This is a genomic window from Escherichia sp. E4702 (assembly GCF_963883545.1).
Classification (GTDB): Bacteria; Pseudomonadota; Gammaproteobacteria; order Enterobacterales; family Enterobacteriaceae; genus Escherichia.
In genome coordinates, this window is the sequence record NZ_CAWORF010000021.1 from 169,660 (window position 1) to 227,330 (window position 57,671).

Annotated in this window: 57 protein-coding genes and 2 pseudogenes (2 of these 59 only partly in view); 38 read left to right on the forward strand and 21 right to left on the reverse strand. The window is 51.8% G+C overall.

The window, feature by feature from the left end; translation table 11 throughout:
• The 14 genes from leuS to lipA form a co-directional block, all read left to right on the forward strand.
• Positions 1-49: the 3' end of a leucine--tRNA ligase gene (gene leuS, locus AACU94_RS14250; protein WP_135489701.1), read on the forward strand. 2,534 nt of this gene lie to the left of the window's left edge; 49 of the gene's 2,583 nt are visible here — the last part of the coding sequence; the start codon falls outside the window, past its left edge; its stop codon occupies positions 47-49.
• 14 nt (positions 50-63) lie between these two features.
• Positions 64-642 (forward strand): LPS assembly lipoprotein LptE, encoded by a 579-nt coding sequence (gene lptE / locus AACU94_RS14255; RefSeq protein ID WP_135489638.1) that lies wholly within the window; start codon positions 64-66, stop codon positions 640-642.
• Positions 642-1,673, forward strand: a complete 1,032-nt coding sequence (gene holA / locus AACU94_RS14260; protein WP_130222596.1) for a DNA polymerase III subunit delta — start codon at positions 642-644, stop codon at positions 1,671-1,673. The genes lptE and holA overlap by 1 nt, the downstream gene beginning before the upstream one ends.
• Before the next feature lies 1 nt (position 1,674).
• Entirely contained in the window at positions 1,675-2,316 is a 642-nt protein-coding gene (gene nadD, locus AACU94_RS14265) for a nicotinate-nucleotide adenylyltransferase (protein ID WP_064528967.1), read from the forward strand.
• A 23-nt stretch (positions 2,317-2,339) separates the two neighbouring features.
• Positions 2,340-2,951: an adenosylcobalamin/alpha-ribazole phosphatase gene (locus AACU94_RS14270; RefSeq protein WP_135404663.1), complete on the forward strand. Its 612-nt coding sequence runs from the start codon at positions 2,340-2,342 to the stop codon at positions 2,949-2,951.
• A gap of 259 nt (positions 2,952-3,210) precedes the next feature.
• Positions 3,211-3,528 carry a ribosome silencing factor gene (gene rsfS / locus AACU94_RS14275; protein WP_001161662.1) on the forward strand — a complete coding sequence of 106 codons (318 nt, stop codon included), beginning with the start codon at positions 3,211-3,213 and terminating at the stop codon, positions 3,526-3,528.
• A 3-nt stretch (positions 3,529-3,531) separates the two neighbouring features.
• Positions 3,532-3,999 carry a 23S rRNA (pseudouridine(1915)-N(3))-methyltransferase RlmH gene (gene rlmH / locus AACU94_RS14280; protein ID WP_000776104.1) on the forward strand — a complete coding sequence of 156 codons (468 nt, stop codon included), beginning with the start codon at positions 3,532-3,534 and terminating at the stop codon, positions 3,997-3,999.
• A 30-nt stretch (positions 4,000-4,029) separates the two neighbouring features.
• On the forward strand, positions 4,030-5,931 hold the full coding sequence (gene mrdA / locus AACU94_RS14285; protein WP_130219433.1) for a peptidoglycan DD-transpeptidase MrdA: 1,902 nt from the start codon (positions 4,030-4,032) through the stop codon (positions 5,929-5,931).
• 2 nt (positions 5,932-5,933) lie between these two features.
• Positions 5,934-7,046 (forward strand): peptidoglycan glycosyltransferase MrdB, encoded by a 1,113-nt coding sequence (gene mrdB / locus AACU94_RS14290; protein ID WP_000131717.1) that lies wholly within the window; start codon positions 5,934-5,936, stop codon positions 7,044-7,046.
• 9 nt (positions 7,047-7,055) lie between these two features.
• Entirely contained in the window at positions 7,056-8,132 is a 1,077-nt protein-coding gene (gene rlpA / locus AACU94_RS14295; RefSeq protein ID WP_130222594.1) for an endolytic peptidoglycan transglycosylase RlpA, read from the forward strand.
• A 140-nt stretch (positions 8,133-8,272) separates the two neighbouring features.
• Positions 8,273-9,484 carry a D-alanyl-D-alanine carboxypeptidase DacA gene (gene dacA, locus AACU94_RS14300; protein WP_064528971.1) on the forward strand — a complete coding sequence of 404 codons (1,212 nt, stop codon included), beginning with the start codon at positions 8,273-8,275 and terminating at the stop codon, positions 9,482-9,484.
• Positions 9,485-9,593: 109 nt separating this feature from the next.
• Entirely contained in the window at positions 9,594-9,857 is a 264-nt protein-coding gene (gene ybeD / locus AACU94_RS14305) for a DUF493 family protein YbeD (RefSeq protein ID WP_135489639.1), read from the forward strand.
• Between the two features lie 99 nt (positions 9,858-9,956).
• Positions 9,957-10,598 carry a lipoyl(octanoyl) transferase LipB gene (gene lipB, locus AACU94_RS14310; protein ID WP_130206479.1) on the forward strand — a complete coding sequence of 214 codons (642 nt, stop codon included), beginning with the start codon at positions 9,957-9,959 and terminating at the stop codon, positions 10,596-10,598.
• Between the two features lie 302 nt (positions 10,599-10,900).
• Positions 10,901-11,866 carry a lipoyl synthase gene (lipA, locus tag AACU94_RS14315; protein ID WP_000042625.1) on the forward strand — a complete coding sequence of 322 codons (966 nt, stop codon included), beginning with the start codon at positions 10,901-10,903 and terminating at the stop codon, positions 11,864-11,866.
• Between the two features lie 98 nt (positions 11,867-11,964).
• Here lipA and tatE read toward each other — a convergent pair whose 3' ends face one another.
• Together tatE and AACU94_RS14325 are read right to left on the reverse strand one after the other, a co-directional pair.
• Positions 11,965-12,168: a twin-arginine translocase subunit TatE gene (gene tatE / locus AACU94_RS14320; RefSeq protein ID WP_064528973.1), complete on the reverse strand. Its 204-nt coding sequence runs from the start codon at positions 12,166-12,168 to the stop codon at positions 11,965-11,967.
• 128 nt (positions 12,169-12,296) lie between these two features.
• Complete coding sequence (locus tag AACU94_RS14325; protein WP_130258607.1) at positions 12,297-13,085, reverse strand: deaminated glutathione amidase; 789 nt, start codon at positions 13,083-13,085, stop codon at positions 12,297-12,299.
• Positions 13,086-13,177: 92 nt separating this feature from the next.
• Between AACU94_RS14325 and crcB the strand changes: the two genes are divergently transcribed.
• The gene (crcB, locus tag AACU94_RS14330; protein WP_130206475.1) at positions 13,178-13,561 is read left to right on the forward strand and encodes a fluoride efflux transporter CrcB; all 384 of its coding nucleotides are present in this window, start codon (positions 13,178-13,180) and stop codon (positions 13,559-13,561) included.
• 53 nt (positions 13,562-13,614) lie between these two features.
• Here the strand turns inward: crcB and cspE are convergent, their stop codons facing one another.
• Together cspE and pagP are read right to left on the reverse strand one after the other, a co-directional pair.
• Positions 13,615-13,824 carry a transcription antiterminator/RNA stability regulator CspE gene (cspE, locus tag AACU94_RS14335; RefSeq protein WP_000034825.1) on the reverse strand — a complete coding sequence of 70 codons (210 nt, stop codon included), beginning with the start codon at positions 13,822-13,824 and terminating at the stop codon, positions 13,615-13,617.
• Positions 13,825-13,998: 174 nt separating this feature from the next.
• Positions 13,999-14,559, reverse strand: coding sequence for a lipid IV(A) palmitoyltransferase PagP (pagP, locus tag AACU94_RS14340; protein ID WP_135384841.1), 561 nt, complete (start codon positions 14,557-14,559; stop codon positions 13,999-14,001).
• A 561-nt stretch (positions 14,560-15,120) separates the two neighbouring features.
• Between pagP and dcuC the strand changes: the two genes are divergently transcribed.
• Positions 15,121-16,506: an anaerobic C4-dicarboxylate transporter DcuC gene (gene dcuC / locus AACU94_RS14345; RefSeq protein ID WP_130206471.1), complete on the forward strand. Its 1,386-nt coding sequence runs from the start codon at positions 15,121-15,123 to the stop codon at positions 16,504-16,506.
• A gap of 38 nt (positions 16,507-16,544) precedes the next feature.
• On the opposite strand, the gene dpiA is transcribed toward dcuC, so the two are convergent.
• Both dpiA and dpiB read right to left on the reverse strand, forming a co-directional pair.
• A complete protein-coding gene (dpiA, locus tag AACU94_RS14350) occupies positions 16,545-17,225 on the reverse strand; it encodes a two-component response regulator DpiA (protein WP_130206469.1) in 681 nt (226 codons plus the stop codon).
• A pseudogene (gene dpiB, locus AACU94_RS14355) lies at positions 17,194-18,851 on the reverse strand (sensor histidine kinase DpiB). The gene dpiA and the pseudogene dpiB overlap by 32 nt, the downstream one beginning before the upstream one ends.
• A 378-nt stretch (positions 18,852-19,229) precedes the next feature.
• Here dpiB and citC point away from each other — a divergent pair.
• The 11 genes from citC (at position 19,230) to uspG (ending at position 28,323) form a co-directional block, all read left to right on the forward strand.
• The gene (gene citC / locus AACU94_RS14360) at positions 19,230-20,288 is read left to right on the forward strand and encodes a [citrate (pro-3S)-lyase] ligase (protein ID WP_135489640.1); all 1,059 of its coding nucleotides are present in this window, start codon (positions 19,230-19,232) and stop codon (positions 20,286-20,288) included.
• A 14-nt stretch (positions 20,289-20,302) separates the two neighbouring features.
• Positions 20,303-20,599: a citrate lyase acyl carrier protein gene (gene citD / locus AACU94_RS14365; RefSeq protein WP_000700703.1), complete on the forward strand. Its 297-nt coding sequence runs from the start codon at positions 20,303-20,305 to the stop codon at positions 20,597-20,599.
• The gene (gene citE / locus AACU94_RS14370; protein WP_000622357.1) at positions 20,596-21,504 is read left to right on the forward strand and encodes a citrate (pro-3S)-lyase subunit beta; all 909 of its coding nucleotides are present in this window, start codon (positions 20,596-20,598) and stop codon (positions 21,502-21,504) included. The genes citD and citE overlap by 4 nt, the downstream gene beginning before the upstream one ends.
• A gap of 10 nt (positions 21,505-21,514) precedes the next feature.
• Positions 21,515-23,047 carry a citrate lyase subunit alpha gene (citF, locus tag AACU94_RS14375; RefSeq protein ID WP_135489641.1) on the forward strand — a complete coding sequence of 511 codons (1,533 nt, stop codon included), beginning with the start codon at positions 21,515-21,517 and terminating at the stop codon, positions 23,045-23,047.
• A 3-nt stretch (positions 23,048-23,050) separates the two neighbouring features.
• Entirely contained in the window at positions 23,051-23,602 is a 552-nt protein-coding gene (gene citX, locus AACU94_RS14380) for a citrate lyase holo-[acyl-carrier protein] synthase (RefSeq protein WP_000550408.1), read from the forward strand.
• Positions 23,577-24,455, forward strand: a complete 879-nt coding sequence (gene citG, locus AACU94_RS14385) for a triphosphoribosyl-dephospho-CoA synthase CitG (protein ID WP_130222588.1) — start codon at positions 23,577-23,579, stop codon at positions 24,453-24,455. Before citX ends, citG begins: the two co-directional genes overlap by 26 nt.
• 50 nt (positions 24,456-24,505) lie before the next feature.
• Complete coding sequence (citT, locus tag AACU94_RS14390; protein ID WP_130206459.1) at positions 24,506-25,969, forward strand: citrate/succinate antiporter CitT; 1,464 nt, start codon at positions 24,506-24,508, stop codon at positions 25,967-25,969.
• Between the two features lie 113 nt (positions 25,970-26,082).
• Complete coding sequence (gene rna, locus AACU94_RS14395) at positions 26,083-26,889, forward strand: ribonuclease I (protein WP_130219419.1); 807 nt, start codon at positions 26,083-26,085, stop codon at positions 26,887-26,889.
• Positions 26,890-27,128: 239 nt separating this feature from the next.
• The gene (gene rnk, locus AACU94_RS14400) at positions 27,129-27,539 is read left to right on the forward strand and encodes a nucleoside diphosphate kinase regulator (protein ID WP_130219417.1); all 411 of its coding nucleotides are present in this window, start codon (positions 27,129-27,131) and stop codon (positions 27,537-27,539) included.
• Positions 27,540-27,681: 142 nt separating this feature from the next.
• Complete coding sequence (yldA, locus tag AACU94_RS24755; RefSeq protein ID WP_368027512.1) at positions 27,682-27,771, forward strand: small membrane protein YldA; 90 nt, start codon at positions 27,682-27,684, stop codon at positions 27,769-27,771.
• A gap of 123 nt (positions 27,772-27,894) precedes the next feature.
• The gene (gene uspG / locus AACU94_RS14405) at positions 27,895-28,323 is read left to right on the forward strand and encodes a universal stress protein UspG (RefSeq protein WP_130206453.1); all 429 of its coding nucleotides are present in this window, start codon (positions 27,895-27,897) and stop codon (positions 28,321-28,323) included.
• Between the two features lie 119 nt (positions 28,324-28,442).
• On the opposite strand, the gene ahpF is transcribed toward uspG, so the two are convergent.
• The gene (gene ahpF / locus AACU94_RS14410) at positions 28,443-30,008 is read right to left on the reverse strand and encodes an alkyl hydroperoxide reductase subunit F (RefSeq protein WP_130219415.1); all 1,566 of its coding nucleotides are present in this window, start codon (positions 30,006-30,008) and stop codon (positions 28,443-28,445) included.
• On the opposite strand from ahpF, the gene AACU94_RS14415 reads away from it, so the two are divergent.
• Positions 30,007-30,183, forward strand: coding sequence for a hypothetical protein (locus AACU94_RS14415; RefSeq protein ID WP_165383272.1), 177 nt, complete (start codon positions 30,007-30,009; stop codon positions 30,181-30,183). The genes ahpF and AACU94_RS14415 overlap by 2 nt on opposite strands.
• On the opposite strand, the gene ahpC is transcribed toward AACU94_RS14415, so the two are convergent.
• Positions 30,180-30,743 (reverse strand): alkyl hydroperoxide reductase subunit C, encoded by a 564-nt coding sequence (ahpC, locus tag AACU94_RS14420; RefSeq protein WP_000052796.1) that lies wholly within the window; start codon positions 30,741-30,743, stop codon positions 30,180-30,182. The genes AACU94_RS14415 and ahpC overlap by 4 nt on opposite strands.
• Before the next feature lie 373 nt (positions 30,744-31,116).
• Between ahpC and dsbG the strand changes: the two genes are divergently transcribed.
• From dsbG to AACU94_RS14440, 4 genes are all read left to right on the forward strand, one after another.
• Positions 31,117-31,863, forward strand: coding sequence for a thiol:disulfide interchange protein DsbG (gene dsbG / locus AACU94_RS14425; protein WP_130219460.1), 747 nt, complete (start codon positions 31,117-31,119; stop codon positions 31,861-31,863).
• A gap of 209 nt (positions 31,864-32,072) precedes the next feature.
• Complete coding sequence (gene citR / locus AACU94_RS14430; RefSeq protein WP_130219413.1) at positions 32,073-32,975, forward strand: DNA-binding transcriptional repressor CitR; 903 nt, start codon at positions 32,073-32,075, stop codon at positions 32,973-32,975.
• 146 nt (positions 32,976-33,121) lie between these two features.
• On the forward strand, positions 33,122-34,342 hold the full coding sequence (locus AACU94_RS14435; RefSeq protein WP_130219411.1) for a phosphoadenosine phosphosulfate reductase: 1,221 nt from the start codon (positions 33,122-33,124) through the stop codon (positions 34,340-34,342).
• Positions 34,315-34,944 carry an IbrB-like domain-containing protein gene (locus tag AACU94_RS14440; protein WP_130219409.1) on the forward strand — a complete coding sequence of 210 codons (630 nt, stop codon included), beginning with the start codon at positions 34,315-34,317 and terminating at the stop codon, positions 34,942-34,944. The genes AACU94_RS14435 and AACU94_RS14440 overlap by 28 nt, the downstream gene beginning before the upstream one ends.
• Here the strand turns inward: AACU94_RS14440 and ybdL are convergent, their stop codons facing one another.
• Positions 34,945-36,105: a methionine-oxo-acid transaminase gene (gene ybdL, locus AACU94_RS14445; RefSeq protein ID WP_135489642.1), complete on the reverse strand. Its 1,161-nt coding sequence runs from the start codon at positions 36,103-36,105 to the stop codon at positions 34,945-34,947. It abuts the gene before it with no gap.
• A 108-nt stretch (positions 36,106-36,213) separates the two neighbouring features.
• On the opposite strand from ybdL, the gene hcxA reads away from it, so the two are divergent.
• On the forward strand, positions 36,214-37,302 hold the full coding sequence (gene hcxA / locus AACU94_RS14450; RefSeq protein WP_135489643.1) for a hydroxycarboxylate dehydrogenase HcxA: 1,089 nt from the start codon (positions 36,214-36,216) through the stop codon (positions 37,300-37,302).
• Positions 37,303-37,311: 9 nt separating this feature from the next.
• On the opposite strand, the gene AACU94_RS14455 is transcribed toward hcxA, so the two are convergent.
• The 7 genes from AACU94_RS14455 to entC all read right to left on the reverse strand — a co-directional run bounded on the left by AACU94_RS14455 (position 37,312) and on the right by entC (position 44,751).
• Positions 37,312-37,509, reverse strand: coding sequence for a YbdD/YjiX family protein (locus AACU94_RS14455; RefSeq protein ID WP_000460431.1), 198 nt, complete (start codon positions 37,507-37,509; stop codon positions 37,312-37,314).
• A gap of 127 nt (positions 37,510-37,636) precedes the next feature.
• The gene (gene cstA, locus AACU94_RS14460) at positions 37,637-39,742 is read right to left on the reverse strand and encodes a pyruvate/proton symporter CstA (RefSeq protein ID WP_001043146.1); all 2,106 of its coding nucleotides are present in this window, start codon (positions 39,740-39,742) and stop codon (positions 37,637-37,639) included.
• Positions 39,743-39,922: 180 nt separating this feature from the next.
• The gene (entH, locus tag AACU94_RS14465; protein ID WP_000637937.1) at positions 39,923-40,336 is read right to left on the reverse strand and encodes a proofreading thioesterase EntH; all 414 of its coding nucleotides are present in this window, start codon (positions 40,334-40,336) and stop codon (positions 39,923-39,925) included.
• A 2-nt stretch (positions 40,337-40,338) separates the two neighbouring features.
• Entirely contained in the window at positions 40,339-41,085 is a 747-nt protein-coding gene (gene entA / locus AACU94_RS14470; protein ID WP_135489644.1) for a 2,3-dihydro-2,3-dihydroxybenzoate dehydrogenase EntA, read from the reverse strand.
• The gene (gene entB, locus AACU94_RS14475; RefSeq protein ID WP_135489645.1) at positions 41,085-41,942 is read right to left on the reverse strand and encodes an enterobactin biosynthesis bifunctional isochorismatase/aryl carrier protein EntB; all 858 of its coding nucleotides are present in this window, start codon (positions 41,940-41,942) and stop codon (positions 41,085-41,087) included. Before entB ends, entA begins: the two co-directional genes overlap by 1 nt.
• A 13-nt stretch (positions 41,943-41,955) precedes the next feature.
• Positions 41,956-43,566: a (2,3-dihydroxybenzoyl)adenylate synthase EntE gene (gene entE / locus AACU94_RS14480; RefSeq protein WP_135489646.1), complete on the reverse strand. Its 1,611-nt coding sequence runs from the start codon at positions 43,564-43,566 to the stop codon at positions 41,956-41,958.
• Between the two features lie 9 nt (positions 43,567-43,575).
• Positions 43,576-44,751 carry an isochorismate synthase EntC gene (gene entC, locus AACU94_RS14485; RefSeq protein WP_135489647.1) on the reverse strand — a complete coding sequence of 392 codons (1,176 nt, stop codon included), beginning with the start codon at positions 44,749-44,751 and terminating at the stop codon, positions 43,576-43,578.
• A gap of 188 nt (positions 44,752-44,939) precedes the next feature.
• Here entC and fepB point away from each other — a divergent pair, with 188 nt between their 5' ends.
• Positions 44,940-45,896, forward strand: a complete 957-nt coding sequence (fepB, locus tag AACU94_RS14490) for a Fe2+-enterobactin ABC transporter substrate-binding protein (RefSeq protein WP_135489648.1) — start codon at positions 44,940-44,942, stop codon at positions 45,894-45,896.
• Between the two features lie 3 nt (positions 45,897-45,899).
• On the opposite strand, the gene entS is transcribed toward fepB, so the two are convergent.
• Positions 45,900-47,150, reverse strand: coding sequence for an enterobactin transporter EntS (gene entS, locus AACU94_RS14495; RefSeq protein WP_130222566.1), 1,251 nt, complete (start codon positions 47,148-47,150; stop codon positions 45,900-45,902).
• A gap of 110 nt (positions 47,151-47,260) precedes the next feature.
• On the opposite strand from entS, the gene fepD reads away from it, so the two are divergent.
• The 3 genes from fepD to fepC are packed head-to-tail and all read left to right on the forward strand — an operon-like array spanning position 47,261 to position 50,066.
• Entirely contained in the window at positions 47,261-48,265 is a 1,005-nt protein-coding gene (gene fepD / locus AACU94_RS14500) for a Fe(3+)-siderophore ABC transporter permease (RefSeq protein ID WP_001298899.1), read from the forward strand.
• Positions 48,262-49,254 (forward strand): iron-enterobactin ABC transporter permease, encoded by a 993-nt coding sequence (gene fepG / locus AACU94_RS14505; protein WP_130258590.1) that lies wholly within the window; start codon positions 48,262-48,264, stop codon positions 49,252-49,254. The genes fepD and fepG overlap by 4 nt, the downstream gene beginning before the upstream one ends.
• Positions 49,251-50,066 (forward strand): iron-enterobactin ABC transporter ATP-binding protein, encoded by an 816-nt coding sequence (gene fepC, locus AACU94_RS14510; RefSeq protein ID WP_000140646.1) that lies wholly within the window; start codon positions 49,251-49,253, stop codon positions 50,064-50,066. The genes fepG and fepC overlap by 4 nt, the downstream gene beginning before the upstream one ends.
• Here the strand turns inward: fepC and wzz(fepE) are convergent.
• From wzz(fepE) to fes, 4 genes and pseudogenes are all read right to left on the reverse strand, one after another.
• Positions 50,063-51,196: an LPS O-antigen length regulator Wzz(fepE) gene (gene wzz(fepE) / locus AACU94_RS14515; RefSeq protein ID WP_130219393.1), complete on the reverse strand. Its 1,134-nt coding sequence runs from the start codon at positions 51,194-51,196 to the stop codon at positions 50,063-50,065. The genes fepC and wzz(fepE) overlap by 4 nt on opposite strands.
• 216 nt (positions 51,197-51,412) lie before the next feature.
• Positions 51,413-55,293, reverse strand: a pseudogene (gene entF / locus AACU94_RS14520) (enterobactin non-ribosomal peptide synthetase EntF).
• Positions 55,290-55,508, reverse strand: a complete 219-nt coding sequence (gene ybdZ / locus AACU94_RS14525; RefSeq protein ID WP_000885782.1) for an enterobactin biosynthesis protein YbdZ — start codon at positions 55,506-55,508, stop codon at positions 55,290-55,292. Before ybdZ ends, entF begins: the two are co-directional and overlap by 4 nt.
• Before the next feature lie 2 nt (positions 55,509-55,510).
• Complete coding sequence (gene fes / locus AACU94_RS14530) at positions 55,511-56,713, reverse strand: enterochelin esterase (protein WP_135489649.1); 1,203 nt, start codon at positions 56,711-56,713, stop codon at positions 55,511-55,513.
• 242 nt (positions 56,714-56,955) lie between these two features.
• On the opposite strand from fes, the gene fepA reads away from it, so the two are divergent.
• A protein-coding gene (fepA, locus tag AACU94_RS14535) for a siderophore enterobactin receptor FepA (RefSeq protein WP_135489650.1) crosses the window boundary here: on the forward strand, positions 56,956-57,671 show its 5' portion. The gene runs 1,525 nt beyond the window's last position; only the first 716 of its 2,241 coding nucleotides appear in the window; the start codon lies at positions 56,956-56,958; its stop codon lies beyond the right edge, outside the window.

The following is a 57,671-nucleotide window of genomic DNA, read 5'->3' on the forward strand; positions in this document are numbered from 1 at the left end:
TAAAGTGATTTACGTACCGGGTAAACTCCTCAATCTGGTCGTTGGCTAAGCGCGGGAGGAAGCGTGCGATATCTGGCAACATTGTTGTTATCTCTGGCGGTGTTAATCACCGCCGGGTGTGGCTGGCATCTGCGTGATACCACGCAGGTCCCTTCCACTATGAAGGTTATGATCCTGGACTCCGGTGACCCGAACGGGCCGTTAAGCCGTGCAGTGCGTAATCAGTTACGTCTGAACGGCGTCGAGTTGCTCGATAAAGAAACCACGCGTAAGGATGTTCCATCCCTGCGTTTGGGTAAAGTGAGCATTGCGAAAGATACCGCATCGGTATTCCGTAACGGTCAAACAGCAGAGTATCAGATGATCATGACGGTTAATGCGACCGTGTTGATCCCCGGCCGTGATATCTACCCGATTAGCGCCAAAGTCTTCCGTTCGTTCTTCGATAACCCGCAAATGGCGTTAGCGAAAGATAACGAGCAGGACATGATCATTAAAGAGATGTACGACCGTGCCGCCGAACAGCTTATTCGTAAGCTGCCAAGCATTCGCGCTGCGGACGTCCGTTCCGACGAAGAAACGTCGGCAACAACGGATACCACAGCAACGCCTGCACGCGTCTCCACCACGCTGGGTAACTGATGATTCGGTTGTACCCGGAACAGCTCCGCGCGCAGCTCACTGAAGGGCTGCGCGCAGCCTATCTTTTACTTGGTAACGATCCCCTGTTGTTGCAAGAAAGCCAGGACGCCATTCGTCAGGTCGCCGCCGCACAAGGGTTTGAAGAACACCATACTTTTTCCATTGATCCCAACACGGACTGGAACGCAATATTTTCGCTATGCCAGGCAATGAGCCTGTTTGCCAGTCGGCAAACTTTGTTGTTAGTGCTACCTGAAAATGGACCAAATGCGGCGATCAATGAACAACTCCTCACGCTCACCGGATTGCTGCATGACGATTTGCTGTTGATCGTACGCGGTAATAAATTGAGCAAAGCGCAGGAAAATGCCGCCTGGTTTACCGCGCTTGCAAACCGTAGCGTGCAGGTTACTTGCCAGACCCCAGAACAAGCCCAGCTTCCTCGCTGGGTTGCCGCGCGAGCAAAACAGCTCAATTTAGAACTGGATGACGCGGCGAATCAGGTGCTCTGCTACTGTTATGAAGGAAACCTGCTGGCGCTGGCACAGGCACTGGAGCGTTTATCGCTACTCTGGCCGGACGGCAAACTGACACTGCCGCGCGTTGAGCAAGCGGTGAATGATGCCGCTCATTTCACCCCTTTTCATTGGGTTGACGCTTTGTTGAGTGGCAAAAGCAAGCGTGCATTGCATATTCTTCAGCAGTTGCGCCTGGAAGGCAGTGAGCCGGTGATATTGTTGCGTACTTTGCAACGTGAGCTATTGCTGCTAGTTAATCTGAAGCGTCAGTCTGCTCATACTCCACTGCGTGCGCTGTTTGACAAGCATCGGGTATGGCAGAACCGTCGTAACATGATTAGCGAAGCGTTAAATCGCCTGAGTCAGCCACAGTTACGTCAGGCTGTACAACTCCTGACACGAACGGAACTTACTCTCAAACAAGATTACGGTCAGTCAGTGTGGGCAGAACTGGAGGGATTATCTCTTCTTTTGTGCCATAAACCACTGGCAGACGTATTTATCGACGGTTGATATGAAATCTTTACAAGCTCTGTTTGGCGGCACCTTCGACCCGGTGCATTATGGCCATCTAAAACCTGTGGAAACGCTGGCGAATCTGATTGGTCTGACGCGAGTAACGATTATTCCTAACAACGTTCCTCCGCATCGCCCCCAGCCTGAAGCGAACAGCGTGCAGCGAAAACACATGCTTGAACTGGCGATTGCCGACAAGTCGCTGTTTACCCTTGACGAACGCGAGTTAAAGCGTAATGCCCCCTCTTACACGTCGCAGACGTTAAAAGAGTGGCGACAGGAGCAAGGCCCAGATGTGCCGCTGGCGTTTATTATCGGTCAGGACTCGCTGCTGAACTTTCCGACCTGGTATGAATACGAAACGATTCTCGACAATGCACATTTGATAGTCTGTCGACGTCCAGGTTATCCGCTGGAAATGGCACAACCGCAGTACCAGCAGTGGCTGGAAGATCATTTGACGCATAATCCGGAAGATCTGCATCTTCAGCCTGCTGGTAAAATTTATCTCGCCGAAACGCCGTGGTTCAACATCTCGGCGACAATCATCCGCGAACGTTTGCAAAACGGCGAATCTTGTGAGGAATTGTTACCAGAATCGGTACTGACTTACATTAACCAACAAGGCTTGTATCGCTGATATCTGCCGTCACGGAGGGAATGATGCGACTGTGGTTAATTCGTCACGGTGAAACGCAAGCGAATGTCGACGGGTTATACAGCGGTCATGCGCCTACACCACTTACAGAGCGCGGTATCGCGCAGGCGAAAAGCTTGCATACACTGCTACGTGATGTTCCCTTCGATAGGGTTTTATGCAGTGAACTGGAACGGGCGCAGCACACCGCGCGCCTGGTTCTTGACGACCGTCAACTCCCCGTGCAAATCATCCCTGAACTCAACGAAATGTTTTTTGGTGACTGGGAAATGCGGCATCATCGCGAGCTGATGCAAGAAGATGCCGAAAACTATAGTGCCTGGTGCAATGACTGGCAGCATACCGTCCCTACTCGCGGTGAAGGCTTTCAGGCATTTTCACAGCGGATAGAAAGGTTTATTGCCGGACTTGGTGAGTATCAGCAGCACAAAAACATATTGATCGTTAGCCACCAGGGTGTGTTGAGCCTGTTGATTGCCCGCTTAATCGGCATGCCTCCCGAGGCAATGTGGCATTTTCGTGTAGACCAGGGCTGCTGGAGCGCCATTGATATCAATGACGAGTTCGCAACTCTACGTGTCCTCAATAGCCGCGCCATCTGGTGCGAAGACGCATGACTTTTCTGTTTTTTTACAGGTAAGCCGCAACGGACATTGACAGGCCCGGGCAGGCTGATATTCTCCGCAACCTGACGTTTCCGCCATACACGACTTTGTAGAAATTGTTTTACAAAAATGGCGATGCAATCTGTGACGCGGGGTGGGATGATAGCCCACTTTCAAGAGCCGATTTGCTGACATTTGTCCCGAAATCGCCTCTGCTTCAGGTATACTGACAGACCATTTTTATCTTTTTTATTTCACCCAGGGGGAAAACTTGCAGGGTAAAGCACTCCAGGATTTTGTTATCGACAAAATTGATGACCTCAAAGGTCAGGACATCATCGCCTTAGACGTTCAGGGCAAATCCAGTATCACCGACTGTATGATCATCTGTACGGGAACATCCAGCCGTCATGTTATGTCCATTGCCGACCACGTGGTTCAGGAATCTCGCGCGGCGGGTTTATTGCCCCTCGGCGTTGAAGGTGAAAACGGCGCCGACTGGATTGTGGTCGATCTGGGTGATGTGATTGTCCATGTTATGCAGGAAGAGAGCCGTCGCCTGTATGAGCTGGAAAAACTCTGGAGTTAATGCGTGAAGCTGCAACTTGTCGCCGTGGGAACGAAAATGCCGGACTGGGTACAAACCGGTTTTACCGAGTACCTGCGTCGTTTTCCGAAAGATATGCCTTTTGAACTGATTGAAATTCCGGCGGGAAAACGCGGCAAGAACGCGGATATCAAGCGCATACTCGACAAAGAGGGTGAGCAAATGCTGGCGGCTGCCGGTAAAAACCGCATTGTCACCCTCGATATCCCAGGCAAGCCCTGGGACACGCCGCAGTTAGCCGCTGAACTGGAACGCTGGAAGCTGGATGGCCGCGATGTCAGCTTGCTGATTGGCGGGCCGGAAGGGTTATCGCCTGCCTGTAAAGCGGCGGCAGAACAAAGCTGGTCACTTTCGGCGCTTACCCTCCCCCATCCGCTGGTTCGCGTACTGGTCGCAGAGAGTCTGTACCGGGCGTGGAGCATTACCACCAACCATCCTTATCACCGTGAGTGATATGGTAGCCTTAAGTAGAAAACGCAGCGGATGAAATTACAGAACTCTTTTCGCGACTATTCGGCAGAGTCCGCGCTGTTTGTGCGCCGGGCGCTGGTCGCCTTTTTGGGGATTTTGCTGCTAACCGGCGTGCTCATCGCCAACTTGTATAACCTACAAATTGTTCGCTTTACCGATTACCAGACCCGTTCTAATGAAAACCGCATTAAGCTGGTGCCTATCGCCCCCAGCCGCGGCATTATCTACGACCGTAACGGTATCCCTCTGGCGCTCAACCGAACTATCTATCAGATAGAGATGATGCCGGAGAAAGTCGATAACGTGCAGCAGACTCTGGACGCCCTGCGCAGCGTGGTTGACCTGACCGATGACGATATCGCCGCGTTTCGAAAGGAGCGTGCACGTTCGCACCGTTTTACCTCTATTCCGGTGAAAACCAACCTGACTGAAGTTCAGGTGGCGCGTTTCGCCGTTAACCAATATCGTTTTCCAGGTGTGGAAGTTAAAGGCTATAAACGTCGTTACTATCCCTATGGTTCAGCGTTGACCCACGTTATCGGTTATGTCTCGAAAATTAACGATAAAGACGTCGAGCGACTAAATAATGACGGCAAACTGGCCAACTATGCCGCAACACATGATATCGGCAAGCTGGGGATTGAACGTTACTACGAAGATGTTCTGCACGGCCAGACGGGTTATGAAGAAGTTGAAGTTAACAACCGCGGTCGCGTCATCCGCCAGTTAAAAGAAGTATCGCCGCAGGCCGGGCATGATATTTACCTGACAATTGATCTCAAGCTCCAGCAGTATATTGAAACACTGCTGGCGGGCAGTCGTGCCGCTGTTGTAGTCACCGATCCGCGTACAGGTGGCGTGCTGGCGCTGGTTTCCACGCCAAGTTACGACCCTAACCTGTTTGTTGACGGTATCTCCAGCAAAGATTATTCCGCGTTGCTGAACGACCCGAATACACCACTGGTGAACCGTGCCACGCAGGGGGTTTATCCGCCAGCGTCGACGGTTAAACCTTATGTGGCGGTTTCGGCATTAAGTGCAGGGGTGATCACCCGTAATACCAGCCTGTTTGATCCTGGATGGTGGCAGTTGCCGGGGTCTGAAAAGCGTTATCGTGACTGGAAAAAATGGGGCCACGGTCGCCTGAATGTCACTAAATCGCTGGAAGAGTCAGCAGATACCTTCTTCTATCAGGTTGCCTACGATATGGGCATCGACCGCCTTTCTGAATGGATGGGTAAATTTGGCTACGGTCATTACACCGGTATCGACCTGTCGGAAGAACGTTCCGGTAATATGCCGACCCGCGAATGGAAACAGAAACGCTTTAAAAAACCGTGGTATCAGGGTGACACCATTCCGGTCGGTATCGGTCAGGGGTACTGGACAGCGACCCCTATCCAGATGAACAAAGCACTGATGATCCTGATTAACGACGGTATTGTGAAGGTTCCGCATTTGCTGATGAGCACCGCCGAAAATGGCAAACAAGTGCCGTGGGTACAGCCGCATGAACCGCCGGTAGGCGATATTCATTCTGGTTACTGGGAACTGGCGAAAGACGGCATGTTTGGTGTTGCTAACCGTCCTAACGGTACGGCACATAAATACTTTGCCAGCGCGCCCTACAAAATTGCGGCGAAATCCGGTACCGCGCAGGTCTTCGGCCTGAAGGCGAACGAAACCTATAATGCGCACAAAATTGCCGAGCGTCTGCGCGACCACAAACTGATGACCGCGTTTGCGCCATATAACAATCCGCAAGTCGCTGTCGCTATGATTCTGGAAAACGGCGGGGCTGGCCCGGCGGTCGGTACGCTGATGCGCCAGATCCTCGACCATATTATGCTTGGTGACAACAACACCGATCTGCCTGCAGAAAACCCGGCGGTTACTGCTGCGGAGGACCATTAATCATGACGGATAATCCGAATAAAAAAACATTCTGGGATAAAGTCCATCTTGATCCCACAATGCTACTGATCTTACTGGCATTACTGGTCTACAGCGCCCTGGTAATCTGGAGCGCCAGCGGCCAGGACATCGGCATGATGGAGCGTAAAATCGGCCAGATCGCGATGGGGCTGGTCATTATGGTGGTGATGGCCCAAATTCCGCCGCGCGTTTATGAAGGCTGGGCGCCCTATCTCTATATCATCTGTATTATTTTGCTGGTAGCGGTAGATGCCTTTGGGGCCATCTCCAAAGGCGCTCAACGTTGGCTGGATCTCGGTATCGTCCGTTTCCAGCCCTCGGAAATCGCCAAAATAGCTGTGCCGCTCATGGTGGCTCGCTTTATCAACCGTGACGTTTGCCCGCCGTCGTTAAAAAATACCGCCATCGCGCTGGTGCTGATTTTTATGCCCACGTTGCTGGTGGCAGCGCAGCCTGACTTGGGGACGTCAATCCTCGTTGCACTTTCTGGTCTGTTTGTACTGTTTCTCTCCGGACTTAGCTGGCGCCTGATTGGCGTTGCAGTGGTACTGGTGGCAGCATTTATCCCAATCTTGTGGTTCTTCCTGATGCATGATTACCAGCGCCAGCGCGTAATGATGCTACTCGACCCGGAATCAGACCCACTCGGCGCGGGCTATCACATTATTCAGTCTAAAATTGCTATTGGCTCCGGCGGATTACGCGGTAAAGGCTGGCTGCACGGTACCCAGTCACAGCTTGAATTTCTGCCCGAACGCCATACCGATTTTATCTTCGCGGTACTGGCGGAAGAGTTGGGATTAGTGGGTATTTTGATTCTGCTTGCTCTCTATATTCTGCTCATCATGCGCGGACTGTGGATTGCAGCCAGAGCACAAACTACCTTTGGTCGCGTCATGGCTGGCGGCTTAATGCTGATATTATTCGTTTATGTCTTCGTAAATATTGGTATGGTAAGCGGTATTCTGCCGGTTGTAGGGGTTCCACTCCCGCTGGTCAGTTATGGAGGATCGGCGCTCATAGTGCTGATGGCTGGGTTTGGGATTGTGATGTCAATCCACACCCACAGGAAAATGTTGTCGAAAAGCGTGTAAGAGGTGCAAATGCGTAAGCAGTGGCTCGGGATCTGCATCGCGGCAGGAATGCTCGCGGCATGTACTAGCGATGATGGTCAGCAACAGACGGTAAGTGTGCCGCAGCCTGCGGTATGTAACGGCCCTATAGTTGAAATTAGCGGGGCGGAACCACGTTTCGAACCACTGAACGCGACGGCAAATCAGGATTATCAGCGCGACGGCAGAAGCTACAAAATCGTGCAGGACCCTTCACGCTTTAGCCAGGCGGGCCTTGCAGCCATTTATGATGCCGAACCTGGCAGCAATCTGACAGCATCTGGCGAAGCATTTGATCCAACGCAGCTGACGGCGGCGCATCCAACGCTCCCTATCCCCAGCTACGCCAGAATCACCAACCTGGCTAATGGGCGGATGATCGTGGTGCGCATTAACGATCGCGGTCCCTACGGCAACGACCGTGTGATTTCACTTTCACGCGCGGCAGCTGACCGTCTTAACACCTCGAACAATACAAAAGTTCGTATCGATCCTATTATCGTCGCCCAGGATGGTTCATTTTCTGGCCCAGGCATGGCTTGTACTACCATTGCCAAACAGACTTACGCCCTGCCTGCACCGCCCGATTTAAACGGCGGCAGCGGAACAAACTCTATGTCTGTCCCGCAGGGTGATATTCTCCCGGTCAGCAACTCGACGCTGAAAAGCGAAGATCCGACCGGCGCGCCGGTAACCAGCAGCGGCTTCCTCGGCGCACCGACCACCCTGGCGCCCGGCGTACTGGAAGGCAGCGAACCGACGCCTGCACCACAGCCCGTTGTCTCGGCACCTGCAACAACACCTGCAATGGTGACACCGCAAGCCGCTTCGCAAAGCGCCAGCGGTAACTTTATGGTGCAAGTGGGGGCCGTTAGCGATCAGGCACGCGCGCAACAGTATCAACAGCAACTGGGACAAAAGTTCGGCGTACCCGGTCGCGTGACCCAAAACGGCGCGGTCTGGCGTATTCAGCTTGGTCCATTTGCCAACAAAGCTGAAGCCAGTGCCTTACAGCAACGTTTACAAACCGAAGCCCAATTACAGTCATTTATTACCACCGCGCAATAACGTAAAGCAGGCATCTGAAATGTCAATTTCTGTAAATGACGTTAACAAAGTCACGCGGAAAGTCAGATGCCTGGCGGTAGTGCATTTGCTATAGTAGGGCACTTATTTTAAATTCCATCACGGATGTCGTAGTTCAGACCATGAATACCATTTTTTCCGCTCGTATCATGAAGCGCCTGGCGCTCACCACGGCTCTTTGCACAGCCTTTATCTCTGCTGCACATGCCGATGACCTGAATATCAAAACCATGATCCCGGGTGTACCGCAGATCGACGCGGAGTCTTACATCCTGATCGACTATAACTCCGGCAAAGTGCTCGCCGAGCAAAATGCGGATGTCCGTCGCGACCCTGCAAGTCTGACCAAAATGATGACCAGCTACGTTATCGGTCAGGCAATGAAAGCAGGTAAATTCAAAGAATCTGATTTAGTGACCATCGGCAATGACGCCTGGGCCACCGGTAACCCGGTGTTCAGAGGTTCTTCGCTGATGTTCCTCAAACCTGGCATGCAGGTACCGGTTTCTCAGCTTATCCGTGGTATCAACCTGCAATCTGGTAACGATGCTTGTGTTGCCATGGCTGACTTCGCCGCCGGTAGCCAGGATGCTTTCGTTGGTCTGATGAACAGTTACGTTAACGCCCTGGGCCTGAAAAATACCCACTTCCAGACTGTACACGGTCTGGACGCTGACGGTCAGTACAGCTCCGCGCGTGATATGGCGCTGATCGGTCAGGCCCTGATTCGTGATGTCCCTAACGAATACGCTATCTATAAAGAGAAAGAGTTTACCTTTAACGGTATTCGCCAGCTCAACCGTAACGGCCTGCTATGGGATAACAGCCTGAATGTCGACGGAATCAAAACTGGCCATACTGACAAGGCGGGCTACAACCTTGTCGCCTCCGCAACGGAAGGTCAGATGCGTCTGATCTCCGCAGTCATGGGCGGACGCACGTTCAAAGGCCGTGAAACCGAAAGTAAAAAACTGCTGACCTGGGGCTTCCGTTTCTTCGAAACGGTTAACCCACTGAAAGTTGGCAAAGAGTTCGCCTCTGAACCGGTATGGTTTGGTAATACTGACCGCGCTTCGTTAGGGGTTGATAAAGACGTTTACCTGACCATTCCGCGTGGCCGCATGAAAGACCTGAAAGCCAGCTACGTGCTGAACAGCAGTGAACTACATGCGCCTCTGCAAAAGAACCAGGTCGTTGGCACCATCAACTTCCAGCTTGATGGCAAAACTATCGAACAACGCCCGCTGGTGGTGTTACAGGAAATTCCGGAAGGTAACTTCTTCGGCAAAATCATTGATTACATTAAATTAATGTTCCATCACTGGTTCGGCTAAAAATTGAACACTTGAAAGTGTAATTTCCGCCCCCATATACTAAGCATCAGTAAAAAACTCCCGCCCTCTGGCGGGAGTTGCTATTTAATTACGTTACGCCGGAGCTGACATGAAAACCAAACTTAACGAACTGCTTGAATTCCCTACTCCTTTTACCTACAAAGTAATGGGGCAGGCGTTACCTGAGCTGATTGATCAGGTGGTTGAAGTGGTACAGCGCCATGCGCCAGGTGACTACAACCCAACGGTAAAACCAAGCAGCAAAGGCAACTACCACTCGGTATCTATCACTATCAACGCAACTCATATCGAGCAGGTTGAAACTCTGTACGAAGAACTGGGCAAAATCGATATCGTCCGTATGGTTCTGTAATTCGCTTCTCCGTTACCCGGCCTCTGGTCGGGTAACTCCCCTCCCCTCGCTGTGATATAATTTTCCCCACTTTTACTCATTCTCCACGGAGATGCCGTTTTGTATCAGGATAAAATTCTTGTCCGCCAGCTCGGCCTTCAGCCTTACGAGCCTATTTCTCAGGCTATGCATGAATTCACCGATACCCGTGATGAAAATACCCTTGATGAAATCTGGTTGGTTGAACACCATCCTGTATTTACCCAGGGACAAGCAGGTAAAGCGGAACATATTTTAATGCCGGGTGATATTCCGGTGATCCAGAGCGATCGCGGCGGCCAGGTAACTTATCACGGGCCGGGGCAACAGGTGATGTATGTGTTGCTTAACCTCAAACGTAGGAAGCTGGGCGTGCGTGAACTGGTGACCTTGCTCGAACAAACGGTAGTGAATACCCTGGCCGAGCTGGATATTGAAGCGCACCCTCGGGCTGATGCTCCAGGTGTCTACGTTGGGGAAAAGAAAATTTGTTCGCTCGGATTGCGTATTCGCCGCGGCTGTTCATTCCACGGTCTGGCATTAAACGTCAATATGGATCTTTCGCCATTTTTACGTATCAACCCTTGTGGTTATGCCGGGATGGAAATGGCAAAAATATCACAATGGAAACCTGATGCGACCACCGATAATATTGCACCACGCTTACTGGCAAATATTTTAGCGCTACTCAAAAATCCTGACGTAGAATATATCCCTGCTTAATTCCCCCTCATTAATGACCCAAATCATATTGGGTCATTGTAGTCAGCGTGTTCCAGTGCTTCGCGGGGAACTGATGCTATCGAATGTGTTTTGAAAAAGTATCGTTACATAGCGTTCACAGCGCAGAACGATAAAATGGCACAAACCAACAACAATTTTACATTTTCGCGACCGCTTTGGCTGCTTTCTGGGCCGTTTCAATGATATACTGCCAGTCGTTAATTCAAAAATAGTTGATAATTACAACAATCCATTGAATTGAAACGCTTTCCTTCGTAATTCGCAACTGGAACACGCACGCTATGAGTAAACCCATTGTGATGGAACGCGGTGTTAAATACCGCGATGCCGATAAGATGGCCCTTATCCCGGTTAAAAACGTGGCAACAGAGCGCGAAGCCCTGCTGCGCAAGCCGGAATGGATGAAAATCAAGCTTCCCGCGGACTCTACACGTATCCAGGGCATCAAAGCCGCAATGCGCAAAAATGGCCTGCATTCTGTCTGTGAGGAAGCCTCCTGCCCTAACCTGGCAGAATGCTTCAACCACGGCACAGCAACGTTTATGATCCTCGGCGCCATTTGTACGCGCCGTTGTCCGTTCTGTGACGTTGCCCACGGTCGCCCGGTCGCCCCGGATGCCAACGAGCCGGTAAAACTGGCGCAGACCATTGCTGATATGGCGCTGCGTTATGTGGTTATCACCTCCGTTGACCGCGATGACCTGCGCGATGGCGGAGCCCAGCACTTTGCGGATTGCATTACTGCCATCCGGGAAAAAAGCCCGGAAATCAAAATCGAAACTCTGGTGCCGGATTTCCGTGGTCGTATGGATCGCGCGCTGGATATTCTGACCGCCACGCCGCCAGACGTGTTCAACCACAACCTGGAAAACGTACCGCGTATTTACCGTCAGGTACGCCCGGGCGCAGATTACAACTGGTCGCTAAAACTATTGGAACGCTTTAAAGAAGCGCATCCGGAGATCCCAACCAAATCCGGTTTGATGGTGGGGCTGGGTGAAACCAATGAAGAGATTATTGAAGTCATGCGCGATCTGCGCCGCCATGGTGTAACCATGTTGACACTGGGGCAATATCTGCAGCCAAGCCGCCATCACCTGCCGGTACAACGCTACGTTAGCCCGGATGAGTTTGATGAAATGAAGGCCGAAGCGCTGGCGATGGGCTTTACTCATGCTGCATGCGGTCCGTTTGTCCGCTCTTCGTATCACGCCGACTTGCAGGCGAAAGGGATGGAAGTTAAGTAGTCGCGTAATAATTGCTTACATCTGTCTGATAAAAACCCGCTATCTGAAGCGGGTTTTTTTATCGAACAAGATATTGAGGGAGCGTCCTGCTCGCCACGTCACTCTTTATGAGAGAGCTTTTCAGCCTGAATATCAACGTCTGCGCCTTTTTTAGCCGCAGCGTCATCATCATTCATCGCTTTCTTGAACCCTTTAATGGCCGCTCCCAGGTCTCCGCCCAGCGTACGTAACTTCTTAGTCCCAAACAGCAGAACGACCAGCGCCGCAACTACCAGCAGTTTGGTAATACTAATCTCACCCATAGATACCTTCTTGACATAAAACTGGCAACAGAACGCGCCTTAAAAACCAGAGAATATTAACGGTCATTCGACGCGCGCACACAATAGCAATCTGTAACAAGGTGAATCAAGCGCCGAGTAAAAAAACATCATAATAATTGCGGCGGCGCAAAGCGACGGTTGTTTAAGACGGGAAGTTGCGCGCGCACCTGACGCACACGTTCGGGCGTCACTTCCGCCATAATGAGCGCTGGCATTTCTGCCGCTGCCGCAATGGTGACGCCAAAGGGATCTATAATCCGGCTTTGCCCGATATTTTTGTTCCCGCACTCCCCCGCTGCCACCATATAACAGGTGGTATCCAGAGCACGAGCGGCTAGCAAGGTTGACCAGTGGTGCTCTTTGAGTGGCCCGCGAACCCAGGCCGCTGGCAGGATCAGGATTTCCGCGCCCTGTAATGCCAGGGCTAATGCCAACTCTGGAAAGCGTAAATCATAGCAGGTCATCAGCCCCACTTTCATGCCTTCAACCTCCAGTAAAGGGGCTATTTCATCACCTGCATCCACATGGCGCGATTCCTGAATGGCAAACGCATCATAGAGATGCAATTTGGCATAATGGGCGACAATTTTCCCCGCCTGCAGCGCCACCAGCATATTCCACGCGCGCCCAGGGGTTGAGGGAACATGAATCGTCAGAATCGTCGTCATCATGTTACGTTTACTTTCCCGCAGTAAACGTCCGAGGAATTCCCCTTCCAGCAACTGTGCCGATTTAACTGACAAATTCGGGTCAAGATCGTCGCGCGCCAGAAGCGCTTCCGGCAGGACAAACAGCGATACGTCGTTTTCCGCCGCCTGTGCCATTAACGAGGCGCAAATCTCAGCGTTCTTTTCCCATATTGATGTAACAGCAAATTGTCCTGCGGCAACCAGCATTGCCACCTCCTGTCAGAGTTGTAAAATTCGCCAACGACGAATATTCGGCGTTAAACTTATCACTCATACAAATCAAATAGCAGGATTTAGCTGTGTTACAACTCCTTTTAGCAGTTTTTATTGGTGGTGGTACGGGAAGCGTGGCGAGATGGATGTTAAGTATGCGGTTTAACCCACTGCACCAGGCTATTCCACTCGGAACTCTGGCAGCAAACCTGATTGGGGCATTTATCATAGGAATGGGATTTGCCTGGTTTAGCCGCATGACTAATATCGATCCGGTGTGGAAAGTATTAATCACCACTGGTTTTTGTGGCGGGCTAACGACCTTCTCAACATTTTCGGCAGAAGTGGTGTTTTTATTGCAGGAGGGGCGTTTTGGCTGGGCGCTACTGAACGTCTTCGTTAACCTGTTAGGTTCCTTTGCCATGACCGCACTGGCTTTTTGGCTATTTTCAGCATCAACCGCACACTGAAGACCAAAAAAAACCCGCTGAATAAGCGGGTTTTGAATTCTTGCTGACGTATCTTACAGAGCGATTACGTTTGCAGCAGAAGGGCCTTTGGCACCGTTAGTGATTTCGAACTCTACGCGCTGACCTTCAGCAAGAGTTTTAAAACCATTAGTCTGGATTGCAGAGAAGTGTACGAACACATCTTTGCTGCCGTCTTCCGGAGTAATGAAACCGAATCCTTTGGACTCATTAAACCACTTAACGTTACCTTTAATCTTAGACATCAAAATTACCTTTACATGAAAAATAGACACAAATGCTGTGTCGGTTACCAGTACACCAATTGTGGTACGCTTTGTCCAGTGCAACTTTACTAAAAAGTGATAAAAGTCGCGTTATTTTTGATGTTAATTTCATTACATACTGATTTTTAAGGTTTTTATTAAAACATGACTTGTCTAAAACTGAAACCGCATCCAGGCAAAGTAAACATTGCCATTGTTGTAAGTGCCAGGGATATAGGTCATCTGAAAAGTTGCAGGGCCATAGCCCACAGAAGCCAATGGCAGTATCAGCGGAACAGGTATGTAGTTCCAGTTATCACGCGCCGTCACACCAGCGGTGAATCCCAGACCGACATGAAAGTTTTCATCGGCAAGCGGTCGCCAGGTGCTTTCCCAACCGTATCCGGCAATGGGCTCCCATTTATTCCATGAATCCTTAAACGCCATCACGTACAAACCGTGCCAGTTGCCTTTCTCATCCCAACGCGACTGACCAAAACCGCCACCCCACGGTCTTTCGTTGTAGCGATCGGTTTTTTCTTTGTCATAAGCGAAACGTGCATGCCAGGTAATGGCGGGAATATACAGATCATAATGTTCTGGCCGCAGCCAGGTTTCTGCGACATTATCTTTAAATGTCGCAATCCATTGCTCTGCACTAGCAGAAACTTCTTCAATGCTGATTAACTGAATAAAAGTAAAGGAAAATACGGTAACACATTTACTAGCGCCCATTAGCAACCACAGAAAACTTATCAAAAATATATTACCAGCATAGCCAAAGAAAAATAAATACAACCTTAACAAGGCAAACATAAAGAATAATCCGAGTGTCTGAAAAAATTTATTTCATGAAATTTACTAATAAAACCATCGGATTATTCCGGAGACTAAGAAATATTTTCAGCTAAAGAACAACTCATGCAAATAAAAGTTACACCCATAAAAATAATTATCATTCATTTATTTTTCAATTAGATACAATAAACCATCAATAAAGTCATTGTTCGCATTGCCACATGATACGCATACAAGATTATTTTTTGGACGGACAAAACACCATAAATTAATTAACAAAATCGCATCAATTATTCATCAGTTTATAAACATCACCATGTTGTAATTACTCCCCCTAAAATAAATTTTGTTATCCAGGTATAAAAACAACAACATCAATGTCTTAATGACAGCTTTCTTGATTTCAATCAGCATCCGATGTCAATTTATTCGGCATATTTTTTTCTTATTTTAGGACTTTTTTATTATTTATTGTAGATTCTGGAGACAGGAAAGAATATGCAGACATTTATTGAACTCCTTATTGGGGTTGTCGTTATTGTGGGTGTAGCTCGCTACATCATTAAAGGGTATTCCGCCACCGGGGTGCTATTTGTTGGCGGCCTGCTACTGCTGATCATCAGCGCTATAATGGGACACAAAGTTTTACCCTCCAGCCAGACTTCCACTGGCTACAGCGCCACAGATATCGTTGAATACATTAAAATATTACTGATGAGCCGTGGCGGCGATCTCGGCATGATGATCATGATGCTGTGTGGCTTTGCCGCTTATATGACCCACATCGGCGCGAACGATATGGTTGTCAAACTGGCATCAAAACCGCTGCAGTACATTAACTCCCCTTACCTGCTGATGATTGCCGCCTACTTTGTCGCCTGTCTGATGTCACTGGCAGTCTCTTCCGCAACCGGTCTTGGCGTTTTACTGATGGCAACGTTGTTCCCGGTGATGGTGAACGTTGGTATCAGTCGCGGCGCGGCAGCTGCCATTTGTGCCTCACCAGCAGCAATTATTCTCGCACCAACATCTGGTGATGTGGTGCTGGCAGCACAGGCTTCTGAAATGCCGCTGATTGACTTCGCCTTCAAAACAACACTTCCTATCTCAATTGCCGCGATTATCGGCATGGCGATTGCCCACTTTTTCTGGCAACGTTATCTGGACAAAAAAGAGCACATCTCTCATGAAATGTTAGATGTCAGCGAAATCACAACCACCGCGCCCGCGTTTTACGCCATTCTGCCATTTACACCGATCATTGGCGTGCTATTTTTTGACGGCAAATGGGGTCCGCAATTGCACATCATCACCATTCTGGTGATCTGTATGCTGATTGCCTCTGTTCTGGAATTTCTTCGCGGCTTTAATACGCAAAAAGTCTTTTCGGGCCTCGAGGTGGCTTACCGCGGCATGGCTGATGCCTTCGCTAACGTAGTCATGTTATTAGTTGCCGCAGGGGTTTTTGCTCAGGGCCTTAGCACCATCGGCTTTATCCAGAGCCTGATCTCAATCGCCACCTCGTTCGGTTCGGCGAGCATTATCCTGATGCTGGTGCTGGTTATCCTGACAATGCTGGCAGCAGTCACCACGGGTTCCGGCAATGCGCCATTCTATGCCTTTGTTGAGATGATCCCGAAACTGGCACACTCTTCCGGCATTAACCCAGCGTACCTGACAATCCCGATGCTGCAGGCGTCAAACCTGGGGCGCACGCTTTCGCCAGTCTCTGGCGTGGTGGTTGCCGTTGCGGGGATGGCTAAAATATCACCTTTTGAAGTGGTTAAACGCACCTCGGTGCCGGTGCTTGTTGGGCTGGTGATTGTCATTGTGGCTACAGAGTTGATGGTGCCCGGTACGACCGCCGCGGTTGCTGGTAAGTAATTTCCCAGGCCGGAGGAGCGCATCCTCCGGCACCCTCTTCATCCGCTGTGGTAAATGCGCTGCGGCCGACCGACTTTGCCGTGAACAATCTCGGCGATGATCAGATGTCGGCTGGCACAATATTCAAGATAACGTCTCGCGGTGGTGCGGCTTATGGTCAAAGCCTGCGCTACTGTCTCAGCCGTATGTTGCACACCTGGCTCCTTGAACAGTTTTCTCACTGCGTTTAGCGTCAACGCGTCAATGCCAGTTGGCAGCTCATCCTTTGGTTCACCGCGAGCGTAAGCGTTGAACATCTCATCAATTTGCTTCTGACTGGCGCTATCAATACTTTCCAGCATGTGTCTACGCTGGCGATAACGAGTTAATGTCTGCCCCAGACGCTCATAAGCGATTGGTTTGATTAAATAATCAAACACACCGCAACGCACAGCCTCAGATACCGTTTCCATATCGCTGGCGGCAGTGGTAAACACCACATCGCCGGGGTAATGCGTCTGCACCAACTCATGCAACAAATTAATGCCCCTACCATCAGGAAGATAGTTATCCAGCAAGATAAGCCCCGGCTTAAAACGCTCAATCATCATTCGGGCCTGCGCCAGGTTTCCCGCCAGCAATATCTGACTGAAGCCGGGAATGTGACGAATATATTCCGCATGCATTTCTGCCAACGGTGTTTCGTCCTCAACGATCAATAGGGTTAATGGAGCTGTCATCAGGTTTCACTTTCGGAATATAGATTGAAAATAAAGTACCGCAGGGATCATTCTCTTCGAGAGTGATAACTCCACCGCAGCGCGTTACATAGCTGGCAATAAGATACAACCCAATGCCATGCTCACCGGGTTCATCAGCACGCGTACTGACGCCCTGCTCAAATATTTTGTCGCGAAGAGACTCTGGAATGCCGCAGCCCTGATCGGCCACTTCGATTACCACGTCGTCGCCTTCATCGCTCAGGTATAATTCGACTGTCTTATTCCCTTTATCACTATGCAGACTGGCTTCGAAGGCATTATCGAGTAAGTTGCCCACAATCGCCGCAAATTCAGTGCTGTCCAGCCCTTGCGGCAGTTGTGAAAGTTGGCTGCCTGGAACAATTGTCATTTTTAGCCCCAGCTCCCGGGCGCGCTGCACTTTACCAAAAAGAAGCCCCGCCACCTGGCGGTCGGCAAATGCTTCACGCAGACTATCAATAAGTTGCTGCTGAGCCTGGGACTCCCCCTGAACCATCGCCAGCACACGATCATACTCTTTCATCTGCAACAGACCATTGAGCGTAGACATCCAATTGAGATGTTCATGACGTAGTGTGCGCAGGCTTTCGACATATTGTTTAATTTGCGTCAGTTGCGCATTAAGGGTAGATATTTCGTCTTTACTACGAAAACTAATAATTGCACCTAGCAAATCATCACCAGAACGAATAGCTTCGCGGTTAGCAATAACGCTCAGACCATTAAAATTCGCCACCACATCCTGACGTTTTTCATCAATTTGTTCGGTAAAAAATCAGCCGGTCTAACAACCTCTGCAATAGGTCTGCCCAGCCACTGCCGTCCGGGGGAACTCAGCCCCAACATTTTTCTTGCGTTGCGGTTGATGGCAGTAATATGCCCATACGGGTCCACCGCAATCAGCCCTTCATAAACCGAACTAAAAAGCGCCTCTTGCTGGCGGACCACGCGCGCAATCTGCTTTGGTTCCATCCCCATCATCTGGCGGCGGATATGCGCAGCTAAGAACCACGACAGCAGCATCAGAATGCCTAACAGCACGACAAACACGCCCACCATCGGTAATAAAAACTCAGCCCGCCAGCTATCGATTTTACTTACCAGATACCCCACCGACACCACGCCGATGACTTTGCCATCGTCATCAAAGATCGGCGTTTTGGCGCGCATTGCCATACCTATCGACCCTTTGCCGGTGATGAAGTAACTCTCCCCTCTTTCCAGCGCTCCCGGTTTGGTAAACTGCATGGGGTAGCCAATCTTTTCCGGATTAGGATGGTAAAGGCGGATCGAATCCCGGTCACCAATCACCACATAATCGAAGTCGGTATCTCTTTGCAATTTGTTGGCAATAGTAGCCAGTCGTTTGTAGTCACGCGTTTTCACTGCAGTGATGATACTGTCATTGGAGGCAATAATTTTCGCTTGATTCATTGCCATATCACGAACATGAAGCGTTAAATAGTCCTCAAAGCTGGCGGTAAAATATTGCGCCAGCGCAGCGATGACAAATATCGAGAACACCAAAATCAGCAAAAAAATACGCAGCGGGAACGCCAGTCGTTGGAAAAAAGCAAACTGTTTATTCTCATTAAGCTGCAACATTGTTTTCCTTGCGGGGTAAGCCCTGTTTTTTGGCGGATGTAATTAAAATGTTGAATCTCGATTTATAAATATCAAATATGATCGTGACAAATTTCATTCATTAAATCAATTAAATCAATTAAACCTATGGGTCAATTCGTAATTACATTAATTAAAAAACTTAAAACCATTAAATAAATAAAAAACCACTAACTCTATGTGAAATAAATCAAAATTTCACGATGCAATACTCCTTAGGATGTATGGCGAAAGGAGAAACAGAAATACCTCACTCACAGCCCTTTCTCTCAACTGAAAATAAAAGGTTATCAATTTGCTACATCGAACAACATTTGTTGCAACCCGATAACAACATACACCTTCAGGATACTATTTATTATGTTCGGCAATGATATTTTCACCCGGGTAAAACGTTCAGAAAATAAAAAGATGGCGGAAATTACCCACTTTCTGCATGAAAATGATTTGAGTGTTGACACCACGGTCGAGGTATTTATTACCGTAACCCGTAACGACCGCCTTATTGCCTGCGGCGGAATTGCCGGAAATATCATTAAGTGCGTCGCTATTAGTGAATCAGTTCGCGGTGAAGGACTGGCGCTGACATTAGCCACCGAACTGATAAACCTCGCCTATGAACGGCACAGCACGCATCTGTTTATTTATACCAAAACCGAATACGAGGCGCTGTTCCGTCAGTGCGGTTTCTACACGTTAACCAGCGTACCTGGCGTGATGGTGTTGATGGAAAATAGCGCCACACGTCTGAAACGCTATGCCGAATCGCTGAAGAAATTCCGTCATGAAGGGAAGAAGATTGGCTGTATCGTCATGAACGCCAATCCCTTTACTAACGGCCACCGTTATCTGATTCAACAAGCTGCGGCACAGTGCGACTGGCTGCATCTGTTTTTAGTCAAAGAAGATTCTTCACGCTTTCCCTATGACGACCGGTTAGATCTGGTGTTAAAAGGCACTACCGATATTCCGCGTCTGACCGTGCATCGCGGCTCCGAGTACATCATCTCCCGCGCCACGTTCCCCTGCTACTTCATTAAAGAACAGAGCGTCATCAACCATTGTTACACCGAAATTGACCTGAAAATTTTCCGTCAGTACCTCGCGCCCGCGCTGGGCGTTACTCACCGCTTTGTTGGTACTGAACCCATTTGTCGCGTGACCGCCCAGTACAACCAGGATATGCGCTACTGGCTGGAAACACCGACCATCTCCGCACCGCCCATCGAACTGGTTGAAATTGAGCGACTGCGTTACCAGGAACTGCCGATATCCGCTTCCCGGGTACGTCAACTGCTGGTGAAAAACGATCTCACGGCTATCGCGCCACTGGTCCCGGCACCCACTCTGCATTACTTGCAGAATCTGCTTGAACACGCCCGCCAGGACGCGGCAGTTCGTCAAAAGACCCCCGCATAAGAAACAGGTGAAAAATGAAAATAAACCAGCCCGCCGTTGCAGGCACCCTTGAGTCTGGGGATGTGATGATACGCATCGCCCCACTCGATACGCAGGATATCGACCTGCAAATCAACAGCAGCGTTGAGAAACAGTTTGGCGATGCGATTCGCACCACCATTCTGGACGTTCTCGCCCGCTATAACGTGCGCGGCGTACAGCTGAATGTCGATGACAAAGGCGCACTGGACTGCATTTTACGTGCACGACTGGAAGCCTTGCTGGCGCGCGCCAGCGGTATCCCGGCGCTGCCATGGGAGGATTGCCAATGATTTCCGCTTCGCTGCAACAACGTAAAACTCGCACCCGCCGCAGCATGCTGTTTGTGCCTGGTGCCAATGCCGCGATGGTCAGCAACTCCTTCATCTACCCAGCTGATGCTCTGATGTTCGACCTCGAAGACTCCGTGGCGCTGCGTGAAAAAGACACCGCACGTCGTATGGTCTACCACGCGCTGCAACATCCGCTGTATCGCGATATTGAAACCATCGTACGTGTGAATGCGCTGGATTCTGAATGGGGCGTTAACGACCTGGAAGCCGTCGTTCGCGGTGGCGCAGACGTTGTGCGTCTGCCGAAAACCGATACCGCTCAGGACGTTCTGGATATCGAAAAAGAGATCCTGCGTATCGAAAAAGCCTGCGGTCGCGAACCCGGCAGCACGGGGCTGCTGGCGGCGATTGAATCTCCGCTGGGCATTACCCGCGCGGTGGAAATCGCTCACGCTTCCGAGCGTTTGATCGGTATCGCCCTCGGTGCAGAAGACTACGTGCGCAACCTGCGTACAGAACGCTCCCCGGAAGGAACTGAACTGCTGTTCGCACGCTGCTCTATTTTGCAGGCCGCGCGCTCTGCGGGTATTCAGGCGTTCGATACCGTCTATTCCGACGCCAACAACGAAGCCGGATTCCTGCAAGAAGCCGCCCACATCAAACAGCTGGGCTTTGACGGCAAATCGCTGATCAACCCGCGTCAGATTGATCTGCTGCACAACCTCTACGCTCCAACCCAGAAAGAAGTGGATCACGCACGCCGCGTCGTAGAAGCCGCTGAAGCCGCCGCTCGCGAAGGCCTTGGCGTCGTTTCCCTGAACGGCAAGATGGTTGACGGTCCGGTTATCGATCGCGCCCGTCTGGTGCTCTCCCGTGCAGAACTTTCCGGCATCCGCGAAGAATAAGGCAATCAAAATGACGCAGAAAATTGAACAATCTCAACGACAAGAACGGGTAGCAGCCTGGAATCGTCACGCTGAATGCGATCTTGCCGCTTTCCAGAACTCGCCGAAACAAACCTATCAGGCTGAAAAAGCGCGCGATCGCAAACTGTGCGCCAACCTGGAAGAAGCCATTCGTCGTTCTGGTTTACAGGACGGCATGACTGTTTCCTTCCATCACGCTTTCCGTGGCGGTGACCTGACCGTCAATATGGTGATGGACGTCATCGCGAAGATGGGCTTTAAAAACCTGACCCTGGCGTCCAGTTCCCTGAGTGATTGCCATGCGCCGCTGGTAGAACACATTCGCCAGGGCGTGGTTACCCGCATTTATACCTCCGGCTTACGCGGTCCACTGGCAGAAGAAATCTCCCGTGGCCTGCTGGCTGAACCGGTGCAAATCCACTCCCACGGCGGTCGCGTGCATCTGGTACAGAGCGGCGAACTGAACATCGACGTTGCTTTCCTCGGCGTCCCGTCCTGTGATGAATTCGGTAATGCCAACGGCTACACCGGAAAAGCCTGCTGCGGTTCTCTCGGTTATGCAATGGTTGATGCCGACAACGCAAAACAGGTGGTGATGCTCACCGAAGAACTGCTGCCTTATCCGCATAACCCGGCGAGCATTGAACAGGATCAGGTTGATCTGATCGTCAAAGTTGATCGTGTCGGCGATGCCGCAAAAATCGGCGCTGGCGCAACCCGTATGACCACTAACCCGCGCGAACTGCTGATTGCCCGCAGCGCTGCGGATGTGATTGTCAACTCTGGCTACTTCAAAGAAGGTTTCTCCCTGCAGACCGGCACCGGCGGCGCTTCGCTTGCGGTAACCCGTTTCCTGGAAGACAAAATGCGTAGCCGCGATATTCGCGCCGACTTCGCCCTCGGTGGCATTACCGCAACGATGGTTGATCTGCACGAAAAAGGTCTGATCCGCAAACTGCTGGATGTGCAGAGCTTTGACAGCCACGCTGCGCAATCGCTGGCCCGTAACCCCAATCACATCGAAATCAGTGCCAACCAGTACGCTAACTGGGGCTCTAAAGGCGCATCGGTTGATCGTCTCGACGTGGTGGTACTGAGCGCGCTGGAAATTGATACCCAGTTCAACGTCAACGTGCTGACCGGCTCTGATGGCGTGCTGCGTGGCGCTTCCGGCGGTCACTGCGATACCGCAATTGCCTCTGCGCTTTCCATCATTGTTGCGCCGCTGGTGCGCGGTCGTATCCCGACTCTGGTGGATAACGTGCTGACCTGCATTACCCCAGGGGCCAGCGTCGATATTCTGGTCACCGACCACGGCATCGCTGTTAACCCGGCACGTCCGGAACTGGCAGAACGTCTGCAGGAAGCAGGCATTAAAGTGGTTTCCATTGAGTGGCTGCGCGAACGTGCGCGTCTGCTGACCGGTGAACCACAGCCGATTGAATTCACCGACCGCGTCGTTGCCGTCGTGCGCTACCGCGATGGCTCGGTGATTGACGTTGTGCATCAGGTGAAGGAATAAGCCATGCACCTGCTTCCTGAACTCGCCAGCCACCATGCGGTGTCAATTCCCGAGCTGCTCGTCAGCCGGGATGAAAGGCAAGCACGGCAACACGCCTGGCTCAAGCGCCATCCTGTTCCACTGGTCTCCTTTACCGTGGTTGCGCCGGGTCCGATTAAAGACAGCGAGGTCACACGCCGAATTTTTAATCATGGCGTGACAGCCTTGCGTGCCTTAGCCGCAAAACAGGGCTGGCAAATTCAGGAGCAGGCTGCACTGGTTTCCGCCAGCGGGCCGGAGGGCATGTTGAGCATTGCCGCTCCAGCTCGCGACCTCAAGCTCGCCACCATTGAGCTTGAACATAGCCATCCTCTCGGGCGTTTATGGGATATCGATGTCCTGACGCCCGAAGGCGAAATTCTCTCCCGCCGCGATTATTCGCTGCCGCCTCGCCGCTGCCTGCTGTGCGAGCAAAGCGCAGCCGTCTGCGCGCGCGGGAAAACCCACCAACTGACCGATTTACTCAACCGCATGGAGGCGCTGCTGAACGATGTCGATGCCTGCAACGTCAACTAAAACCACAAAGCTTGCGACGTCATTAATCGATGAATATGCCCTGCTGGGCTGGCGCGCCATGCTGACTGAAGTCAATCTGTCACCGAAACCAGGCCTCGTGGATCGCATTAACTGCGGTGCGCACAAAGATATGGCGCTGGAAGATTTCCACCGTAGCGCACTGGCGATCCAGGCCTGGTTACCCCGTTTTATCGAATTTGGTGCCTGTAGTGCAGAAATGGCCCCCGAAGCAGTACTCCACGGATTACGCCCAATTGGTATGGCCTGTGAAGGCGATATGTTCCGCGCCACTGCGGGCGTAAACACCCATAAAGGCAGCATTTTTTCTTTAGGGCTACTGTGCGCGGCGATTGGCCGTTTGCTTCAGCTCAACCAGCCGGTAACGCCCACAACCGTTTGTTCTACGGCGGCAAGTTTCTGCCGTGGTCTGACCGATCGCGAACTGCGTACCAATAATCAACAACTGACCGCAGGTCAACGGTTGTACCAGCAACTAGGCCTTACCGGCGCGCGCGGTGAAGCCGAAGCAGGTTATCCACTGGTGATCAACCACGCACTTCCGCATTACCTCACTCTGTTGGATCAGGGGCTAGATCCTGAACTGGCATTGCTCGATACCTTGCTCCTACTGATGGCTACCAACGGCGATACCAACGTTGCATCGCGCGGCGGCGAGGGGGGCCTGCGCTGGCTACAGCGCGAGGCGCAAACACTATTGCAAAAAGGGGGCATCCGAACCCCCGCCGATCTCGATTATCTCCGGCAGTTCGACAGGGAGTGTATCGAACGAAATCTCAGTCCAGGCGGCAGTGCCGACCTGCTGATCCTTACCTGGTTTTTAGCACAGATTTAATTATTTAAGCACTTGATAAATTTGGAAATATTAATTTTCGGAGAACCCGTATGTCTTTAGCAAAAGATAATATATGGAAACTATTGGCCCCACTGGTGGTGATGGGTGTCATGTTTCTTATCCCTGTACCTGACGGTATGCCGCCGCAGGCATGGCATTACTTCGCTGTGTTTGTGGCAATGATTGTCGGCATGATCCTCGAGCCAATCCCGGCAACAGCGATCAGTTTTATTGCAGTAACCATTTGCGTTATTGGCAGTAATTACCTGCTCTTTGATGCCAAAGAATTAGCTGACCCAGCGTTTAATGCGCAAAAACAGGCGCTGAAATGGGGGCTGGCTGGTTTTTCCAGCACCACAGTCTGGCTGGTATTTGGCGCATTTATTTTTGCATTAGGGTATGAAGTTTCCGGGTTAGGTCGTCGCATTGCCCTTTTCCTGGTGAAATTCATGGGCAAACGCACGCTGACGTTGGGTTATGCGATTGTCATTATCGACATTCTGCTGGCACCGTTTACACCGTCCAACACCGCGCGTACCGGGGGTACAGTTTTTCCGGTCATTAAAAACCTGCCGCCGCTATTTAAATCATTCCCGAACGATCCGTCCGCGCGTCGTATTGGCGGCTATTTGATGTGGATGATGGTCATTAGTACCAGTCTTAGCTCCTCTATGTTTGTCACTGGTGCAGCACCAAACGTGCTGGGTCTGGAGTTCGTCAGCAAAATTGCCGGTATCCAGATTAGCTGGTTACAGTGGTTCCTCTGCTTCCTGCCGGTTGGGGTTATCTTGCTTATCATTGCGCCGTGGCTTTCCTACGTGCTGTACAAACCGGAAATCACACACAGTGAAGAAGTGGCAACCTGGGCGGGTGATGAACTAAAAACCATGGGGGCGCTGACACGCAGAGAGTGGACGCTGATTGGCCTTGTATTACTCAGCTTAGGTTTATGGGTATTTGGCAGCGAAGTGATTAACGCCACTGCGGTTGGTCTGCTGGCAGTTTCGCTGATGCTGGCGCTGCACGTTGTGCCGTGGAAAGACATTACCCGCTATAACAGCGCATGGAACACGCTGGTTAACCTGGCAACGCTGGTCGTCATGGCTAATGGCCTGACTCGTTCCGGATTTATCGACTGGTTCGCCAGCACCATGAGTACGCATCTGGAAGGTTTTTCGCCAAATGCGACGGTTATCGTCCTCGTGCTGGTGTTCTATTTTGCTCATTACCTGTTTGCCAGTCTGTCTGCGCACACTGCAACCATGCTGCCGGTCATTCTGGCGGTCGGTAAAGGTATTCCGGGCGTACCGATGGAACAACTGTGTATTCTGCTGGTGCTGTCTATCGGTATCATGGGCTGTCTGACCCCATATGCTACTGGCCCTGGTGTGATTATTTACGGCTGCGGCTATGTGAAATCAAAAGATTACTGGCGTCTTGGGGCTATCTTCGGGGTGATTTATATTGCCATGCTGCTTCTGGTAGGCTGGCCGATTCTCGCCATGTGGAACTAATACCTTCGCCAAACGCTGAATAAATCACCGCGCCCGCCAGGTTAGCCAACCTGGCGGGCTTTTTTATGATTTAATAGATAGTATTCAGTGCATGTATGAGTTCCACACCCACTATGAAAACATTCTGGCGTAACGCCGCTTTACTGGCGGCTTCTCTGCTCCCCTTATCTTCTGTCAACGCCGCTGCATTACAGGCAAAACAGTATGGCGATTTTGATCGTTACGTTTTAGCTCTTTCCTGGCAAACCGGGTTTTGCCAGAGTCAGCACGATCGAAATCGTAACGAACGCGATGAGTGTCGACTGCAAACCGAAACGAGCAACAAAGCTGATTTTCTGACCGTTCATGGCCTGTGGCCGGGATTGCCTAAATCGGTTGCTGCGCGTGGCGTTGATGAACGCCGATGGATGCGCTTCGGCTGCGCCACTCGCCCAGTCCCAAACCTGCCGGAAGCTCGCGCCAGCCGGATGTGTTCTTCACCGGAAACAGGGTTATCGCTGGAAACAGCAGCTAAATTGAGTGAAGTTATGCCAGGCGCAGGTGGTCGTTCCTGTCTGGAACGTTATGAATACGCGAAACACGGCGCCTGCTTTGGTTTTGATCCGGACGCTTACTTCGGTACGATGGTACGTCTGAATCAAGAGATCAAAGAAAGCACAGCCGGAAAATTCCTTGCGGATAACTACGGTAAAACCGTGAGCCGCAGTGACTTTGACGCCGCCTTTGCCAAAAGCTGGGGGAAAGAGAACGTCAAAGCAGTCAAGTTAACCTGCCAGGGTAATCCGGCATATTTGACTGAAATCCAGATTTCAATCAAAGCTGACGCCATCAATGCGCCGCTTTCTGCAAACTCATTCTTGCCACAACCACACCCAGGCAACTGTGGCAAAAACTTTGTGATTGATAAAGCAGGTTATTGAGATCCAGCGCAGCGGAAGTTAATCCATCACGAAAATTTATCCCTTACGCTGTTTTTCGATTAAGATTTATACAAATCGCTCAGCATTAAGGAATTACCTGAATGTGATGTAAATCACTTCAAAGAGTGAGCAACAGTCAGTATCATCATATGAGCTAAACCCTCGCCGCCTGACGGTGAGGGTTTTCTTTTGGGTATGTTTATCTGCGACACTCGCAGTACCGACGACATGGAGTAAAAATGTCCAGACCAACAATCATCATTAACGACCTGGATGCCGAACGCATCGATATTCTGCTGGAGCAACCTGCCTATGCCGGTTTGCCAATCGCCGACGCGTTAAACGCAGAGTTGGATCGCGCCCAAATGTGTTCGCCAGAAGAGATGCCACACGATGTGGTGACGATGAACAGCCGGGTTAAATTCCGCAATCTTAGCGATGGCGAAGTCCGTGTGCGTACACTGGTGTATCCGGCAAAGATGACCGACAGCAATACTCAACTTTCCGTTATGGCTCCGGTTGGTGCCGCACTGCTGGGGTTGCGCGTTGGCGATACCATCCACTGGGAACTTCCGGGCGGCGTTGCTACCCACCTTGAAGTGCTGGAACTCGAATACCAGCCTGAAGCCGCTGGCGAGTACCTGCTTTAATCCCATCTGCACAAGCGTTATTCGCTTTGCCCGGAGGATGCTTCTGCATCCTCTTTCCGCTCAAATATCAACCAGATTTATCATTTTGCTCTTCACCGCTGCGTTCTAATCTGAACAAGTTATCCACCAGCGGATCCCCCCTATGAGCGAAGCTCTCGGTATTACTGCGTTTTATATATTCATTGCAGCAATTATTGTTGTGGCAGTGCTATATCTTGAGCAACGCTGGTAGTAGCTGACTTAATCCATTTTCCAGATCAATTGCTATCCCAGATCAAATCAACTTCGCAAATCATAGAATCATAATCAATAATATGCTGTTATATGTTCATGCAATAGCAAGGAGGGAATGCTTATGTACAAAACAATCATTATGCCAGTAGACGTATTTGAAATGGAATTGAGCGACAAAGCCGTTCGTCACGCTGAATTTCTCGCCCAGGATGATGGCGTAATTCATTTACTCCATGTATTACCGGGCGCCGCAAGCCTTAGTCTGCACCGTTTTGCTGCTGATGTGCGTCGTTTCGAAGAACATTTGCAACATGAAGCCGAAGAACGCCTACAGACAATGGTCGGCCATTTCAATATTGATCCATCCCGTATCAAACCACATGTCCGTTTTGGTAACGTGCGAGATGAAGTGAACGAGTTAGCTAAAGAACTGGATGCGGATGTTGTGGTTATCGGTTCGCGAAATCCATCGATTTCAACCCATCTGTTAGGTTCCAACGCTTCCAACGTGATCCGTCACGCCAATCTGCCGGTATTAGTCGTTCGTTAACAAATTAACGCATTTATGACGCCCTGCCCTGAGCAATCCCGGCAGGGCGTTTTTTTATAAAAAAAGCCGCCAGGTTTGACCCCGGCGGCTAAGCAATTGCAGGTGAATCTTACTTCTTCTTATGCAGTTTTGGTGCGAATCAGGTAGTCAAAAGCGCTCAGAGAGGCTTTAGCACCTTCGCCCGTAGCGATGATGATCTGCTTGTACGGAACCGTCGTACAGTCACCAGCAGCGAACACGCCTTTGACGTTGGTTTCGCATTTCGCATCAATGATTATCTCACCCATACGATTACGTTCTACTGCGCCTTCCAGCCAGTTGGTGTTCGGCAGCAGACCAATCTGAACGAAAATACCAGCCAGTTCGATGTTGTGAACATCGCCGCTGACACGATCACGATATTCCAGACCAACGACTTTGCTGCCATCGCCTTTCACTTCCGTGGTTTGCGCATTCAGAATGATGTCGACGTTTTTCAGGCTGCGCAGTTTGTCCTGCAGAACCTGGTCGGCTTTCATTTCAGGGGCAAATTCCAGCAGCGTTACGTGTTCAACAATCCCTGCCAGGTCGATTGCCGCTTCCACACCGGAGTTGCCGCCGCCGATGACCGCCACACGTTTGCCTTTAAACAGTGGACCGTCGCAGTGCGGGCAATAGGTTACGCCTTTGGTGCGATACTGATCTTCGCCCGGAACGTTCATGTTGCGCCATTTTGCACCGGTCGCCACGATAATGCTGCGAGCTTTCAGTACCGCGCCGGAAGCCGTTTCAATCTGATGCAAGCCGCCTTCAACCGCTGCCGGAATCAGTTTGCTCGCGCTCTGGCTATCAATCACATCAACATCGTATTCATCAACGTGAACCTTCAGCGCGCCTGCCAGTTTCTGGCCTTCGGTCTTCGGTACAGAAATGTAGTTTTCGATATCAACGGTATCGAGGATCTGACCACCAAAACGTTCGCCCATCAGACCGGTACGAATACCTTTACGTGCGGAGTAAATTGCTGCCGCCGCACCCGCCGGGCCGGAACCGACGATTAATACATCATAAGCATCACGCTTGTTCAGCTCTTCTGCCGCACGTTTTTCCGCGCCAGTATCAATTTTGGCGACGATTTCAGTCAACGTCATGCGGCCCTGACCAAACTCTTTCCCGTTTACGAACACTGCCGGAACACCCATCACGTTACGATCGGTGATTTCGTTCTGGAACGTACCGCCATCAATCGCCGTGTGCTTAATACGCGGGTTCAGTACGCTCATCAGATTCAGCGCCTGCACCACGTCCGGGCAGTTGTGGCAAGAGAGCGAATAATAAGTTTCGAATTCAAAATCACCGTCAATATGGCGAATCTGCTCCAGCAGAGACTGTGCTTCTTTCGACGGATGACCACCGGTCCACAGCAACGCCAGTACCAGCGAGGTGAACTCATGACCCAGCGGGGAGCCTGCAAAACGCGGCCCCTGGTTGGAACCTGGGTTGGTGATCAAAAAAGACGGCTTACGCACCGGCAAGCTGTTATCTTCTTTAAAGGTGACTTTGTCTGACAGTTCTGCGATTTCAGCCAACAGTTCCTTGATTTCTGCCGATTTAGCGCTGTCATCCAGCGTGGCAATCAACTCAACAGGCTTGGTCAATTTCTCAAGGTAAGCCTTGAGTTGAGTTTTCATATTTGTGTCGAGCATGTTTATCTCCTGGGCTTTAAACATCATCATGCAAGCGGCCTTCATCGGCTACCTGGATGCAGCTTGCATCATGATGCGGGGAAGAAAATCGGGTGCCGCAGCACCCGAAGAATTAGGTGAATTTCCGAAGTATTTCGCGCCGGAGTTGGTAGCGCGAAAGACGAAGGAAATTTAGATTTTACCAACCAGGTCCAGAGACGGAGCCAGAGTTGCTTCACCTTCTTTCCATTTAGCCGGGCAAACTTCACCTGGGTGAGAAGCTACATACTGAGCAGCTTTGATTTTACGCAGCAGGTCAGACGCGTCACGGCCAATGCCTTCAGCGGTAACTTCGATTGCCTGGATGATACCCTGCGGGTCAACAACGAAGGTCGCGCGGTCAGCCAGACCTTCGTCTTCACGCATGTTGTCGAAGTTACGGGTCAGGGCGCCAGTCGGGTCGCCGATCATCGCGTATTTGATTTTCGCGATGGTTTCAGAGCTGCTGTGCCATGCTTTGTGGGTGAAGTGAGTATCGGTAGATACTGCGTATACGTCTACGCCCAGTTTCTGCAGTTCTTCGTAATGGTCTGCAACGTCGCCCAGTTCGGTCGGGCATACGAAAGTAAAGTCAGCCGGGTAGAAGAAGAAGACGCTCCAGCGGCCTTCGGTATCTTTCTCGGTGATTTCGATGAATTCGCCGTTTTTGAATGCCTGGTTTTTAAAAGGTTTAATTTTGGTGTTAATCAAGGACATCTATACTTCCTCCGTGTTTTCGATGAGATGTAAGGTAACCAATTTTTGCCGATTCGGCTAATGCGTTTCCATTATCAAATCGATAAGTTTTACCTTACAACCTTCGTAAGACAACTTTGTGAACTTTGCACCGCCAGCGGCGATAAAAAGTAAAATGGGCCCCCTTTCCAGGTGACCGTGTAATCTGAACTACCCTTTGGTATCTTCAGCGCCTGTTCAGCAGGCTGCGCTGTTGCCCTTACAAATGCAACAACGACATGGATTACAACACCCTCATAAACAAAGGGCAATCACCTGTTCTAAGCTCTTACCTATGACAGTGATAGGTTATGCCTTTTACTCAAATTTTGCACTGACTGAAAAGGACAAATTAATGTTAAAAAAGATACTTTTATTGGCTCTGCTTCCTGCAGTCGCCTTCGCAGAGGAACTTCCAGCCCCAGTAAAAGCCATTGAAAAACAGGGTATTACTATCCTCAAATCTTTTGATGCCCCCGGGGGAATGAAAGGTTATCTCGGAAAGTATCAGGATATGGGAGTTACTATCTACCTGACACCAGACGGCAAGCACGCTATCTCAGGTTATATGTACAACGAAAAAGGTGAAAACCTGAGTAACACACTTATTGAGAAAGAAATTTATGCGCCAGTCGGTCGAGAAATGTGGCAACGGATGGAGCAATCCCACTGGCTCCTCGACGGCAAAAAAGATGCGCCTGTTATGGTTTATGTCTTTGTCGATCCATTTTGTCCGTATTGTAAACAGTTCTGGCAGCAGACGCGCCCGTGGGTTGAGGCTGGCAAAGTCCAGATTCGCACACTACTGGTTGGCGTAATCAAACCGGAAAGCCCAGCGACTGCTGCGGCGATCCTCGCGGCTAAAGATCCGGCTAAAGCATGGCAAGAGTATGAAGCATCAGACAAGAAGCTAAAGCTAAACATTCCGGCCACCGTTGGTGCAGAGCAAATGAAAATCTTAAGTGCCAATGAAAAACTGATGGATGAACTTGGCGCAAACGTCACGCCTGCTATCTACTACATGAGCCCGGAGAATACATTGCAACAGGCGGTCGGATTACCGGATCAAAAGACCTTAAATATCATCATGGGAAATAAATAATATTAAATCATGGATAACTGGAATATATACGGCTTTTCAGTTATCCTGAAAACCGCAAGAATTGATCACAAACAATAAATCGGCTATGCTATTTTAGAAAAACTTAATCATGAGTTAAGTAAAAGAACATAATAAATACAAATATATTAATTCATATTATAGATTTAATGAATATCATGATGAGTGCAATGATATGAATGGAGTACATCATGGCCAATCTTTACGACTTAAAAAAATTTGACTTGAATTTACTGGTAATCTTCGAGTGCATTTACCAACATCTCAGCATTAGTAAGGCTGCAGAATCGCTATATATAACGCCCTCTGCGGTTAGTCAGTCCCTGCAACGCTTACGTACGCAATTTAATGATCCTTTGTTTACTCGTGCCGGAAAAGGTATTACGCCAACGACTACTGGGTTAAATCTTCATCATCATCTTGAGAAAAACCTTAGAAACCTGGAACAAACAATAAATATCGTCAATAAATCTGAATTAAAGAAAAAATTTATAATCTATGGTCCACAATTCATCTCTGCGACAAACAGCAGCCTTTTGATCAATAGTCTGCGCCAGGATGCGGTTATCGACATTGAACATCATGACATTATGATGGCCGTAGAAAGCGCCGAAGATTTACTGGCTTACCGCAAAGCGGATCTCGTAGTGACATTGGCACCAGTTATCAGCCGTTCTGTGAGCTGCATCCCTTTTCAGTCAATTCGTAATACACTCATCTGTAGTACTACCCATCCGAGAATAAATGAACGGAGCACCCATGCACAAATTCTTGATGAAGAATTTACCTTTCTGATATCTAAAATCCCTGGATTAGAAGATTTCCAGATGGAAATAGAAGCACTCATGGCAAACCGTAAAATATCGTTTCGTAGTTCCTCTCTGTTTACCATTATTAATACAATTGCAGTTACCGATTTAATTGGTATTGTGCCTTACGAATTATACCGCAGTTATCATAAAACACTTCAGCTAAAACAAATAAAACTTGAACACCCGTTGCCTTCAAACACACTTTATATGTCCTATAATAAATCATCATTAAATAACCTTACGTTCTCACGATTCATTGATCGTTTGAATGACAATTTATAATAAACATCTATCCGTTGGCAAAATGTTTTTCAATGAAAAATTCACACTATAAATACATAAAATAATATATCTTATTTGAATTTATTTACTTTATAATTAAAAAACTATCGCATTATCTACCTGTCAGGTTCAGAGAGCATCTTTAGATGTCTATTTATAAAATTCCTCTTCCGCTCAATATTCTGGAAGCTGCACAAGAGCGTATTACCTGGACACTCAACACCCTACCCCGCGTTTGTGTCTCATTTTCTGGCGGTAAAGATTCAGGCTTAATGCTTCATCTAACCGCGAATCTGGCCAGAAAAATGGGCAAAAAAATATACGTTCTGTTTATCGACTGGGAAGCACAGTTTTCTTTAACTATTCACTATATTCAGTCCCTACGAGAGCAGTATGCAGATGTCATTGAAGAATTTTATTGGGTAGCGCTGCCTCTTACGACGCAAAACTCTCTTTCTCAATATCAACCCGAATGGCAATGCTGGGAACCTGATGTTGAATGGGTACGCCAGCCCCCGGGAGATGCAATAACCGATCCCGCTTATTTCCCGTTTTACCAGCCAGGCATGACTTTTGAACATTTCGTGCGTGAATTTGCCGAATGGTTTTCGCAAAAACGTCCTGCGGCCATGATGATCGGCATCCGGGCTGACGAGTCCTATAACCGTTTCGTTGCTATCGCCAGTTCGAATAAACAGCGTTTTGCCGACGATAAACCCTGGACTACGGCCGCACCAGGCGGTCATAGCTGGTACATTTACCCCATCTACGACTGGAAAGTGGCTGATATCTGGACCTGGTATGCAAATCATCAAAGTCTCTGCAACCCTCTGTATAACCTAATGTATCAGGCGGGCGTCCCTCTGCGTCAAATGCGAATTTGCGAACCTTTTGGCCCGGAGCAACGACAGGGATTATGGCTCTATCACGTTATCGAACCGGATCGCTGGGCTGCTATGTGCGCACGAGTCAGCGGTGTAAAAAGCGGCGGAATTTACGCCGGACATGACAATCATTTCTATGGGCATCGGAAAATCCTCAAGCCAGAGCATTTAGACTGGCAAGAGTATGCATTATTGCTGCTCAATAGCATGCCGGAAAAAACTGCGGAGCATTACCGCAATAAAATCGCCATTTATTTGCACTGGTATCAGAAAAAAGGCATCGAGGTTCCACAAACCCAGCAAGGGGACATTGGCACGAAAGATATCCCCTCCTGGCGGCGAATATGCAAAGTTTTACTCAATAACGATTACTGGTGCCGGGCATTATCATTTAGCCCTACGAAAGCGAAGAACTATCAGCGTTATAACGAACGGATAAAAGGAAAACGTCAGGAATGGGGGATACTATGCAACAACGATTAACGCAGGATTTAACCCAATTTCTCGCCAGCTTGCCGGAAGACGATCGCATCAAAGCGATTAATGAAATCCGCATGGCGATCCATCAGGTTAGCCCCTTTCGTGAAGAGCCGGTGGATTGTGTTTTGTGGGTGAAAAATAGCCAGCTCGTGCCGAATGATTACAACCCCAATAATGTGGCACCACCAGAGAAAAAACTGCTGCAAAAATCCATTGAAATAGATGGCTTTACGCAACCCATTGTGGTCACGCATACAGATAAAAATGCTCTGGAAATTGTTGATGGTTTTCACCGCCATGAAATAGGTAAAGGCTTATCATCGTTAAAATTACGCTTAAAAGGTTATTTGCCGGTGACCTGTCTTGAAGGTACGCGTAATCAACGCATCGCTGCAACAATTCGCCACAACCGCGCTCGTGGACGCCATCAAATCACCGCCATGTCGGAAATCGTCCGTGAACTCAGCCAGTTGGGATGGGACGATAATAAAATTGGCAAAGAGCTGGGAATGGACAGCGACGAAGTGCTGCGCCTGAAGCAAATTAACGGTCTGCAAGAGTTGTTTGCCGACCGTCAATATTCCCGCGCATGGACAGTTAAATAACTACAGCTGGCGCAGGCGTTCAGCTGCTGCCAGCAACGTCGATTCCTTCTTGGCAAAACAGAGACGAATCAGTTTATGTGGGAAGGGATCGGCGCAAAACACCGACAGAGGAATTGCCGCTACGCCGTGCTCCCGCGTCAGCCACTGGCAAAACTCAACATCATCCAGCGTAGACACGGCGCTGTAATCCACCAGCAAAAAGTAAGTACCTTCGCAGGGTAGTATCTCCAGCCGACTTTCACTTAAGGCGTTCACCAGGATATCGCGCTTCTGGCGATAAAAGTCCGGTAACGCAAGATAATGCTCAGGTTCTGCACGTAGCATATCGGCAAGCGCCAGCTGTGCCGGGGTATTCACCGAAAAGGTCAGATACTGATGTACCTTGCGAATTTCGGCACTGATGGGCGCTGGCGCAACGCAATAACCCACTTTCCAGCCGGTCATATGATAGGTCTTGCCAAATGAAGACACCGCCACCGCCCGCTCACGCAGCTGCGGATGCGCCAGCACGCTGACATGGCCCTGTTGTGAAAAGTTGATGTGCTCGTAGACTTCATCGCTAATGACAAAAATCTCGTGCCCGGCGATCGCCTGCCACAAAGCGGCGAAATCAGCCTGCTGCCAGACAGTTGCACTGGGGTTATGCGGGGTGTTGAGGATCACCAGTCGGGTGCGCTCGCTTAACAATGCGGCAAACTCCTGCCAGTTAACGCGAAAATGCGGTGGTTGCAGTGCCATACGCTTCACTATTCCCCCAGAAAGCGCGATGGCGGGGGCGTAACTGTCATAGCTGGGATCAAAACAAATCACTTCATCGCCATTGCGCACCAATGCGGTAATCGCCGCGTATAACGCCTCCGTCGCCCCTGCCGTTACGGTGATATCGCTATCGGCATCTGGTTGATAGCCATACAAACGTTCCGTTTTCTGAGCAATCGCCTCGCGCAATGCCTGCACGCCGCTCATGGGCGCGTATTGGTTTGCCCCCTGGGCAACGTGGTACGCCAGCCGCTCCTGTAAATAGCGCGGACCATCAAAATCAGGAAAGCCTTGCGACAGGTTAATCGCCTGGTGTTGCTGCGCCAGCGTGCTCATCTGGGTGAAAATAGTGGTGCCAAGTTTTGGAAGTTTGCTTTGTGGAATCAGAGGGTTATTTGTCATTTTTATTGTACCTGACGAAGTTGCGTGTTGAAGGCACTATAACACGATGCTAGTATTTGGCAATCAAGACGTTTAGATGTCTAAATAAAACAATAAGGACAACACAACATGCCTCACAATCCTATCCGCGTGGTCGTCGGCCCGGCTAACTACTTTTCTCATCCTGGAAGTTTCAATCACCTGCACGATTTTTTCACTGATGAACAACTTTCTCGCGCGGTGTGGATCTACGGCGAACGCGCCATTGCTGCGGCGCAAACCAAACTTCCGCCAGCGTTTGAACTGCGGGGGGCAAAGCATATTTTGTTTCGCGGTCATTGCAGCGAAAGCGATGTACAGCAACTGGCGGCTGAGTCCGGTGACGATCGCAGCGTAGTGATTGGCGTCGGCGGCGGCGCACTGCTCGACACCGCGAAAGCCCTCGCCCGCCGTCTCGGTCTGCCATTTGTTGCCGTTCCGACGATCGCCGCTACCTGCGCCGCCTGGACACCGCTCTCCGTCTGGTATAACGATGCCGGACAGGCGCTGCATTATGAGATTTTCGACGACGCCAATTTTATGGTGCTGGTGGAACCGGAGATTGTCCTCAACGCGCCGCAAGAATATCTGCTGGCGGGGATCGGTGACACGCTGGCGAAATGGTATGAAGCGGTGGTGCTGGCTCCGCAACCAGAAACGTTGCCGCTAACCGTGCGGCTGGGGATCAATAATGCACAGGCCATTCGCGACGTCTTGTTAAACAGTAGCGAACAGGCGCTTGCCGATCAGCAAAATCAGCAGTTAACGCAATCATTTTGCGATGTGGTGGATGCGATTATCGCCGGAGGTGGAATGGTCGGTGGTCTGGGCGATCGTTTTACGCGTGTGGCGGCGGCTCATGCCGTGCATAACGGTCTGACTGTCCTGCCGCAAACCGAGAAGTTTCTCCACGGCACCAAAGTCGCCTACGGAATTCTGGTGCAAAGCGCCTTGCTGGGTCAGGATGATGTGCTCGCGCAATTAACTGGAGCGTATCAGCGTTTTCATCTGCCGACTACGCTGGCGGAGCTGGAAGTGGATATCAATAATCAGGCAGAGATCGACAAAGTGATTGCCCACACCTTACGTCCGGTGGAATCCATTCATTACCTGCCGGTCACGCTGACACCAGATACCTTGCGTGCAGCGTTCGAAAAAGTGGAATCGTTTAAAGCCTGACGTACAAATTTAGCAGCAGCGCGCGCCGCCTTTTCCACCGTAGCGCGCGTCCTGCCGCTCACGGAAAAACTCTTCGTAGGTCATCGGCGTTTGATCGGGATGATTAACCCGCATATGTTCGACATAGTTGTCGTAATCAGGCATACCAATCATCAGCTTCGCCGCCTGACCTAAATATTTTCCGGCTTTTGCCAGTGAATCAAACATCAATACCTCCGGTAATCAGGTTGCTGAAATATTGCCGGATACGGCGCGAACGCCTTATCCGGACTGGAATTGCTGAGAGTAAGGGGAACGCTCGGCACTATACCAACATCCCCCCCTCACTCTGACTTTAGTGCGCGCCTTTTGCCTGCGCCACGATCTCTTCAACATTTTCCGGCATTGGCTCATACGGCGTTTCTTTCGCCGTCGGCTTCGGCTCTTTCAACGCCGCCAGTGCCGTCTTAATCGAGAACAGCGCCAGCACCACCACAACCACCATAAAGAAGATGGTCAACCCGGCATCCAGACGGTTGTTGAACACCAGTTGCGCCAGCTGTGACTCAGTATACTGCGACGGAATATTGCCGCTGTCGATCATTGCCTGGAACTTGTTAGCAATGGCCAGGAAGCCGACTTTCGCATCCGGGCTAAACGCTTTCTGCCAGCCTGCGGTCAGGGTACAAATCAGCAGCCAGGCCGTTGGTACCAGCGCCACCCAGGCGTAACGTTGACGTTTCATTTTGAACAGCACCACAGCACAGAGCATCAGCGCCATCCCTGCCAGCATCTGGTTGGCAATACCAAACAGCGGCCACAGAGTGTTAATACCGCCCAGCGGATCGACCACGCCCTGATGCAAGAAGTAGCCCCACGCCAGCACGCACAGCGCCGTTGCCAGCAGGTTAGCAGGCAGTGAATCGGTCCGTTTCAGGCCCGGAGAAACCACGCCCAGCAGATCCTGCAACATAAAGCGCGCAGCACGCGTACCTGCATCTACTGCGGTCAGAATAAACAGTGCTTCAAACAGAATGGCGAAGTGATACCAGAACGCCACATCCATCATGCCGCCCAGCGCGCCGTGCAGAATGTAGGCCATCCCCACCGCCAGGGTCGGCGCACCGCCCGCACGGGAAATGATCGACTGTTCACCCACTTCGCTGGCAATCTGGTTGAGCGTATCCGGGGTAATCGCAAAGCCCCAGCTACTCACCACCTGCGCGGCAGAAGCGACCACATCCGCCGTCCCTGCCGGAGCCAGCACCGCCATCGGGCTGTTCATGGCGAAGTAAACGCCCGGATCGATGATACAGGCAGAAACCAGCGCCATAATCGCCACGAAGGATTCCATCAACATCCCGCCGTAGCCAATAAAGCACGCCTGACCTTCGTTCGCCAACATCTTCGGCGTGGTGCCGGAAGAGATCAGCGCATGGAAGCCAGACACTGCGCCACAGGCGATGGTGATAAACAGGAACGGGAACAGGTTACCGGTCCATACCGGGCCAGTACCATCAACAAATTTGGTTAGCGCAGGCATGGTCAGCGTCGGGCGCATAATCAAAATGCCTACCGCCAGACCGACGATAGTCCCGATTTTCAGGAAGGTAGAGAGATAGTCACGCGGGGCCAGCAGCAACCACACCGGCAGCACCGCCGCCACAAAACCGTAGCCCACCAGCATCCAGGTCAACTGCACGCCGGTAAAGTCAAAGTACGGTGCCCAGGTCGGGCTTTCTGCCACCCAGCCGCCAGAGATAATGGCAAAAATCAGGAACACCAGACCAATCACCGACACTTCGCCAATACGCCCTGGACGCAGATAGCGCAGGTAGATCCCCATAAACAGCGCCAGCGGAATGGTGAACGCAACGGTATACGTTCCCCACGGGCTATGAGTCAGGGCTTTCACCACGATCATCGCCAGCACGGCAAGGATAATGACCATGATCATAAAGCAGGCCACCAGCGCAATCACCCCGGCGGTTGGCCCCATCTCTTCTTTGACCAGCTCACCCAGCGAGCGACCGTCACGGCGCGTAGAAACAAACAGCACCATGAAATCCTGCACCGCACCGGCGAGAACCACCCCGGCGAGCAGCCAGATCATCCCTGGCAGGTAGCCCATTTGCGCCGCCAGTACCGGCCCAACCAACGGACCTGCTCCGGCAATGGCCGCAAAATGGTGACCGAACAGCACTTTTTTGTCCGTCGGCACATAGTCCAGTCCGTCGTTATGGCGCACCGCTGGCGTCATACGCGTCGGGTCAACCGCCAGTACATTTTTGGCGATATACAGGCCATAAAAACGGTAAGCGATCAGATAGATACAGACCGACGCCACCACAATCCACAGCGCGTTGATCTGTTCCCCACGATTTAAAGCAATGTATCCCAGAGCAAATGCTCCCATTACAGAGAGCACTGTCCAGACGAGGTATTTCCCTGATTTGTTCATAGTTGTTATCCGTGTGCGTGTCCATAGAGATGTTACATTTTGTTTCTATAACATCTTTGTGCAATTTAACAACACAGCAACCATGTAAATCGGAGTTGAAACCAATATTTAACTTCACAATGTTAACTCGATCACTCCGTTAACCGAGTTTTCCTGCAATCTCATTTAATTCTGTCGGGTTCATCCCAAAACTGCCGTACCCAGCCGACAAGTGCAGCAACGCCGCCCCTGTTCATCGAAAACAACGATTTCCCAACTCTGATTTTGCCGCCCAAGATGCAGCGGTTGGCAGACGCCGCGTACCTTGCCTTCAGACACCGGGCGATGATGTGTGGCGTTAAGTTCCGTGCCCACCACACACTGCCCATCGCGGGTCATCATAAATCCGGCCATCGATCCCAAAGTTTCCGCCAGCGCCGCCGACGCGCCGCCATGTAGTAAACCGAACGGCTGATGAGTACGGATATCGACCGGCATTTCGGCTTCGAGTACATCATCGCCCAGACGGGTATACACAATTCCCAGATGCGCCACCATCGTGTTATCGCTGGTGGCGTTCAGCTCGTCGAGTGTTAAATGGCGTTTCCAGATCATGCTTATGCCCCCAGCGTTGAGCCGCCATCGACCACAATATCCTGTAGCGTGATATGGCTGGCGAGGTCAGAGGCGAGGAACAAAATCGTGTTGGCGATCTCTTGTGGACGGGCGATTTTTCCCAGCGGAATGCCGAGTTTAAACTGCTCGCCAAAGCCGCGAATACGCTGCTCTTCAGCGTCATCGCTCACCCACAGCGTGCGTTGCATATCGGTGTCGGTGGAGCCCGGTGAAACCACATTACAGCGCACACTGCTACCCGCCAGTTCCAGCCCGACACTCAACGCCAGGCTTTTCAGCGCCGCTTTCGACGCGCCATAAGCACTCATGCCAATACGCGGCGTGTGTGCGGCATCGGACGCCACAGTGACAATCGCCCCGCCCCGTTGGCGACGAAACTGGTTCATGGTTTGCTGAAACAGGTTAAACGCGCCGCCGACGTTGACCGCAAAAGTCTGCTGCCAGTCCTCCTTACTGAGCTGATCGGTCGCGCCCATGCGCAAAATTCCCGCCGCATTGACCAGCACGTCCAGTCGCTCCGTTTCAGCTAACAGTCGCTGACATACCTGCGCCACCTGCGCAGCATCGGCAACATCCATCACTTCGGTCGCAAAGGGATATTGCTCCTGAGCGAACACTTGATCAAAACCTGTGACTTTCGCTCCCGCTTCAACAAACGCCAGCGCCGTGGCGTAGCCGATACCTTTCCCCGCGCCAGTTACCCAGACATTTTTACCGCTGAAATCCATTATTTCACCTCGCGGGAGAGTAGCTTCCACCAGGCGTCGATGGTCGGGTTTTTCGCCAGCATGACAAAGTCGATATCGCCATGCACTTTGCGCCAGCGCGCCGCCAGCGCCATCATCCGCACCGAATCCAGACCGTAGTCGATCAAGTTGTCGTCATCGAACGGTTCATCGGACTCGTCCAGCAACGGCAGGATCACCTCACGCAGCGCCGCTTTGCTGGCAGGGATCGGGGCTGGCAGTAATTCTTCGGTCATCACCACCCGGCCAGAACGTCCGGCCACATAATTCAGCGACATCAAATGATCGTCACGACTGAAATCGGCCAGTGCATCCGCCACCATAAACGGTTTAATATCGCGCATAAATGCGTCGGTTGCGGTGGTCATACAGCCAATGTGGGCATATACCCCGGTAATAATCAGCTGGTTACGTCCACTCTCTTTGAGCATTTGCTCCAGCGGAGAACGATGAAACGCGCTGTAACGCCACTTCACCAGCACCGTGTCGTCGGCATCTGGCGTCAGGCGATCTACCACCTTTTGCTGTTCCGGCGAACGGGTCAGGCCCGGCCCCCACATATCATTCAACAGCGCCCGATCTTCATCGCTCTGCTCTTTCGGCTGGGCGGTGTAATAAACCGGAATATTGTGCTGTTTGCAGTAGTCGCGCAGCGCAGCAATATTCGCGATCACCTGCTCCATCATCGGGCAGTTCTCACCCCAGAAGCTGACAAAATAGTCCTGCATATCATGGATTAACAACGCGGCACGTTGCGGTTCAAAGGCCCAGTCGACTTTATTCTGCGGAATATCGTGAGACTCCGGCAGCGCGTAAGCCTGTAATTTTGGAATAGCCATCGTGTTCTCTCCTTCAGGCTGATGCGCGTGACGCCAGCCACTGACGTAATTGTTTTTTATCGACTTTCCCGACCGCCGTCAGCGGAAGTGAATCCACACACTCCACGCGATCCGGTAATTTAAATTCGGCAATACCCTGTTCACGCAGGAAACGACGCACCTGCACCGCGCGCAGCGGCTCTTTTATCACCAGATAAGCACAGCTTTTTTCGCCCATCAGCTCATCTTCCATGCTCACCAGTGCGGCGTAGATCACCGCCGGATGGCGCAGCAGCAGGTTTTCGATCTCTTCGGCAGCGATCTTCTCGCCGCCACGGTTGATCTGATCTTTCTCGCGCCCCTGCACGGTGATGTAACCCTCTGGATCAATAGAGATCAGATCGCCGGAACAGTAAAAACCGTTGGCATCAAAGGCGCTGGCATTGTGCTGTGGGCTTTTGTAATAGCCGCGGAAGGTGTACGGACCGCGCGTCATCAGGCGTCCAACTTCCCCTTGCGGCAGTGGATTTCCTTCAGCATCGGCAACCCACACTTCATCGTCCGGACACATTGGGTAACCCTGGGTATGGATAATTTTCTCCGCGCTATCATCTAGACGGGTGTAGTTCACCAGCCCTTCCGCCATGCCAAACACCTGCTGCAACTGGCAGCCAATCTCAGCGGGAATACGCGCCGCAAGTGTGGCAGAAAGACGTGCGCCGCCGACCTGTAACAGTTTTAGCGAGGCAAGCTGCGCCCGGCTTTCGCCTTCAGCCAGCGCCTGCAACCACAGGCTGACTGCTGGCGGCACCAGCGCGGTGACGTTCACCTGATGTTTTTCAATCAATGGGAAGCAAAGCGTGGCGCTGGGATCGGCCGCCAGAACAACCGTTCCTCCGGCAAGAAAGACGCCCAGCGATCCTGGCGAACTCATGGCGTAGTTATGAGCCGCCGGGATCGCGCACAGGTAGCGCGTCTGTTGTGTGAACTGACAAATCTCGACGCTACGACGCACGCTGTAGTAGTAGTCGTTATGAGTGCGCGGGATCAATTTCGGTGTGCCGGTGGTGCCACCGGAAAGCTGGAAATAGGCCACTTCATCAGCTGGTGACGGCGTGGCAGTAAAATCCTCAGCCGGATGGTTAATCGCATCCTGCAAGTTATGCTCACCGCTGTCGTTGTGCAGTTGCACCACGCGAATGGAGGAATGTTCTGTGACGAAAGTATTGAGGAAATCATCCCCGCTAAACAGCGCATGTTGGCGATCGGCAATCAGCAATGTGGGTTCAATCTGGCTGGCATAGGCGTTCAGTTCACTACGCTGATGGCTGAACAACGCCAGCACCGGCGCAACGCCCAGTTTCAGCAGCGCGAAAAAGGTAATGTAAAGTTCAGCGACGTTACCCAGTTGTACCAGCGCGGTTTCACCAGGTTTAATGCCCTGACGGCGCAAACTACACGCGAGGTTATCCGCCGCCTGATTCAGCTCCCGGTAACTCAACTGCCGCTCGCCGTCGATAACCGCGATGCTGTCACTCGCAGCGTGGCGAGTCAGAATGTCAGTCAGTGGCAAATCCTGCCAGTAGCCTTTTTCCCGATAGCGACGGGCAAACTCTTCCGGCCAGCGGGTGAATGGAATGCTCATCCTCACTCCTTAATGCAATCCAAAAACGTTCAACATGGTAGAAAGTTTGACGCCCGTTTCGCGCCACTCACCCAACGGTGACGACGCAGGCACAATCCCCGCTCCGGCAAACAGACGCACCTGATTTTCCCGCAGCTTCGCGCAGCGGATGGTCACCACCCACTCGCCGTTACCTTCGCTGTCACACCAACCCACAATGCCGCCAAACAGTTCGCGGTCGAACGGCTCCAGTTCAGCAATAACCTGGGTCGCGGCCTGATGCGGGAAACCGCTCAGCGCGGGAGTCGGATGCAGTAGACAGGCCAGAGTCAGTGCGTTTTCTTGCGAATTCGCTTTACCTTCAAAGGGAGTTGCGAGATGCCACAGCGTCGGCGTGGTGATCAGTTGTGGAGAAGAAGGAACGTGTAACTCACTACTGCGTTCGCGCAGTACCTCTTTCATCGCCTGAGTCACCAGTTCATGTTCATGGCGATCTTTTTCTGACGCCAGCAGACGATTACCCGCTTCGCGATCGAGCACTTCATCCGGTTGACGACGCGCGGAACCGGCTAACGGAATGGAGCTAAAACGCTCGCCGTCTTTACGTAGCAGCAGTTCCGGGCTGGCCCCCAGCAGAACACCACCATCAGCCAGCGGGACATGGAAGTTGTAACTAACCGGGTTTTGCGCAATCAACCGTTCCAGCAGTACGCCACTATCAATGAAGGCATCAGTGGTGATATCAATCAACCGTGACAACACCACTTTGTCGACCTGCGGCGTGGCAGTTAGTGCGGCGGCGCGGGCAACCATCTGTTCAAACGTGGTTTGTTCCGGAATTGCCCGGCGTTCCACCACGTTCAGAGACTGGCTGCGGGTGAAACGGCGGGCAGAAGATTGTTTTTCCTGACGGGAGAACGACTGCCAGGATTCAGGAATATACAGCGATGAAGGCTGACGTGGATCGAAGGGAATCGCCCCGACCATCACCGGATTTTTGATGCCCTGCGCTTTGGCATCGGCAAACAGCGCGGCGAGTTTTTGCTGGAAGGGACTGTCGGGCGAATCCCCGTTCACAGCCGGTTCATCGAAGCGGGCGAAACATCCTGACGTCGTAAAACTGCGGTACGGCGACATAAAGAAAAAGCGATTGGGCGCAAGTGTTGCCATGGTCTGCTGTACTTCCTCAGCCAGTGACGTATCCATATCATCCTCCACAAAATGATAAAGGCTTTAATAATGATTATCATTTATATTTTCGGTCGCTAACCTAAAAGCAAACGCGCACTATGTCAACTCTTGAGGTAACGCAATCTGCAACTCGGGGTTGCATCTGGTTGTGGTTACAATGAAAATGAGAAGCATTAACTTCATTAATAACAGGAAGCTGATTTGTGAGACTCGCCCCGCTCTACCGCAACGCCCTTCTATTAACAGGACTTTTGCTTTCAGGAATAGCCGCAGTTCAGGCCGCCGACTGGCCGCGTCAGATTACTGACAGCCGTGGCACTCATACCCTGGAAAGCCAGCCGCAGCGTATTGTTTCCACCAGCGTCACCCTGACCGGCTCACTGCTGGCTATTGATGCTCCGGTGATCGCCAGCGGCGCGACCACGCCAAATAACCGCGTCGCGGACGACCAAGGATTCTTGCGCCAGTGGAGCGATGTGGCGAAAGAACGCAAACTGCAACGGCTCTATATCGGCGAACCGAGCGCCGAAGCCGTTGCCGCGCAAATGCCGGATCTGATTTTAATTAGCGCAACTGGCGGGGATTCGGCGCTGGCGCTGTATGATCAGCTTTCTACCATCGCCCCGACATTAATCATCAATTACGACGACAAAAGCTGGCAGTCGCTGTTAACGCAACTTGGCGAAATTACCGGGCATGAGAAACAAGCGGCAGAGCGGATTGCGCAGTTTGATAAGCAACTGGCGGCGGCGAAAGAGCAAATCAAATTACCGCCGCAGCCGGTCACTGCCATTGTCTATACCGCCGCTGCACACAGTGCCAATCTCTGGACGCCGGAATCAGCACAAGGGCAGATGCTGGAACAACTCGGCTTTACGCTGGCGAAGTTGCCAGCAGGGTTAAACGCCAGCCAAAGCCAGGGCAAACGCCATGACATCATTCAGCTTGGTGGGGAAAATCTGGCTGCTGGGTTAAACGGTGAATCGCTATTCCTGTTCGCCGGTGATCAGAAAGACGCCGATGCGATTTATGCTAATCCGCTGCTCGCGCACCTGCCTGCAGTACAAAACAAGCAGGTTTATGCGCTGGGAACCGAGACGTTCCGACTGGATTACTACAGCGCCATGCAAGTGCTGGAACGACTTAAGGCGCTGTTTTAAGCATTAACTGTCAGACGCTGTCACCTGCGGCGGCGTCTGGCGAAAACGCCGCAACTCAACCAGCACCAGCAACAACAACACACCGATAATAAACAAAGCAAAACCGCTCGCGCTTGCGGAAGCAACCGGTGTCATCATCGCTCCCAAACCGCCCAGCAGCGCCGCGCCTATGGCATCGCCCGTCACGTTTTGCGCCGTCCACAAACCGTTAATCCGCCCTAACATCGCTTCCGGGGTTTGCGTTTGCAGCATTGTATATTGCAGCAACGAACTAACCGCGCTCAGCCAGCCGAACAGCGCCAGACAAACCACGCCTAAAATCCACATCGGCATCAGGCCAAACAGACCAATGGCGAGGAACGATCCCAGCGTGGAGAGCAGCATCAATAACCCTGGTCGCGCGCTATGTGCCAGCTTCCCGCTGGTTAACGCACCAATAGCCGCGCCGAGCGGGATCGCCGCATAGAGAAAACCAATCTGTGCCGCCGACATCTGCCAGTTGTCAGCCAGCGCCGGATACAGTACCCGCACCGCGCTCGCCATCGTCAATAAACCACCCAGCAGCGCAATCCCTCCCACCAGCGGACTGGCGAGCAGAAAACGAAAACCTGCCAGAAGTGATTTCAACGGATGCTCACGCGGCTGCGGTGGCGGTGGCAACGCCGGAAGGCTTAACAACGGCAGCAGGGTAATAAACGTGCCCGCTGCCGCCAGCCCGTAGTTCCAGGCTACGCCTCCGGTCGCCAGCAGTAAACCGCCAATCATGGGCGAAATCACCGACCCCAGACGCACGGTCAACATGGTGATCGCCCCGGCCTGCATTAAGTTTTCACGCCCTACCAGTGCAGGTGTCGCCGCCAGTAGCGCCGTAACGCCAAGCGATGCGAAAAAACCATCCCATAATCCGAGTAAATAGATTGCCAGCAATGACGGCTCCGGCAGCAGCGCGTTCAGGCACAGTCCAATGAAGCCAATGCCACAGGTGCCGCGCGCCAGCAAAATCACTTTTTTGCGCTCATAGCGATCCGCCAGCACACCGCCGACCATCAGGCCAACAAACATCGCGCCGCCGGTCAGCGTCACCGAAAGCCCCACCTGCCAGGTAGAATGCGTCATCATCTGGATCTGCACCGGCACCGCGACGCCGAGCAAACCCAGAGACACAATTGAGATAAAACGAGCGAGGAATACTGCGCGAAACGCCGGGTGCGTTTTCAACAGGCTGAGGTTAAGCAGCCAGGATTGTTTATTCATTACAATGCCTTGCCATCAAATATTTTAAATACCTATTCTTAGGCTGCACATGCTAACATATCCAAATAAGATCGATAACGATAATTAATTTCATTATCATGGGAGTTCGTATGTCTGGTTCTGTTGCCGTGACACGCGCCATTGCCGTGCCCGGATTGCTGTTATTACTGATTATCGCGACGGCATTAAGCCTGCTCATTGGAGCAAAATCACTCCCCGCTTCCGTCGTGCTGGAGGCCTTCTCCGGCACCTGTCAGAGCGCCGACTGCACCATCGTGCTCGACGCGCGACTGCCGCGCACCCTTGCCGGTTTACTGGCCGGCGGTGCGCTTGGGCTTGCCGGGGCGTTAATGCAAACCCTCACCCGAAACCCACTTGCCGACCCCGGCTTGCTTGGCGTGAACGCCGGAGCCAGCTTTGCCATTGTGCTGGGAGCTGCGCTGTTTGGTTACTCATCCGCGCAGGAACAACTGGCGATGGCCTTCGCCGGGGCGCTGGTGGCCTCGTTGATTGTTGCCTTTACCGGCAGCCAGGGCGGCGGGCAGTTAAGTCCGGTGCGTTTAACCCTGGCGGGCGTGGCGCTGGCGGCGGTGCTGGAAGGGCTGACCAGCGGCATCGCCCTGCTTAATCCTGACGTCTACGATCAACTGCGTTTCTGGCAAGCCGGTTCGCTGGATATTCGTAATTTACACACCTTAAAAGTGGTGCTGATCCCGGTGCTGATCGCCGGAGCAACTGCGCTATTACTGAGCCGTGCGCTGAACAGTTTGAGCCTTGGCAGCGACACCGCGACGGCGCTGGGCAGTCGCGTGGCGCGCACACAGTTGATTGGTCTGCTGGCGATTACCGTGCTTTGTGGTAGTGCGACGGCGGTAGTTGGCCCGATTGCCTTTATTGGCCTGATGATGCCGCATATGGCGCGCTGGCTGGTAGGTGCCGATCATCGCTGGTCGCTGCCCGTCACGCTACTCGCCACCCCTGCCCTGCTGCTGTTTGCCGATATCATCGGGCGGGTGATTGTGCCCGGTGAACTGCGCGTTTCCGTGGTCAGTGCGTTTATTGGCGCGCCGGTGCTGATCTTCCTCGTGCGACGTAAAACGCGAGGTGGTGCATGATTTACGTCTCTCGCCGATTAATCATCACCTGTTTGCTGCTGGTTTCCGCCTGTGTGGTTGCAGGTATCTGGGGATTACGTAGCGGTGCCGTCACGCTGGAAACCTCGCAGGTATTCGCCGCGTTGATGGGTGATTCGCCGCGCAGTATGACGATGGTGGTCACCGAATGGCGTTTGCCACGCGTGCTGATGGCGCTGTTGATTGGCGCGGCACTGGGCGTCAGCGGCGCGATTTTTCAGTCGCTGATGCGTAACCCGCTCGGCAGCCCTGACGTAATGGGCTTTAACACCGGGGCGTGGAGTGGAGTGCTGGTGGCGATGGTGCTGTTTGGTCAGGACCTGACGGCTATCGCGCTGGCAGCAATGGTGGGCGGCATTGTCACTTCGCTGTTGGTTTGGCTGCTCGCCTGGCGTAACGGTATCGACACCTTTCGGTTGATTATTATCGGCATCGGCGTCCGCGCCATGTTGGTGGCCTTTAATACCTGGCTGCTGCTGAAAGCGTCTTTAGAAACGGCGCTAACCGCAGGATTATGGAATGCCGGATCGCTCAACGGCCTGACGTGGGCAAAAACCTCGCCTTCCGCACCCATCATTATATTGATGCTCATTGCCGCCGCCTTGCTGGTGCGGCGAATGCGCTTGCTGGAAATGGGCGATGATACCGCGTGTGCGCTGGGCGTCAGCGTCGAACGTTCGCGGCTGTTAATGATGCTGGTTGCAGTGGTGCTTACCGCTGCGGCAACAGCGCTTGCCGGGCCGATTTCCTTTATTGCTTTAGTCGCGCCGCACATTGCCCGACGCATTAGCGGCACCGCTCGCTGGGGGCTGACCCAGGCGGCGCTGTGCGGGGCGCTGTTACTGCTGGCGGCCGATCTCTGCGCCCAACAACTGTTTATGCCGTATCAACTTCCGGTTGGCGTCGTTACCGTCAGCCTCGGCGGTATTTACCTTATCGTCTTGTTAATTCAGGAGTCTCGCAAAAAATGACCGAATCAGTAGCCCGTTTGCGCGGCGAACAGTTAACCCTGGGATATGGCAAATATACCGTTGCGGAAAATCTGACTGTAGAAATACCTGATGGTCACTTCACGGCAATTATCGGGCCAAATGGCTGCGGCAAATCAACATTGCTGCGCACGTTAAGCCGCCTGATGACGCCTGCTCACGGGCATGTCTGGCTGGATGGCGAGCACATTCAACATTACGCCAGTAAAGAAGTTGCCAGGCGGATTGGTCTGTTAGCGCAAAATGCTACCACGCCGGGAGATATCACCGTGCAGGAGCTGGTAGCGCGTGGGCGTTACCCGCATCAACCGCTGTTTACCCGCTGGCGCAAAGAAGATGAAGAAGCGGTAACGAAAGCGATGCAAGCCACGGGAATCACCCATCTGGCGGATCAAAGCGTGGATACCCTTTCTGGCGGACAACGCCAGCGGGCGTGGATCGCGATGGTGCTGGCCCAGGAAACGGCAATTATGCTGCTCGACGAACCCACGACCTGGCTGGATATCAGTCATCAGATTGATTTGCTGGAACTGTTAAGCGAACTGAATCGCGAGAAAGGCTATACCCTGGCGGCAGTGCTGCACGATCTTAATCAGGCCTGTCGTTACGCCAGCCATTTGATTGCACTGCGGGAAGGGAAAATTGTTGCTCAGGGAGCGCCGAAGGAGATTGTCACTGCTGAATTGATCGAGCGCATTTATGGTCTGCGCTGCATGATTATTGACGATCCGGTGGCCGGAACGCCGCTCGTGGTGCCGCTCGGACGAACGGCACCTTCAACCGCGAAGATTTAAACTAAGTGGTCTGCCATCATGGCATCCTGTTTTCTGGATGCCATCGCATGGCGCAACAGCACGCCACCACAAGCAACCATACCGCCGATCAGCGCCGAAAGGATCACAATAATCGCTTTGCCCGGACCGTCTTTTTTCACCGGCAACGTCGGACGCAACTGATATTTAAACGGCGTAAAATTCACATCGTTGACATTTGTTTTTGTTAATTGCTCGACGAGATACTGACGATTACGTAATTCACCATTCAGTTCCGCAACGTCAGTGACTGCTTTTTCAATTTCCAGTTTGCGTTCAATACCGTCTGCACCGAGAGAAATAGAGAAATCAGGGTCATCTTTAACGGCCTGACCATTACTGTATACGGGCTTTTTAATTCCTGCCGCGTTGGCAATGTCGAGTGAATAATTGAGGCGCTGAATGTTTGCATCAAGCTGATTTTTCGTTTTTATACGATCCTGCGCCAGTTTTTCTTTTTCAAACTGGGTTTTGATTTCCAGTTTATTACGGACGTTTTCTATCGACTCTTTCACCACCAACGCAGAGATATAATCGATATACCCGGCCAACACTTTCTGTGCCTCTTCACTGGTAGGTGCGGTGAAACTTAGCGTCCAGGAGGTATACAATGACGGTTCATCTTTTTTCTTACTGGCATTGTCATCCACCGCTTTCATTTTTTCGCTCAATGCGACAATTGCGCGATGCAAATCTAGTTCGTCGATTTTCGCCTCTTTCAATTGGTTCATAACATACGGCGATGAACGAAGATAATCTTCCAACAAACTAACAGACTGAAACTTCTTGATAAACAGGTTAAATGCTTCTGTACGATCAATTTTGATATCCAGATCCAGTACCCGAAGGTTAGTAAATATTTTCTCCAGCTCTTGCCATTGCACAGGTTCTGCCGGCGTTACAACCGCCGCACTGGTCCATTTTTGCGGTAGGATAAATGACACCAGCAACCCGATACAGGCAAAGGCAAAAACGACAGCCATGATCTGTTTTTTTGCGTGCCATAAAACTTCGATAAGATTAAGTAAATCAATTTCATTATTACTGGCTGGCGCCAGATGATAATCGGGAAAATGCGAGTCGCTTTCCTGCTTAATATTCAGTGTTGACATACGGTATAACCTGAAAATGAGTCCAATGAGGGTAAATTTCCACGGCGCACACTTTACCAGTTGGTGAGAATTATCCGAAGCTGAACTTTGTAAATTCCACGCAGCAAACGCAATGTTTGGCGCATTTTCAGACAAACCACTCAGCAAATATTAATACAACAAATAACAAAATCCATAATTATTTACCGTAATTATGGATTTGCATTTAAGATAAAGTTATTTATTTAGAGCAGCACGAATAATTGGTCCAATTTTTTCAAATGCTATTGGAGAAATAATATCCACATGCGCGCAATCCTGACGATAAATATCCAGCTCAGCTATCCACGGCGACCAGGCGCGTTCGGGGCTCATACCTTCCTGAAGCGTGCGTTCAGCAACAAACAGCGTCGCTTTACCGTCAAACGGTACGCTATGAGCAGTCGTCAGCAGACGCACTGCATCAGCGTAATTACCTTCAATGATGGTAAACAGCTCCGTCGACGCAGTCCCCTGCTGAGCAGCCAGGAAGGCCTCGCGTTCGCGGTTAATCTCCGCCAGCACTTCCGGGTCCAGACCATTAGCCTCTTTTTCCTGCCAGTTTTGCGTTTCTGGCGGCCAGGTATCCAGCAAGCCAAGAAATGCCACCTGTTCGCCACGGGCACGCAGCCGCGCCGCAATGCCCTGCGCCAGCGTACCGCCCAGCGAATAACCCAGCAGGTAATAAGGGCCGCGCGGTTGTTGTTTAAGTAACGTTGCCAGATGCGCTTCGCAGACTTCATCCAGGTTTGCCGCCGTCTGCATGGGGCCATGAGGGCGCGGCGACTGAATGCCGATAATCGACCATTGTGGATCGAGATAACGCGAGAGCACGCTAAACTGCCAGGCAAAACCGGATGCCGGATGGAAACAAAACAGCGTCGGGCCATTACCTTCACGCAACGGCAGAATGGTTTCGAATCCCATGCGCCGGGAGCTGTCTTCTTCACCATCAATAATCGTTGCCAGTTTAGCGACGGTTGACGCGACCATCACCTGCCCCGGCGTCACCTGGCGGGCAAACTGCCGACTTAACTGCGCTGCCAGTTTCATTGCCAGTAGCGAATGACCGCCAAGCGCAAAGAAATCAGCATCGGCATCCTGCACGTCACACCCCAGCAACGACGAGAATGCCGCGGCGATAATCGTTTCACTGCCCGCTTTCGGCGCTCGTCCCGGCGTTTGTGCCTTCAGTTCAGGCAACGGTAAGGCTTTGCGATCCAGCTTGCCGTTGGCGCTAAGTGGTAACTGTGGAAGTTGCAGCAGAACCACCGGCACCATATGCGGTGGCAATGTTTCGCGAAGCTGCGCCTGCAATGCGCTGGTATCCAACGGCAGGCCCGATTGCGACACCAGATAGCCCACCAATTGACGCGCATCACCACCAGTGGCTGCCGCCTGGTTAATCACACAGGCGTGGGTAACGGCCTGTTCGACATCCGGCAACGCTGCATCACGCGATCGATTTCGCCCAGTTCGATACGCTGCCCGCGAATTTTTAGCTGATCGTCACTGCGCCCGAGGTACTCCACCGCGCCGTTATCCAGCCAGCGGGCAACGTCTCCGGTACGGTACATCCGTTCACCTGGGGCAAAAGGATCGGCAATAAAGCGGCTGGCGGTCAGATCGGGTCGTCCAAGATACCCCTGCGCCAGTTGAATGCCGGTGAGATAGAGATCACCCGCCACACCCGGCGGCACCGGATGCATCATCGCATCAAGAATACGCAGACCCGTATTCCATACCGGATAACCAATCGGCACACTGCTACCGCGCACCTGTGCCAGTTCCTCGCCAAAAGCCGGATACCAGCTGACATCTACCGCCGCTTCCGTCGGGCCATATAGATTATGCAACGGCACGCTGGTTAACTGTTGCCATTCGCGGCATAAATCGGCCGGTAAGGCTTCACCGCTACAGAAAACCTGTTTCAACGTCGCGCAACTCTGGCGAGCGGTTTGCGGCGTCAGCGATGCAACAAATGCCGCCAGCATCGACGGCACAAAGTGCGTGGTCGTTACGCCATATTCGGCAAAGAATTGCTGCATAGCGAGCGGGTCGCGGTGCGCTTCCGGTTCAGCCATCACCAGTTTAGCCCCGGCAATAAACGGCCAGAAAAACTCCCACACCGAGACATCAAAGCTGCACGGCGTTTTTTGGGCAACGACATCTTCGCCTGTAAGCGGATAATGATTTTGCATCCAAAGCAGGCGGTTAACGATAGCCGTCTGCCCGACCATTACTCCTTTCGGCCTGCCGGTGGAGCCAGAGGTAAAGATGATATAGGCCGTGTGATGCGGTTGTGAAAGTTGCAGCGGCGCACTGCCCTGTGCGGTAAGCGGGGCGTTATAGCAAAGGCTGGTTAAATCAGGAACATCGGCAAAGCGCGGCAGTTGATCGTCGGTGGTGATTAACAGTGACGGACGCGCATCTTCCAGCATCATCTTCAGGCGATCGTCCGGATAGCCGGTATCCAGCGGTAACCAGGCCGCACCTGCTTCAACAATCGCATGTAGCGCCAGGGTCAAAAAGACCGAGCGCGGTAGTGCCACCGCCACGCTGTCGCCCGGTTTAACGCCGCGCTCACGCAGCAGATTCGCCAGCGCTACCACCTGCTCGCGCATTTCCCGATAGCTGAACTGGTAACGCGCATCTGCCAGCGCCGGAGCATCCGGTGTTTTTGCCGCTTGCTCTGCCACCAGCGCACTCAGCGTGGTTTCTGGAATCTCAACCTGAGTGGCGTTGATCTGCGCCAGCTGCGCATATTCACCTGGCAGCATAATATCGACATCGCCGCACAACAGCGCCGGATCCGCGGCGAACTGGGCGATCAGCATTTTCAGGCGTTCAGCATGCTGGATTAACGTTGACTCAGCGTAACGCTGTTTATTGGCGAGGATCTCAATACTCAAATCACCGTGTTCATCCGGGAAGAGCGCCAGTTCAAGGTCATTAACCGGACCGGTTGCCAGTGTATGGGTTTGCGCCTGAACACCAGGAATATCCAGTTGGTAATCAAATACCTTGATATTGAGTACCGGACCAAACAGCGGTTCATCACCTGCCGCTCGCCCGCTGTCACGGACAATTTGTTCGGCATCGTAACGTTGATGACGACGCATTTTTTTCAGTTGTGCTGCCAGTCGGGTTGCCAGTTCCGGTAGCGTTTCTTGCGCCGCAATGTGAATACCCAACGGCAAAACGTTGAGCACGGGTCCGGTAGCCGTCAACGCCGCCGAGCCCAGTCGACGCATAAAGATAAATCCGGCGGCGTAGTCCATGCGATTGCACAATCGCCCCAGCCACAAAGCCGTCAGCGCAAGGGCTAAATCGGTACGCTGCACACCTGAAAGTTGCGTAGCCAGCTGGCGGAATTCCCCGTCAGTAAATTCCAGTTTCAGGCGCAGAATATCTGCCGAAGCGCTGCGCCCCGGTAAAGGTGCCGGGGAAAGTGACGCGGGCGGCGGCAGTTGACGACGCTGTTCCGCCCAGAATGCCGCATCACGCTGCCAAGCTTCGCTTTCGCGGTATTGCTGGTACTCTTCCACTACATCAGCGAAAGGCGTAAACGGCGAAGCAGGCGTTGGTTCGCCACGCAGCCATGTGCAGTAAATATTGGCGATCTGGCGGGTAATGGCCGGGAAACTGAAGCCATCGACCAGCAAATGGTGGTAACGCTGATACCAGTACCAGCGGTTATCCGCCACCTGTATCAGCTGATGAAAGACCAGTGGTTTACCGCTATCGACGCGCAGATCTTGTTGCAAATCCGCCTGCATTAATGCCTGCGCAGTACCGTGTGGATCAATGTTGGTTCGCAGGTCGATAATTTCTGGCAGTTCGAACGTCAGCGCATCATCGACCCACTGCCAGACTTCGCCGTTATCTTCCGTAAAACGCATCCGCAGTGTATCTGCTTGCGCTAATCCGGCAACCACCGCGCGGGCCAGTAATGGCACATCAACCTCTCCGGTTAACTCAACGTAATGCGCCACGCTCCAGGCGGAGGGTAAATCCGACAGTTTTTCTGCCATCCAGATGCCGGGCTGTGCAGCGACCAAAGGTAAATGCTGGCTCATTGCGCCTCCTGCAACTGGGTGAAATTCGCCGGTGTCAGAGTACGCCAGTGGGCTTCCAACCACTGCTGGCAGGACTCTTGTGACTGCGGCTGACACACAATGTCCCAGCCTGCAGGTAAGGCGCATTGTTGCGGCCACAGACTGAATTGCCCCTGCGCATTGCGCAAAATGTAAAACGCTCCCTGTGGATCATCGAAGGGATTACTGAATGCCATATTCAACTCCTGTCATGGAAAAGTGGTTGCCAGAGGTCGATTAGCCCCTGCATCAAGCCACCGCGCCAACAAAGCGCATCATGTCCGCCGTCAACCTGACGCCAGAAAATGGATTCTTTTATGGGGTGTAATTGCGCATACAGCGCCTGATTGGCCCGCATGATCATCGACTCGCGAATACCCGCTTCCAGCACAATGCGCAGACCTTCGGCGCTAACTTCACCAGCTTTTAGCTTTTCAAGTAACACGCCCTCTTGCTGCCCGCCCCGATGCGGCCACCAGTACGATCCTGACTGGCTTAATACACAGCCAAAGCGTTCAGGCCAGTGCAGTCCGGCATACAGCGCGGAAAGTCCACCAAAACTCTGCCCGGCGACCACGGTGCGATCGGCGCGATCGCTAAAAGGGGCAATAGCTTTCACCTGGGGTAATAACTCTTGCTGTACTGCCAGCCAGAAATCGGCATTACACGGCAGTTCGTGGGCGCGGTGCGTGGTGTCGATAGCGTCGATCAACACATACACGGCGGGAGGAAGTTGCTGACGATGGGTCAGCGAAGTCAGCACAGGCCAGACGGGCATACTCTGCGCCCAAAATTCGCCATCGAGCAAAACTGCCAGCGGGCGTTCTTCTGCTGTTGCATCACCGGTGGTAAAAATCCATACACGGCGTGAATTTTTCAACCGTTCACTTTTCCAGATAATTTCTTTGGCAGGCGTTTCTGGCGCTTGCGGACAATCCCAACCCGGTTGCAGTGGCGCTTGCGGCATTTCGAGTGCAGAAACAGCGTGCCCTCGCCCGCCTTTCCAGCTTTGTGGATTCAGCGGATCGGCTATCGCCTGGGGGAGTAATTTTTGCCATCCCTCGCGTAACTCGAGGCGATCAGGGGATGGTGCAGAAAAAATGTCATCGCGTTCGGTGGGAATAAAGCAGTAGCTGCCGCGCCAATCGGCATTGAGTTGTGTCGTCCACAGCCAGACATCGGTACCTGCAATTCGCTGCATCGACTGGGGTTGGCTGTTCTGATGGTGATCGGTGACGCCAGTAATGTAGACCCATACGCGCTTTATCGTCGAGTAGTCTTCAGAACCTTGTGGATCACGCCACCAGAAAGTGACCTGATACATTTCGTCATTAAGACGCTGCCATTCCGGGCCATGTTTCGACTGCCACCAGCTATCACTTCCCACCTTTAACGCCGCCACATCATAACCTTATGTTTATTGTGATTTTTTTCATTGATTGCAGAAATATATTGATAATATTATTGATAACCATTTGCATTTGCAATAGCGTAATGGCGCGCCGTGGGAAGCGCGGACATTAATTAACCAACTGCACTGCGTGTCTTTCAGGATCAAAGGTTTTCGCGGTAGCGGGATGCGTCGTGTTGATGACGACCATGCCCGACAGTTGCAATTCGTGGCAAAAATGCAGGAATAAAACAATGAACAAGAAGATTCATTCCCTGGCCTTGTTGGTCAATCTGGGGATTTATGGGGTAGCACAGGCACAAGAGCCAACTGATACTCCTGTTTCACATGACGATACCATTGTCGTTACCGCCGCCGAGCAGAACTTGCAGGCGCCTGGCGTTTCGACCATCACCGCAGATGAAATCCGCAAAAACCCCGTCGCCCGCGATGTGTCGGAGATTATCCGTACCATGCCAGGCGTTAACCTGACCGGTAACTCCACCAGTGGTCAGCGTGGTAATAACCGCCAGATTGATATTCGCGGCATGGGGCCGGAAAACACGCTGATTTTGATTGACGGCAAACCGGTCAGCAGCCGTAACTCGGTGCGTCAGGGCTGGCGTGGCGAGCGCGATACCCGTGGTGATACTTCCTGGGTGCCGCCTGAAATGATTGAACGTATTGAAGTTCTGCGTGGTCCGGCAGCTGCGCGTTATGGCAACGGCGCGGCGGGCGGCGTGGTTAACATCATTACCAAAAAAGGCAGCGGCGAATGGCACGGCTCCTGGGATGCTTATTTCAACGCCCCAGAACATAAAGAGGAAGGTGCCACCAAACGTACCAACTTCAGCCTGACCGGCCCGCTGGGTGATGAATTCAGCTTCCGTTTATATGGCAACCTCGACAAAACTCAGGCTGACGCGTGGGATATTAACCGGGGGCATCAGTCCGCGCGTGCCGGTACATA

Bases quoted from the DNA above. Each gene is read 5' to 3' on its own strand.
- entH (WP_000637937.1), bottom strand. From the start codon at position 40,336: ATGATCTGGAAACGCCATTTAACACTCGACGAGCTGAACGCCACCAGC.
- ahpF (WP_130219415.1), bottom strand. From the start codon at position 30,008: ATGCTCGACACAAATATGAAAACTCAACTCAAGGCTTACCTTGAGAAA.
- dacA (WP_064528971.1), top strand. From the start codon at position 8,273: ATGAATACCATTTTTTCCGCTCGTATCATGAAGCGCCTGGCGCTCACC.
- entB (WP_135489645.1), bottom strand. From the start codon at position 41,942: ATGGCTATTCCAAAATTACAGGCTTACGCGCTGCCGGAGTCTCACGAT.
- entC (WP_135489647.1), bottom strand. From the start codon at position 44,751: ATGGATACGTCACTGGCTGAGGAAGTACAGCAGACCATGGCAACACTT.
- fepC (WP_000140646.1), top strand. From the start codon at position 49,251: ATGACCGAATCAGTAGCCCGTTTGCGCGGCGAACAGTTAACCCTGGGA.
- AACU94_RS14435 (WP_130219411.1), top strand. From the start codon at position 33,122: ATGTCTATTTATAAAATTCCTCTTCCGCTCAATATTCTGGAAGCTGCA.
- mrdB (WP_000131717.1), top strand. From the start codon at position 5,934: ATGACGGATAATCCGAATAAAAAAACATTCTGGGATAAAGTCCATCTT.
- ybdZ (WP_000885782.1), bottom strand. From the start codon at position 55,508: ATGGCATTCAGTAATCCCTTCGATGATCCACAGGGAGCGTTTTACATT.
- ybeD (WP_135489639.1), top strand. From the start codon at position 9,594: ATGAAAACCAAACTTAACGAACTGCTTGAATTCCCTACTCCTTTTACC.
- nadD (WP_064528967.1), top strand. From the start codon at position 1,675: ATGAAATCTTTACAAGCTCTGTTTGGCGGCACCTTCGACCCGGTGCAT.
- ybdL (WP_135489642.1), bottom strand. From the start codon at position 36,105: ATGACAAATAACCCTCTGATTCCACAAAGCAAACTTCCAAAACTTGGC.
- AACU94_RS14270 (WP_135404663.1), top strand. From the start codon at position 2,340: ATGCGACTGTGGTTAATTCGTCACGGTGAAACGCAAGCGAATGTCGAC.
- pagP (WP_135384841.1), bottom strand. From the start codon at position 14,559: ATGGGCGCTAGTAAATGTGTTACCGTATTTTCCTTTACTTTTATTCAG.
- tatE (WP_064528973.1), bottom strand. From the start codon at position 12,168: ATGGGTGAGATTAGTATTACCAAACTGCTGGTAGTTGCGGCGCTGGTC.
- AACU94_RS14455 (WP_000460431.1), bottom strand. From the start codon at position 37,509: ATGTTTGATTCACTGGCAAAAGCCGGAAAATATTTAGGTCAGGCGGCG.
- citG (WP_130222588.1), top strand. From the start codon at position 23,577: ATGTCGATGCCTGCAACGTCAACTAAAACCACAAAGCTTGCGACGTCA.
- mrdA (WP_130219433.1), top strand. From the start codon at position 4,030: ATGAAATTACAGAACTCTTTTCGCGACTATTCGGCAGAGTCCGCGCTG.
- citC (WP_135489640.1), top strand. From the start codon at position 19,230: ATGTTCGGCAATGATATTTTCACCCGGGTAAAACGTTCAGAAAATAAA.
- citE (WP_000622357.1), top strand. From the start codon at position 20,596: ATGATTTCCGCTTCGCTGCAACAACGTAAAACTCGCACCCGCCGCAGC.
- yldA (WP_368027512.1), top strand. From the start codon at position 27,682: ATGAGCGAAGCTCTCGGTATTACTGCGTTTTATATATTCATTGCAGCA.
- rna (WP_130219419.1), top strand. From the start codon at position 26,083: ATGAAAACATTCTGGCGTAACGCCGCTTTACTGGCGGCTTCTCTGCTC.
- AACU94_RS14415 (WP_165383272.1), top strand. From the start codon at position 30,007: ATGTTTATCTCCTGGGCTTTAAACATCATCATGCAAGCGGCCTTCATC.
- dpiA (WP_130206469.1), bottom strand. From the start codon at position 17,225: ATGACAGCTCCATTAACCCTATTGATCGTTGAGGACGAAACACCGTTG.
- citF (WP_135489641.1), top strand. From the start codon at position 21,515: ATGACGCAGAAAATTGAACAATCTCAACGACAAGAACGGGTAGCAGCC.
- citR (WP_130219413.1), top strand. From the start codon at position 32,073: ATGGCCAATCTTTACGACTTAAAAAAATTTGACTTGAATTTACTGGTA.
- entE (WP_135489646.1), bottom strand. From the start codon at position 43,566: ATGAGCATTCCATTCACCCGCTGGCCGGAAGAGTTTGCCCGTCGCTAT.
- cstA (WP_001043146.1), bottom strand. From the start codon at position 39,742: ATGAACAAATCAGGGAAATACCTCGTCTGGACAGTGCTCTCTGTAATG.
- rlpA (WP_130222594.1), top strand. From the start codon at position 7,056: ATGCGTAAGCAGTGGCTCGGGATCTGCATCGCGGCAGGAATGCTCGCG.
- fepG (WP_130258590.1), top strand. From the start codon at position 48,262: ATGATTTACGTCTCTCGCCGATTAATCATCACCTGTTTGCTGCTGGTT.
- dcuC (WP_130206471.1), top strand. From the start codon at position 15,121: ATGCAGACATTTATTGAACTCCTTATTGGGGTTGTCGTTATTGTGGGT.
- citT (WP_130206459.1), top strand. From the start codon at position 24,506: ATGTCTTTAGCAAAAGATAATATATGGAAACTATTGGCCCCACTGGTG.
- AACU94_RS14440 (WP_130219409.1), top strand. From the start codon at position 34,315: ATGGGGGATACTATGCAACAACGATTAACGCAGGATTTAACCCAATTT.
- rnk (WP_130219417.1), top strand. From the start codon at position 27,129: ATGTCCAGACCAACAATCATCATTAACGACCTGGATGCCGAACGCATC.
- citX (WP_000550408.1), top strand. From the start codon at position 23,051: ATGCACCTGCTTCCTGAACTCGCCAGCCACCATGCGGTGTCAATTCCC.
- AACU94_RS14325 (WP_130258607.1), bottom strand. From the start codon at position 13,085: ATGCTGGTTGCCGCAGGACAATTTGCTGTTACATCAATATGGGAAAAG.
- citD (WP_000700703.1), top strand. From the start codon at position 20,303: ATGAAAATAAACCAGCCCGCCGTTGCAGGCACCCTTGAGTCTGGGGAT.
- holA (WP_130222596.1), top strand. From the start codon at position 642: ATGATTCGGTTGTACCCGGAACAGCTCCGCGCGCAGCTCACTGAAGGG.
- uspG (WP_130206453.1), top strand. From the start codon at position 27,895: ATGTACAAAACAATCATTATGCCAGTAGACGTATTTGAAATGGAATTG.
- lipA (WP_000042625.1), top strand. From the start codon at position 10,901: ATGAGTAAACCCATTGTGATGGAACGCGGTGTTAAATACCGCGATGCC.
- entS (WP_130222566.1), bottom strand. From the start codon at position 47,150: ATGAATAAACAATCCTGGCTGCTTAACCTCAGCCTGTTGAAAACGCAC.
- fepD (WP_001298899.1), top strand. From the start codon at position 47,261: ATGTCTGGTTCTGTTGCCGTGACACGCGCCATTGCCGTGCCCGGATTG.
- entA (WP_135489644.1), bottom strand. From the start codon at position 41,085: ATGGATTTCAGCGGTAAAAATGTCTGGGTAACTGGCGCGGGGAAAGGT.
- cspE (WP_000034825.1), bottom strand. From the start codon at position 13,824: ATGTCTAAGATTAAAGGTAACGTTAAGTGGTTTAATGAGTCCAAAGGA.
- dsbG (WP_130219460.1), top strand. From the start codon at position 31,117: ATGTTAAAAAAGATACTTTTATTGGCTCTGCTTCCTGCAGTCGCCTTC.
- ahpC (WP_000052796.1), bottom strand. From the start codon at position 30,743: ATGTCCTTGATTAACACCAAAATTAAACCTTTTAAAAACCAGGCATTC.
- hcxA (WP_135489643.1), top strand. From the start codon at position 36,214: ATGCCTCACAATCCTATCCGCGTGGTCGTCGGCCCGGCTAACTACTTT.